We start from the raw sequence: 55,693 nt of genomic DNA, 5'->3' as shown, positions 1-55,693 counted from the left end.
AACCGTTTTGATGTCCTCATTCCGGAAGAAGCATCGGTCAGCAGCGGGTACGCTACTTTGATCAATAAATACTCCAAGCATCCGCACGCTGCCATGCTTGCTCGTGAATACATCCTCTCCGACGCAGGCCAGTCCAATTTGGCTCGTGGCTACGCTCGACCTATCCGCGCGAACGCCAAGCTCGATGAATCTGCCAAAGCGAAACTGCTCCCGGAAGATATGTACAAAAATGCCCGTCCTGTAGGTGATCTGGCTGCGTGGGAAGCGACGGCCAAAAAACTGCCGCAGCTTTGGCAAGAGCAGGTGTTGATCCATGTCCGCTAACAACAAGCTGGCCATGATTGTGCTGGACGGACTGAGATTCGACACAGCTGTCTCGCACATGGGGTATATGCATCATCTGGTCGAGTACGGCATCGCGGCCCGCTTTCAGGTACGCTCGGAATTGCCGAGTCTCTCTCGTCCTTTGTACGAAGTTCTGTTGACGGGAACTCCTGCGTGGAAAAACGGAATTTCCAGCAATCAGGCGGCGCGGCTTTCGCACCAGGAGAGCCTTTTTCACCTGACGCGAAAAAACGGGATGTCCAACGCTGCTGCCGCTTATGGCTGGGTAAGCGAGCTGTACAACAAAGCGCCGTTCAGTCCGTTTCACGACCGAATCCAGCTGAACACGGAAAGTCCGATCCAAAACGGGATGTTTTACTGGGAAGATCATTACCCGGATACACACTTGTTTGCTGACGCCAACTTTTTGCTGAATGGATACCGTCCGGATTTTCTCTACGTCCACTCCATGAATATCGATGATGACGGTCACAAGTATACGGCTGATTCTGCGCAATATCGTAACCGCGTTCTGGCGGCAGATTCCATCCTGGCAAATGTGCTTCCTGCGTGGATGGATGCGGGTTATCAAATCATCGTGACAGCCGATCACGGGATGACAGCGGATGGGAATCACGGCGGCACCTCCAGCGCTGACCGGGACGTCCCTCTGTTTGTCATCAGCAACCAAGTATCTCCCGGCATTCGCGAGGAGGTTATCCCGCAATTGCAGGTGGCTCCGCTTGCCTGCCAGTTGCTAGGCATCTCCCCTTCGGAAGCGATGCAGCCATTGACCGTATGCGGGCAGAGTAGCAAGACGTCTCCCTGAGGGGGCGTCTTTTCCTCTCAGAAAGGAGCTTTTGCGATGAAACGATTTGCCAGCATGCTTTTGGTCACGACAATTCCGTTCTTTGCGATGATCGCTCTGTTTCTGCTCGTCCCGTTGCTTTCCATGATCGAGGGGAGCTTTCAGGCCGAGGGGGGCGGCGGTTTTACGATCAGTCACTATCAGGAGATTTTTTCCAATCCATATTACTTGCAGGCTTTTGAAAACAGTGTGCTCATCTCGTTCCTGTCGTCTCTTATCGGAATCATCGCTGCTGTTTTCGCTGCCTATGCGATTACCCGTTTCCCGCAGTCTCTGCAACAGCGAGTGCTTGTCATTACCAATCTAACCTCGAACTTTGCGGGGATTCCGCTCGCTTTTGCCTTCATTGTTCTGTTGGGGAATAGTGGTCTGTTTGTATTGCTTGCGAAGCAGCTGGGGATTGATTTTGGCCAGTCCTTTACTCTGTATTCGTGGAGCGGTTTGACGCTTGTTTATGTTTATTTTCAACTGCCTTTGGCAGTGATGCTTTTGTATCCCTTGTATCACGCCATTCAGAAGCAGTGGATGGAAGCGGCCGAGCTGCTCGGGGCAAGTCCTTGGCATTTTTGGCTGCGAATCGGTTTCCCGGTACTGTTTCCGGGCATCGTCGGCACATTCAGCATTTTGTTTGCCAACGCAATGGGTGCCTATGCTTCGGCCTACGCGCTCACGGGCAGCAACTACAACCTTGTGCCGATTCGGATTGGCGCGCTTGTCTCCGGCGACATTTTTGCCAGACCGGAGCTGGGTAGCGCTCTCGCCGTACTGCTCGGCCTAACGCTTGCCGCCGCCCTGGTCGTGAACGAGTGGCTGACGCGGAAGATTCGGAGGGATTTGTCTTGAAGCGAATTGGTTTGCCATCCTTGTCGTTTGCGTTGGTCATGCTGTATTTGTTTTTGCCTGTAGCGGCTACCGTACTTTATTCGCTGGCAACCGAGTGGAACAGCACGGTTTTGCCGGAAGGGCTCACGCTAAAATGGTTCGCGGAGCTGTATGGCGATCCCCGATTTTTGCAGGCATTCGGGCGCTCTTTTGTGCTGAGCTTTTTGACGACAGTTGTTGCTGTCGTGATTATCGTCCCGGCTGTTTTCTCCATTGTCGTTTACGCTCCCCGGATGGAGAAACTGGTTCAGCTTTTTGTGATGCTGACCTACGCTGTACCTGGCGTCATTATGGCGGTCGGCTTGATTCGTACTTATTCAGGCAACGGGATTCCGATGATCGTTATTACAGCCGGGGCGTATCTGGTCGGTCTGCTTCCGTATCTTTATCAAGGAACGCGAAACAGCCTGCTTGCCCTGCACGCCCGTTCATTGATGGAGGCGGCCGAGCTGCTGGGTGCGAGTCGCTGGCAGGCGTTCGTCCGGATTATCGTGCCGAATATCATGTCCGGAATTTTCGTGTCGGCGCTCCTGTCGTTCTCCATCCTGTTCGGTGAATTTGTCCTGATCAACATTCTCGTGGGAGGAAGATACGAGACCCTGCAACTGTATTTGTACAACAAGCTATCGGCAAGCGGGCATGTCGCCAGCGCGATTACTGTCACTTATTTTGTCCTGATGGCGATCATCACCAGCCTGATTGTCAGATTTACACGCCGAAGCTTCGCACGCAAGGAGGTATCCTGATGAGCTACGTCCAAATCGAACACATGTCCAAAACTTTTCACGGCCAGCACGTGTTGAAGCACCTCGACCTTGCGATTGAAAAAGGCGAGCTGGTTACGTTGCTTGGCCCTAGCGGGTGCGGCAAAAGTACGCTGTTGCGCATCCTCAGCGGTCTGACTGCCCCTGACACGGGCAAAATTTACATTGACGGCAAAGATGTGACTGACGTGTCGCCAAAAGACAGGGAGATCGGCATGGTGTTCCAATCGTATGCGCTTTTTCCCAATCTTACGGTCAGTCAAAACATTGCCTTTGGCCTGGAAATGAACAAAGTCCCGAAAGCGGATATTCGGCTGCGTGTCCAGGAAATGATCGAGCTGGTCGGGCTTGCGGGAAAGGAGCAAAACTATCCGCGTGAACTGTCTGGCGGCCAGCAGCAGCGTGTAGCCCTCGCCCGTTCGCTGGTTACCCGGCCAAAAGTGCTTTTGCTCGATGAGCCGCTCAGTGCCCTGGATGCCCAGATTCGCAAAAACTTGCAAAAACAGCTGCGCACCATCCAACGCGAGCTGAACATGACGACTGTGCTGGTTACGCACGATCAGGAAGAGGCCATGGCTGTCAGTGACCGCATCTACATCATGAACGGCGGCCGTATCGTGCAGCACGGCAGTCCTCATGAGATTTACACCCAGCCACACTCTGAATTTGTCGCTCGCTTCATTGGAAATTACAACGTGCTGAGCGCCGAGCAGCTGAACCAAATCGCGCCTGATCTGTCCATTCGGGAGGTAGCCGGACGTTTCGCCATCCGCCCTGAGACATTTCGCGAACAGCCTGTAACTGCGGAAGACATCCGCTTGACCGGGAAGATTGCTCATGTATCCATGCTCGGCAATGTTACCCGTTACGAACTGAACATTGGCGATGTTTCTGTACTGGTGGACACGCTGCACATGTCCTTCGAGTCCGAGCAGACAGGCACAACCAAAACATTGTATTTATGTCCCAAGGATGTGATTCCGCTCTATGACACTATTGCCTGAAGAACGACAGCAAGTGATTCTGGACGAACTGAACCGACACGGTAAAATTCAGGTGATGAATCTGGCAAAAAGCCTGGCAGTAACACCAGAGACCATTCGACGCGATCTGGACCAGTTGGAACAGCAACGCATGCTAAAACGGGTGTACGGCGGAGCGATCCCTTATCATTTGCCAAAACGAGAGCCGCATTTTGAAAAGAAACAAGCGATCCAACAGGCGGCAAAAACGAAAATCGGCCAAATCGCGGCAGAGCTTTTGGCTGACGGAGACACGATCGCGCTCGATGTCGGAACGACAACACTGGAGCTGGCACGTGCCATCAAGGGCCTCAACCAACTGACGATCGTCACCAATTCGCTCCCTGCTGCCGCTTTGTTGAACGAGTTGTTGGAAGCAAATCAATTCAACGGCCAGGTGATTATGCTGGGGGGTCTGACCCATCCGGCTCAACAATCGGTTGCCGGGGCGTTTACTTGCGAGCTGCTCTCGCGCTTTCATTTTGACAAAGCTTTTATTTCCTGCGGAGGAATCACCGCTGATGGCTTCACCGACTACGACATGGAAGAAACTTTGTGTTCGACCATGATGGTACAGCGCTCGGAGCAAGTTTATGTTTTGGCAGACACATCGAAAATCGGCCAAACGCAATTTTCCCGTATATGCGGCTGGCCGGATGTCAGCGCGGTCGTTTGTGACCAGCCGATGCCGGATGAATGGCTTTCGTCAGGCATTCAAACTACCTGGATAAGCGAACATCCGCTAAGGAGAGACTTCACATGCTGATTGACTATCATCTTCATCTGGAAGAAGGGCCCTATTCACTGCGCTGGCTTGACCGCACCAATGCGGCCCTCGATCACTTTCATCCATTAACCCAACCTCGACATACCCGCGCCTGGCTGCTGGACAGCATGGCGCGATTAAATAACCGCTTGTCTCGCGGGGCATACGACCCGGCCTGGATCGATCTGTATTTGCGTGAGGCACTGAACAAAGGCTTGAAAGAAGTAGGGATTGTCGATCATTTATACCGTTTCCGCGAAGCGCGCCCTTACTTTGAACGGTACATGGAGCTGGGCGATACCGATTTGGGTCGCTTGCAGCGCACTTGGCTTGATCAGGTATGCACGGAGAGCCTCAGCGACTTTTGCGCGGCGATTGAGGCAGCAAAGCCGCATTGGTCGGCAAGCGGCGTGGAGTTGCGGCTGGGGATCGAAGCGGATTATTTTATCGGCGGGGAAAAAGAGTTGGAAAGCTTGCTGACTGGCGCTTCGTGGGATTATGTGATCGGCTCTGTCCACTTTTTGCACGGGTGGGGCTTTGATAATCCCGAGACTCGCCAGTTGTTTGAGCAGCATGACCTGAAACAGCTGTACGCGGACTTTTTCCACACGGTTGAATGTATGATCAGGAGTGAGCTGTTTGATTTTGTCGCCCATCTGGACAATTTGAAAGTGTTCTCCTATCGGCCTGTGGAAGCGGAGCTTGTGCCCCATTACAACAGGATCGCGACTGCTTTGAAAGAAACGAATACAGCGACCGAAATCAATGCGGGCTTGTATTACCGCTATCCCGTTCAGGAAATGTGCCCCAGCCCGGCTTTTCTGGACGTTCTGGTGGCGCATGACGTGCCGCTGACGCTCTCGTCCGATGCGCATTTTCCCGACGATATTGGAAAGTATGTGGCAGCGAATTTGGATACGATTCGTTCGCTGGGGGTGGCGGAGGTTGCTACTTTTTCTGGGCGTCGACGGATTATGAAGGCGATTAGGTAAGTGGCAGGTATTGCAGGCTGCAGGTGAGAGTTGCTTGTAGGAGTTGGAATGGGACAGATGGGATAGGTTGGTGTTTTGGGTTTGGGGTGGTCGCTGGTCGTATATATTGTCTGGATATGACTGGCGGCATGTTTTGATCAGGATCATTTTCGGGATGCGAAAAAACCTTGGAAAGCCAAGGTTTTTTTGCATGGAATTTGCCAAAAGATGTGTACCTGCATATAATAAGAAGGTAGGTGAGGCGTCAGAAGAAGGCTCTTTGCCGCTTTTTGAAACAGTCCATACTTGTCCCCGTAGCTCAGCAGGATAGAGCAACGGTTTCCTAAACTGTAGGTCGGAGGTTCGAATCCTCTCGGGGACGCCATTGAAGAAAAAACCTTGATATAATCAGGGCTTTTTCTTATGAAAACAAGTCTGATTTGTATCTATAAAAACCAGAAGTATACATTTATTTACAAAAGATTACACTACAGGCATTTTCAGCGAGCGAAGATGACTTTTTGATAAAATGAAGACAAGCAAATAAGAAGTAAGCCACTCGGGGCGCCGGGTGGCTTTTTTGTTTGCATACTGGTCAAAATCTTTCAATTGATCAGACAAAACATAAATCAAAGGAGAGATCGTATGCGTAACAAAGAACTGAGGAACAGAGAGTGTTCGAAAAAGATTGCCCATCGTTACATTGTTAACTTTATCGATGGAGTTAGTGAGAAAGAGCAAAACAAGATCGTAAAGCAATTTGGTGGGAGAGTGCTAAAAAAATTCCGTACTCCAGCATTTGATCGTTTCGCTGTAGTTCATATTGACGATGCGCAGGTTGAGCAACTCCTAGCTCACAAGCTTGTTGAGAGTATCGACCAAGATATCGAGGCTGGAAGTCCGTCTAGTAATGAAGTAGAAACGTGGGGACATGCAACAGCTCAACTATATAACTTTTGGAATGCGGGATACACTGGTGCAGGAGTAAAGGTGGCCATTATTGATACTGGGATGTCTCCTCACCCGGACCTGCCAACGCCTCTTAGTACTTGGAATGTAGTAACCGATTCTACTGATGTGACAGATGTTAATCCAAGTAATCATGGACACGGTACCTGCAGTGCTGGCATCATTGCAGCTCGTAGTAATGGTTCCTTTGTAAAAGGCGTTGCTTTTGACTCTAACATTCATGTGATTAACTGTTACTTTCAAAAAGCAGGGGATACTCAAAGGTCTTATACGAATATTTCCTATACAACCGACGCGCTCCAATATGCTGCAACTTTGGATGTTGATGTTGTACTTTGTAATGTACAATTGATCGCTGGAAGTGCTTCTATGCAAGCTGCATGCGATATTTTAGAGGCAAAAGGTGTTCCTATCTTAGCAGCTGCAGGTAACTTTGCAGATGCGAATGGGGATATTACCAAGGATACCGTATATTACCCTGGACATTACGAAAAGGTTGTTGCAGTTGGTGCAGTCCAAAAAAGTTCGAGTTTCCCTTATCTAAAACGAGCATCATATTCAGGTACTGGCCCTTATTTGAATATCGCAAGCTTCACTGATTTGGAGACGACTAGCAAATCTGGAGGATATAACTATTCTTATAGCGGAACATCGTGTGCGACTCCCTTTGCTACGGGCGTAATGGCGTTGCTAAAACAGGCATATCCGCACTATTCCGCGCAGCAACTGAGGGATAAATTATATGAAGGTGCCACACCTTTTGGAACAAAAAATGAGTATGGCGTTGGTCTAATTGGCCTTCCGGCATCGATTCTACCATCAAGCAACACACCGTCTTTTCCGCTTCTAGCAGCATCTACAACGGAAGATTTCTCTGACTCAAACTTTAATTTTAATCTTACAGGAGATTTTGTAATCGGGACTGATAGTGGCCGGACAGTGTTAAGAACTCCCGCATACTCGAATACAGGTACGGGTATTAGCCGGTTCACTTTTCAAGTGCCGGGAAATGCAGTAAATCCTCAAATTAGTGTGACACACAGGAGCGATTGTAGATGGACTGATATTATGCTGGTGACGGTTAATGGTATGCCTATGACTTACGCAAGCAATATTGAGTCCAACTATAAAACGGATACACTTGCCTTAAAACCAGGCGGAAAGTATCTCGTAGAACTTCGGTGGGATAAGTACGAATCCTATTCCGCTGGCTCAAACGCGGTGTTTATCGATAGCATTTCTGTTAACTTCACTACCAGTGGAAGTGGCGGAGGAACTCCAGGGGATTCTATCACCAATCCAATTGTTGTTTCTGGAACATCTGCAAACGGAACCTTGCTGGATACAAAAGATGTATATTTTAAATACATTGTACCAACTACGGGAAGCTATACTTTCACAACGTCGGCATCCTTTGATTCTTACATGCAACTGCTCGATAGCTCCCAAAACCTTTTGGCACAAGATGACGACAGCGCAGGCAATGCGCAACCGAAAATCACATACACGCTCTCTACTGGTCAAGTGGTATACTTGAAAGTCTACGGATATAACCATGGAGCCGGAAAAAATGGCCCAATTACATTAAATATTACACCCGCATCAGTAGGATCTGTCCCAGGTACGCCCAGTGTATCAGTTGGATCGCCTACTACCTCTAGTCTGACAATTAATATGTCTGCTACAGGTGCTACAAGTTTTAACGTATACCGTAGCACATCAGCGTCCGGTACGTACTCACTGATTGCATCTGGTGTAACATCCCCATACATGAATACTGGCCTCTCTTCTAATACAACGTATTACTACAAGGTTGCTGGGGTGAATAATTATGGTACGGGTGCGCAGTCAGCATATGCCTACGGGACAACAAGTAATAGTGGAGGAGGCGTAACACCAACTACCATTGTAGAGGATTTTTCTGATAGCAGCTTTGATCCGCGCCTAAACTTATCACTTAGTGGATGGGAATATGACCCTTCTGTTGGCTCAATTATGGCTATTGTTGCTGAGTCTACAGCAAGTGCAACACTAAGTGTAGATATTCCATCTGGAGCCGCTACAAGAACTTTGAAATTTGACTACAAAGGTATGATTATGGGTGGTAGCAGTGGTATAAATTATACTCAAGTTTTCGTGAATGGAGTTTTGAAACAGACACTTACTGATTCTGATGTACAATGGAGAACGCAGACAATCAATCTTGGAACTGGTTACCAGGCTATTGAAATACGTGCTTCGTCTTCTTCTTCGAATACCTGGACAGCGGTAATTGATAATATCATTGTTAGTTGGAAGTAAATAAAACATTCTGAGAGCCCAATTAAACTTGGGCTCTTTTTCTATTTATATAACAATACAGTCAGGGGTGTGAACTTGCATTGGCAATCAATTTCGATGAAATCAAAAGAGAGATGAAATAAAAAAACTTTCTAGAAATTGTTCGGCCAAGATGGGTTAAATTGCCCAGCCAACATCCAGATGCAGCATTTGATGCCGAATAAAAGACCAGGATGGCATGAAAGCAAAACAAAGAGCCTGCCGCGTTTTAAACGGAGAGGAACAGAGACCCCTTGTCTTGTAAAACCTACCGCCTAACCTGCCTTCCCCGCCCCCAAACAACCAACACAAGAAGCCCAACCGTCACCATCAAAAAAACATAAGGCACCCCCGCCTCAATCGTCCCGTCAACAACGCCCATGAAATCCATCCACTTCTCCTTGTTCAACGTACCAGTAAACATAATCAGCAAATAAAACGCCTCAAATGCCTTATTACTGCGGGTCCAGACACCCATTGCAAGAGCAAGCGAGGGAATAAACAACGCACCAATTCCCCAGGCCAACAACCCGCTCGCATCGCCTTCCACCATATATCGCACGGCAAGACCGCTGCCTGTCAAAACAGCAACGATCAACCCCGCCAGCCACGAAACAGGGATTTGCCTTTGCAGAGGGGCTGGGCTGGAAAAAATGATATCCCTCGTGTTGTAGCGTATCTCTCTAACCCCCATGTTCGACCAAAGCAACACAGGCCAAAGCCAAGCGAGGGGAGCGATGATTCCTTTTGCCAATGGAAGCGGTGCAAACAGCGTAAGAACAATGAACAAAAAGGCAATGGCATACCACCACAGCGGTTGGCCTTTGAGCATGAGCTTTAACTCTACCTTCAACATATCCCATGCATGAAACCGCATCGTTACCTTGCTTAAAGCAGCCGCACGCCGATTTGATGATTCAACCCATTTATTTTTGTCATTTTCCACATCACTGCTGACTTCCTTGCGAGAGAAAAAGCCAAGCTGCCATTTGCCCGATTTTCTTATTGGTTTATCGAAGCCACGAAATGCCACAGAAGCCAGCAGGAGCAACGGAATGGCGATGATGATCCAAAAAATCCGGCTGATAAAAATATCCCAACTCCAGTTCACGCCGCTCCAGAGGAATGTTTGTAGCGGTTCCTCTACTAAAACGACGCCGTCTGACAGAACTCCTGGCGCTTGGGGAAACAAGTGCTTATAAGATTCACTGATGCTGTCTTTAAAAATTTCTCTTCCGGTAAAGCTGCTGATAGGGAGGCCGAAAATATCAAAGGTGGGGATGCTGATCAGCACAGTAGGAGCCCAGATGCAGAAGAAAAACAAGATGTTCCCAAAGCCGGTTCGAAGCACGGGGAGTGTTTCGAAAAGTACGGCAAGTGCGGATAAAGCAAACATGCCAGGCAAAATGATAATGACCATCGGCAAAACAAACGAACCAAGGTCGATAGTCAGGACCTCCTGACGCAGCAGCTGCATGACGATGGCCATCGTAAACGTCAAAATGACAATGATCGTCAGTATCGCAAAGTTGCTTAGAAACTTGCCAGCCATATAGTCAAGCTTGCGGAGCGTTGTCGTTGAAATGATTTGGCCGACTCTAGTTTGCCGATCGCGCTCGATCGTATTTTTTATCAAAAAGAAGCCAAACATCGTCAAAAAGCTCATGACGGAAATGGAAACGGCTGCTCCGATCCAGGCAGAATTAAGGACACCGCGATATTGGTCTATTAACAACACGGCGTATGTCGCCTGACTGTTGGGAACGAACAGAAAGGCGCCGATGATGGAAAGAAACAAGGTAACCAAAAATCCATAGCCGCGGGTGCGCTCTAACAGGTCAGCTCGTGCGATATGATAAACTTTGCGAATCCTGCTCATTGCCGCACCTTCCCGTGGCTGGAAATGCAGTGCAGATAGGCGTCCTCCATACCGGGCGAAACTAACTGGGCGTCATTCGACGGCGACTCGTCCGAGACAATGCGGAGCAAAACACCGCCACCAGAGCGAACCGTACTGCTGATCATCCATTTTTTGCGCAGCTCCTGAACTTCGGACGAGCTAACGCTCCATTCCCATACCTTGCCTTGCACAGTTTCCAGCAGCTCATCCGGCGAGGAATGATGCAGGAGGTGTCCTTTTGACAAAATCGCTATGGATTCGGCAGTAGCCTCCACATCGGACACAATATGCGTGGAGAAAATGACGATGCGATCACCGGAGAGGTCCGACAACAAGTTTCTGAAACGTACCCTTTCTACGGGATCAAGCCCGACAGTCGGCTCGTCTACGATTAAAATTTTCGGATCATTGAGCAGCGCCTGAGCAATTCCGATACGCTGCCGCATTCCTCCCGAATAGCCCCCGATTGCCCGTTTGCGCACATCGTACAAGTTAACGACGTGCAGCAATTCATCAATCCTAGTCTTGGCTTCTTTCCTGTGGACCCCTTTGATCGCTGCCATGTATTCGAGAAATTCCACGGCATTGAGGTGAGGATACACGCCGAAATCTTGCGGTAAATACCCGAGATTTTCACGAATTGCATCAGGATTTTGAAAAATATCGACGCCGTTCCATAAAATCGTGCCGGTCGTTGCACTCGTAATCGTCGAGATGATGCGCATCAAAGTGGACTTCCCCGCACCGTTTTCACCAAGCAGCCCGAGCACGCCTGGTTTCAACTGCAAACTGAAATCTTTAAGTGCCCAAAAATCTTGGGAATACTGCTTGCCGACACAATTCAATTCCAGTTTCAAGCTCCGATCCCTTCTCTCTGTATACTCTCCACTCCAAAAGACATTTGATCGATAGAAAACAAAGTATTCAGGGGTGTTTTTAATGATATAGCAAAGCTGTTATGCAAGCAATTGAAAGCTGAAAGGGCGTTGCTTTTGTTTGTCATGGTAGAGGAAAACACAATTATGCAAGTTTTGTAAAAATATGTAGTATTACGTCGGAGGGGGATGGTAATATCTTCTTGTTCTAATATGAATGACAAGTTCTGGTCTGGAAAGGCAGGCATTACATGCGAAAACAGATGATAGTAATGTTGGCGGGAGCACTTGTGGGTCAATTAGTCATCGCGGACGGGTACGCGGCAGCAGGGTCGTCTTCTTCTAGCAGAGGTTCCAGCTCCTCGGGCAGCAGCAGTTCTTCTAGCAAAAGTTCCAGCTCCTCGGGCAGCAGCACCTCCAGCAAAAATTCCGGCTCTTCAAGCGTCAAATCATCGAGCAACAGCAAAAGCTCGTCCTCGAAAAGCACAAAAAGCTCAAAAAGCACCTCTAAATCGAGCAAAGTAAAATCCAAAACATCGAAGAGCGCAACTCCTTACTACGTGGATCACGACGACGATGATGATGACGACGATAATTACTACGAATACAACGCGGAGGAAGATACAGGGGAAGCAGAATGGAGCAGCGAAGAGGAGAGCGAAGCCGATGCTAATGCCGACGCCAATGCTGCTTCCGAAGAAAGCAGCTCCGCCTCCAATAGCCAACCAGCACCTCCTGAGGAAGCGGTCAGGAAGGATCTGATCCAGTTACTGCCTGCGAATGCCCCTTTTTCTATAGACCTGCAGGCAAATATTTTGGCTGACATGAAAAAGCATCAGTTGCTGCCGAACCAGATTTACCGTATCTGGATTGACGGGCAACACCGTTACTTTTTGCTGCAAAAGAACGGGAAGGTCGAAGAAGTGAGTGGAAACCAACTGCAAAAGCGCCAGCTTCCGGTATACGATTTGGCACTTTTGTCTGCGTCATTGCTCGATTATTACAGGGACATGTTCACCAGCCACAACCTCCCGACCAACCAGATTTACACAGTGGAAGAGGATGGCGGGCTAAAAGCCCATCTGTTCCTGCAATCGAACGGAGCGCTGGCATTCTTTCCTGCGTATGAAGCTGTCAAAAAGAAAGTTCCGATCGTGGAGGCGTCTTCGCTGCTCGTTTCCGATGAAATCCTTTATTCGTACATCAAGGAGATGAGGGAAAATCAATTCCCGCTCAACATGGCTTACCGCAAAAAGATCGGCTCCATCGAAAGATACATCTACCTCGACGAAAATGAAAACGCCAAGCTGATCAGCACCACAGAAGCGAAAAAGCACCAGGTGGCAGACTACGAGCAGATGCTGATTCCCCAAGCAGCTATAGAGAGCAGCAAGCTTGCCATCATGCAGTCAGGAGTCCCGGCGCAAAAAGTTTATGCCATGCAAGTGAATGGCTTGCCCAAGCTGTTTCATTATAAGGACAACCAGACGGTAGAGTTGATCACCAGAAGTAGCGCAAGCAAGTATGAAACTATACCATTCGATCAGGCCGTCCAGACGGTTCAGGAAGAAGAAGAGAAACAGCTCTTCTTTGAGAGCGTAAAAAAATGGTCGATGTTTGGTCTTTTTGTCCTTCTTCTTGCACTTATCGGGCTTGTGCTTTTCTTGAACAAAAAAGGAATCGTTGCGCGCAAGAAATAAACGCGATGAGGCAGCGCTCCCCAGTAAAAAAATGGGACTTCGTTCATCTCTATGCTGGTAACGTAACAAGCATTTACAGCGTCTTACTTTACATAGGATCATCGCGATTTCTTGGGTCGTAGCCCTCGTCGATCGAGTGATTTTTGTCCTTGTCGATGAGCAAGGTTTGTTTCTTCCTTTTTGCACGCCAGTCAATCAACACTCCAACCAGCAAGATAGCCACACAAATGATTGTGAACAGCAGCCAGAAACGCATTAGTATCACCTCAATTTTTTATGTGAAGGAATACAGGAGGAATGGCAGTTGAAACGATTTATTTATGTGGCGATTGCAGCGAGTATGTTGGTAATCGGCTGTTCGCCCGGGGCAAGCGAGCCTGTCGCATCGAAAGACACACCGTCAGCAGGGAAGCAAGAGCAACAGCCGAATCCGGCCCCTCAAGATGAAGGGACAAAAACGGAGCAGGGATCAGAAGAAGCAAAAGAAGGAAATGAAACAACAACAGATGACGCACCGAATGGCTCCAAAATCATTATCGATGGCAACTTTTTGAAGCAGCTCGCCAGTAACGAAATCAACGGTTTCGACATAGCGATCGGGATGACCAAGCAAGAGGTCATCGAGCTTTACGGGCGTGTAATCAAAGAGGATTATTACGATGGCGGACGTTATCAAGCTTTTGAAAATCTTTCCGGCGGCATTGTTTATTTTGATGGGAAAAACCGCGTCTATGCGATCGATCTGGCCGGGGAACACTTGAATCAGACTAACCTCAATGTGATTCGCCAGCAGCTGGGAACGCCCGTTGCCCAAGGACAAAGCATGGTAGACGAAAAATTTGACCTGTACTATGAAGCGGGGGAAAACTCCGTATTTATCAGTGCGAAGGACGAACACTCGCCTGTAGAGAAAATCAGGATCATCAACAAAAAAATGCTCGATGAGTCTCCACAGGATTAGGATAGCAAAAAAAAGCAAAGCCAGCAGGAAGCAGTTCTTCCGCTGGCTTTTTCATTATTCTACAGATCGTTTTCCAAACAGAATGTGATCGAGCCCAAACTTCGAGCTGCCGCTAATGCTAAGCGCAATCAAAATCGCAAAGAGAGCCAGCTCCAGCTCATAGCCAGCGCCACTTTCTCCGCCCATGAAGCCGGCCGCCAGCTTGGCTTTGGCAATGGCACCGATCATGACAACAGCCAAGGCGGCAGAGAAGATACGTGTGCCAAGTCCCGCAATCAGGGCAATCCCGCCGACGACTTCAAGGAACGCAACCAAGTAAGCGATAAAGGCAGGCAGACCGAGGCTGCCAAAGAATCCGGCGACATTGTCCAAGCCCATTTGGAACTTGGCAATCCCGTGGATAGCAAAAGTAAGACCTACCACAATTCGTAAAATCAAAGCGCTCCACTCAAAACGATTTTCCATGTATAATGACCTCCGATTTAGTTTATATCAGTAACGTAGTTACTTTTTGTTAGTAAGTATACATTAATTATTATTTATGTCAATACGATCTGGAAAATTTACAAACGTTGGAAAGTGCAGATTATTAGGTACAAAGTAATCATTCATTTTGATGGAATGCAGAAAGAGCGGTATACTGAAAGGAGAATGAGGTGATACCAATGAAACAGTCTTCCCTCTGTCCTAAGTTTGAAAAAGGGATGCAGCTGCTGGGGAAACGGTGGACAGGGCTAATCTTATACCAGCTGCTTTCTGGACCACAGCGCTTCTGTGCGTTGGAAGGGGCCTTGCCCGTAAGCGGAAGGCTACTTTCTGAACGGCTGAAGGACTTGGAGAAGGAAGGTCTTGTACATCGGCAAGTGTTTACGGACTCAGCTCCGGTGCGGGTAGAATATTCGTTGACGGAGATGGGGAAGGCTCTGGAGCCAGTGATCAAAGGGATCGAATCGTGGGCCCAGAGCTGGATCGAGCTTGATGCCGCAGATATGGCAGATCACAGCGTAGAGTAGAGCAGAATATACACAGTTGCAAAGCAAGACCTTGTCCAAGCTGTTGACGGGGTTCAGGTTGCACTTACCGAGATACATGCAAAAAACCCCTGAATCCAGGGGTTTTCTTCTTATGTGCGTCTAGTTGTCTTCTTGTGTCTCACTTTGTCTTGACTTCCACTTTATAAATTCGATGTGCCGTTTGATCTCAACAAGCTCCTCTTCCGTTAGCCCGTCAATATCCAGAAAAGGGACGGGCGTCTCCCGAACGGATGCTTGCCGCCAGAATGGCGTCGGGTTATCTGTTCTTCCATGAAGGTAATCGGTCGAGACATCAAACAGGTCAGCGACTTTGGAAATCAAGTGAAAATCTACGCCTTTCTTTTCGCCCGATTCAATTCGCGACAAAACTGTGTTATGGATGCCGAGCTTTTCAGCCAATTGAATTTGTGACCATTGCCTTTGCTCGCGCAGCCACTTTATGCGTTGACCGACTATGGACATCGTGAAACCACCTTTTTGTTTTTGGCAATTTCATTCTAACAATTTTCCATAACGGAAAAAACAATATTGCTAAAATGACAAATAATGTGTTGACTTTGCTAAAATTGAAACGATATCATGTAACTATAAATATTTGCCATTTCTGCAAAGAAGGAGGGAAGCTGGATATGGAGCGTCTGAACCTCCCCTTTATCGCAAAACGACGAAGTGAGTGTAAGCTTACGCTACAAGAAATGGCGGAATCACTTGGTTTTCGCAATGCTTCCACGTATTTGAAATACGAAAAAGGCGAATACGACTTCAAGGCGAACCATCTGCCTATTTTGGCAAAGAAACTCAAGTGTGGCTTGCACGAGTTGTTCATGATTATCTTTTTGTTGTTTTAGCAAAGATACATTAGATAAGGGGTGGGTAGATTGGAAGCGCGGGAGGCGAACAAGAGGCAGCTGGAAGTATGGAAAAAAACGCTGGAGTACGAAATAGAGATGATGGCACCTTACAGCAAGTCGGCGTGCACAGCGTTTATGGATCGGTTGGTACGATTTGAGTTGGAGCTGGAGCAACAAGCGATGTTCCCCCCAGAGAAAGTGCTCGTTAGCTCCAATGTCCCACATTATTAAAAAAGATGTGCCTCTTGTGTCGGGTTCATAAGGCAGGACTTATCAGACTTCATCATTCATACGAGGAGGCTTCATGCCCATAATAAAAAGCCCGGTACGGCAGATGCCAGCCCCGGGCCTATTTTATTGGTTCGACGTTACAGTTTCTTGATTTCGTCCTTCAACAGCTCGGACTGTGTTCCGAATACGACTTGCACGCTGCCTTGACCCAGCTTCATTACGCCTGCTGCGCCAATATCTCTCAGCCCTTTTTCATTGACGATTTTGTCGTCCTTCAGCACGAGACGCAGGCGGGTAATGCACGCGTCAACACTGATGACGTTTTCTTTTCCGCCGATCAGAGCGAGTACCCTTTGCGCCTTGTCTTGCGTCGAATTGCTGCTGGCAGTTGTAGTTTCAACGGCGTCATCGTCTTCTCGTCCCGGCGTTTTGATGTTGAACTTGACGATCAGGATGCGGAACAGGAAGTAGTAGACGACGGCGAACGCCAAGCCGATCGGGATGATCGACCAAGCATTGGTGGAAAGCGGGAAGTTCAACCCGTAGTCAATCAGACCAGCGGAGAAGCCAAATCCGTGCTTGATTCCCATTGCCGTTACGATATACCCGGAAACCCCGGTCAAAATCGCGTGAAGCACGTACAGCGCTGGAGCAGCGAACATAAATGCAAATTCAAGCGGCTCGGTAATCCCTGTCAGGAACGAAGCGAGCGCGGTACCGATGAAGACAGAAGCGATTGCTTGGCGCTTTTCCGGCTTGGCAGAATGAATGATGGCAAGCGCGGCTGCTGGCAATGCGAACATCATGATCGGGAAGAAGCCTGTCATGAACATGCCGGCAGATTTGTCTCCGGCGAAGAAGCGATGCAAGTCGCCATGTACGACTTTGCCAGTTGCATCGGTAAAATCACCGATTTGGAACCAGGCAATGGCGTTGAGTACGTGGTGCAGACCGAATGGAATAAGCAAACGGTTAAAGAAGCCGAACAGACCTGCTCCAAGAGCGCCAAGGCTTACAATCCAGTTACCCATACTGTTGAGCGCGTCCTGAATCGGCCCCCAGATGATCCCGAAAACAAGACCGATGACGACCATGCTAAGCGAAGTGACAATTGGTACAAAGCGTTTGCCGCCAAAGAATCCGAGCCATTCCGGCAGCTTGATGTTATGGTAGCGGTTGTAACAATAGGAAGCGACTCCGCCCGCCAAAATACCGCCAATGACACCCATGTTCAGCTTGACGTCGTCTGCGATGAACGGCATGGCTGCAGGGACTTTGGAAAGTACGGTGGTCAACACCATGTAGGCGATCACAGCAGCCAGGGCGGCTACGGCATCCCCAGCGAGTCCGATCGCAACACCGACAGCGAAGATCAGCGGCAAGTTGTCAAAAATCGCAGATCCGCCTGCAAACAAAAATGGCGCGATATACTGGTTCAAAAATCCACCAACCGATTCTCCGAGATGAAACTCGGTCACGTAGTTGATGGCGCCGAAGCGGAGCAAAAGCGCCGCAGCAGGCAGTGTGGCGACTGGAAGCATGAGTGCTTTCCCAATCCGTTGCAAAAAGGCGAGCATAGGAAAAACCTCCTTAGAATGAGATGTCTATCAAAAAGCTGCTCTCCGGATGAATGCAAGAGATGAGGGCACGAGAATTGGCCGGAGAGAAGCTGTTCTGATCAAGAAAATGAATTTGAAATCGCTTTCAAATAGGCAGGGACAAAACCGTTTATTCGGTTTTGTCTTGCAAAAGCGCCACAACCTCTTCCACAGTCGCAAGAGCAAGAACTTGCTCCGCCAGCTGCTGCGCTTTTTCCATACTGGTGTTGCGAATGCGCTCTTTGACCTTCGGCATAACCGAAGCGGCACCACTGAACTCGTCGAGGCCCATGCCAAGCAACAGCTCGGTAGCGAGCGGGTCGCCAGCCATCTCTCCACATAGCCCCGTCCAGATTCCTGCCCGGTGGGAAGCGGCGATGACGTTGGAGATAAGCCGCAGTACCGCAGGGTGGTAGTAGCTGTAGAGATCGGCAACGTTCGCGTTCATTCTGTCGACCGCAAGCGTGTATTGCACGAGATCGTTGGTGCCAATGCTGAAGAAATCGACTTCTTTGGCAAAAGCGTCAGCTTGCAGGCAGGCACCGGGAATTTCCATCATCATGCCGACTGAGATTTGCTCGTCAAAGGCGACGCCTTTTTCCCGCAGCTCGGCTTTTGCCTGTTCAAGCAAACGTTTGGCTTCCCGCAGTTGCCCCAGGTGGGAAATCATCGGGAACATGATCAGCAGCCGTCCAAAAGCACTGGCGCGCAATAGCGCTCGTAGTTGAACCAGAAACAGTTCCGGGCGGGCCAAGGAAATGCGCATCGCTCTGAAACCGAGAAACGGATTGTCTTCCTGGGGAAGCTCAAGCGCTGGCAAATGCTTGTCGCCGCCAACATCGAGAGTACGAATAATGACCGGCTTGTCGCCAAAGGCTACAGCAACTTGCTTGTAGGCGGCAAACTGCTCTTCCTCGTCGGGCAAAGTGCTGCGATCCATGAACAAAAACTCGGAGCGGAACAGGCCGATGCCTTCTACGCCAGATGCGGCAAGCGCGTCTGCTTCTTCGGGAACCGCCATGTTGGCCATCAAGTGAACGCGGTGTCCGTCAGTCGTTTCCGCAGGCAAATCCTTCAATGCCGCGTAGGCAGCGCGTTCAGCTGCTTCCTTGGCGGCCTTTTCCTCGTAGCGCGCCAACGTTTCCGCGTCGGGCGAAACAATCAGGTCGCCTGTGGCACCATCGAGGATCAGCAAGCTTCCGGCAGAGACTTTTTCCATCAACTGTTCTCCGGCTCCCATGACCGCCGGAATCCCCAAAGAACGAGCCAGGATAGCCGCGTGCGAGGTCGCGCCCCCTTTTACCGTGACGATGCCTCGTACAGATGCGAGCGGGAGTTGAAGCGTCTCCGAAGGGGTGACATCCCACGCCGCCAAAATAAACGGTTCCTCCGGGAAAACTGCCTCCTCGTCTGTGCCTGAGAGGTTGCGGATCAAGCGGCGGCTTACATCGCGGATATCGTCTGCCCGTTCTTTCATATAGGCGTCATCCATGCTTTCGAACAGGCCGACGAACTGGTCAGATACTTGCTGCACAGCAGCGGTGGCAGCCAACTGTTTGTTTTCGATCAGCGAGGACATTTCCCCGACAAAAGCCGGGTCTTCCAGAAAAGCCATATGCGCGGAAAGAATCGCTGCTTTTTCTGCGCCTAATTGCTCTTCTGTTTGTTCTCTCAGCTTTTCCAGCTGCTCGCGCGCTTGCTCGACGCTTCTGGCGAGCAGCTCCAGCTCTTTGCTCGTGTCTGCTGGCGCAGTTTGCGCGGGAGCGGACGGGGCAGCGTGTGACAAAATGACGACTGGGGCGATCGAGATGCCGGAAGAAACCGGGATTCCTTTTAACATGTTTGCTTCACCTTCTTTCGCTGCGAATTAGCTCTGAAAAGATTGCTCAAACAATTGCTGAATGGAAGCTGCCACCGTTTCCTCGTCAGCGCCGTCCACGGATACGAGCAGCTTGTCGCCCTGGGTTGCGCCCAAGGTCATGATCCCCAAAATGCTGCGGCCATCCACTTGTTTCTCCCCTTTGTTCAGGGTGATTTTCGATTGGGTTTGCGCCGAGCGATTGACCAAAAGAGCGGCGGGACGAGCGTGAAGCCCGCCCTCTACCGTGACTGTTACTTCAAACTGAATCATGTGTACCTCCCCCAAACAGATGCTTCTTTGTCCAATCCGGTTATTTCAGGACGACTGTCATCAGCGGCTGCTGGCCAGCTGCGACATTTCCTTGCGCCACGACGTTCTTTTCCGCAACGACATCGCCGTTGGTAATGACAATCGGGGTAACGATCGGGCATCCGGACTCTTGCAATACGGCGATATCAAATTGAATCAGCTTGTCGCCCGCTTTTACCTGGTCGCCGACAGAGACGAAGGGGGTAAAGCCTTTGCCCTGCAATTTCACGGTATCGATCCCGATATGCATAAGCAGCTCCAGACCGCTGTCGGTCGACAAGCCAATCGCATGATGGGTAGGGAAGAGATGGGTGACTTTTGCGTCAACCGGAGCGTACAAGACGCCCTCAGTAGGCAAAATCGCTGCGCCATCGCCTACGACTCTCCCGGCAAATACGGGATCGGGTACTTCCGACAAAGGGACAACACTTCCGGTCAAAGGAGCCAGAAAGGTGATTTCTTGTTGTTGTTTTTTACGGGAAAACAGATTGCGTAGCATAAGTTCCTCCTTTTGCGTCTGAACGAAAATAGGCATGAGACGGTCTGAGCATACGACGACATACTTACTATGTCCGTATGATCTCACCGCTCATGCCTAGTCGAGCTAGTAACACGCAGGATTATCATCGATTTTGAGTTGTTGATTCAAGGCTGTTGCTGCAACAACCGATAAACATGCAAGGCCATGTAGCCGACTTCGTCTTCCGGGACTATGACTTCCAGCCGGTTCGAGATATAGGCAGCCAACTCGGACGCCAGTTCGTATGCTTCCGGAATCGTGGTTTGGACCCGGTCCAGCAAGGGGTTGTGAATGGTCTTTTGCTGGCGAATGCGCTCTACAGCAAAACGCAGATGAGTAATGAGACGGACGTAATCGACCGTGCTTCGCTCGATGGTTCTGTCTGTCCGCTGCTCGATCATGCTGACCAGTTCGCTGATCACATTCGTGAACTGAACGGCCTTTTTCACTGGCAGGTAGCTGATCGCCGAATGAATGTGCAAGGCGAGAAAACCGATTTCGCTATCTGGAATATCCAGGTCGAATGCCTTCTTGATCATGTCCGCAGCCCGTTTTGCCAGCGTGTACTCTTTGGTGTAGAGCGTCTGGATTTCAAACAGGAACGGGTTCACGATCTCCATGCCATTCCGCAGGCGGTAAATGGCGAACTGGATGTGGTCGGGCAGGGCGACGTGGACGTGTTCGTTAAGTTGCGGGGTAATTTCACTGGCGATAAGCGCGATAATCTCTTCGGCTATTCCTACCACGGCAGGATCGACCTGACTGAGTATCGTTTGGTACTGTTTCTGATGGTTTTCATTTTCCAGCCTGAAGCGCTTCTCCACACGCGGGTCATGGGCGGGGATGGTGTTCCCAGGCTTTGCGCCAAATCCGATTCCTTTTCCGAACAGCACAATTTCCAGCTTGGTGCCGGGTTCTTCCACAAGTACGACATTATGGTTCAACACACGCGTAATCGCATATGTTTTTTCCTGTTCACGGGACAAGCCATTCCACCACCTTTAAACAAAAAAGAGCCGAAAAAACCTTTTTAACAATTAAAAAGATCTTCTCGGCTCATGCCTGCATTACCAGTAACACGCCTTGTGAAAACGCTTCAATTAATGCTTATAATAGCTCAGCTTCACAAGCGTTGTCAATCACCCTGTTTGCATCGGAAAGTTATGGTTGAGTATAGAAGAGAGTATATGTATTTTCGCTGATTCTGGCAGCAGGATTTCCCCCTGCTTGTCCAGAAGTACGTGAACCGCCTATGGAAAAGAACTCAAACAAAGCGGGCGGATGCGTCAGAAGCAGTCCGCCTGCACGCTTTGTTCAAGGAAGAATCAAGATCTTCACTACTTGGTAAACTTGTCGGCAATCGTGGAAGCACAGAAAGAATTTGGCTTGATTTCCGCCCGGAAGTGATTGGTTTCAGCCAAACTCAGCAACGCCTGGATAAACTTGCGGGTAGGCCCGTTGGCACCGATGTCAAAGTGCAGACGTATCGGAGTATCGAGTTGATGATCGCGCAAATATTGGCGGACTTCAGTTGCCAAGCCTACCGCGTACATGGCTTCCTGGAAAATGCGCTGCTGCAAGGATGAATAACGGCGTTCCTGAAACTTGTGATAAAAGAAGGTCCCACCGTGTCCGGGTCGAATAACCGTGATGACCAGGGCGAAAAAGGTTCCGCGACTTTTCAGCTGGGAATCGGCACCCACAATAATCTCGAATGGACCTGCCATCGACGAGATGGTTTGTTCAATGTGGGAAAATACGTCTTCTTTTGCCAGCTGTCCTCTCGTCGGACTGTGAAAACGATCAAACAACGTGCTTGCAGAGGTTAAGCCCACTCGCATCCCTCCAGATAGAGGCTATCTGTGAATTACAAACATCTTCCGTACATCATTAATGTATGTAATCTGGCAGAGAGTATGTGAACAGGTATGGACAAAAACTTCGCGAATCAACATTTTGATCGGCACGCGTCTGTTTTTATGCGGCGAATGTCCGGTGAATGGAATCGCGCTTGTGGCGCCTTGCCTGCGAGCAAGCTGAGAATTGACCGGGAAAAAGAAAGCGGCTATTATGTGTGGCTGCAATCGGAAAACATCTATAAAGGAGTTTTTACAATCGTGATGGAATCAGGTAAACACGAAGAATATATGAGAGCGGCGATGGAAGAAGCACAAAAAGCAGCGGCGATCGGAGAAGTGCCAATCGGGGCAGTCATCGTCCGCAACGGGGAAATCGTCGGCCGCGGCTACAATTTGCGGGAAACGCAAAAAGACCCGACTTTGCACGCGGAAATGATCGCGATCCGCGAGGCGAGCGAGCGACTGGGCGGCTGGCGGCTGATCGGCTGCACACTGTACGTCACGCTGGAGCCTTGCCCCATGTGTGCGGGTGCCATCGTGCAGAGCCGCATCGAGCAGGTCGTGTACGGCGCAGGCGATCCCAAGGCAGGATGTGCCGGGACATTGATGAACTTGCTTGCTGAGCCGCGCTTCAATCATCAGGTTCCGGTGGTGGAAGGAGTCCTGGCAGACGAGTGCGCCCAGATGCTCAAAGATTTTTTCCGCGGCTTGCGCAAAAAAAGACAGTCAGATCAAAAGTGATCCAACTGTCTTTCGGGCATCGCCCGGTACTGTTTCTTACGTAACATGCCGGGCAGACGTATTATTTGTTTACATTTTGCAGCAGGTTCAGTTCTTCTTCGGTCAGCTCGCGGTATTCGCCGGGAGCGAGTGCCGGGTCGAGATGGAGCGGGCCCATGCGAATGCGTTGCAGATAGGCGACATGCAGACCGAAGGCGGCAAACATCCGTTTGACCTGATGAAATTTTCCTTCCATAATGGTGACGCGAATCTCGGAGACTTCCCCGGACGAGAGAATTTCCAGCTTGGCAGGCAAGGTAGTGAAATCCTCCAGCTCAACGCCTTTGGCAAATTCCCGGACGTGTTGCTCGGTAACGATGCCATCAATGCGGGCAAAATACTCCTTGTCCACTTTTTTCTTCGGGGAGAGCAGGCTGTGGGAGAGCTGTCCGTCATTGGTCAAAAGCAAAAGGCCCTCTGTGTCGATGTCCAGTCTGCCTACCGGGTGAACCTTGACCGCCCACTCGTAGGGAAGCAGGTCGACTACAGTTTGATGCACGTTATCTTCAGTAGCGGAAACTACCCCAGGGGGTTTGTTCAGCAGGACGTACACCCAGCGCTTGAAATTGATCGGCTCTCCGTCCACAGTAATTTCCTGTTCTTCGGCTACGACGTGCATGCCAGGATCGGTTGCGACTACGCCGTCCACAACAACCAGCCCTTGCTTCACCAGCGCTTTCACTTCCTTGCGCGTGCCAAACGCCATATTCGCCAGCACCTTGTCCAAACGTTCTCGTTTCATGTATGTTCCTCACTTTTCCTCTGGTCAAAAAAACCTGACTCGTGTTGTTAATAGTTTGGCCTAATGCGGCGAGCAAATCAAGGGGAAGCGTACAAGTTGAGTCTTGCACTTTTCGCGCGGATTTGCTATAGTTAATAATGTTTCTGACAAACCATTCATGGAGAGATACCCAAGTGGTCATAAGGGGACGCACTCGAAATGCGTTAGGCGTCGTGAGGCGTGCGTGGGTTCGAATCCCACTCTCTCCGCTTACAAGTGGCTCAACGGATAATTCCGTTGGGTCATTTTTTGTTGTCAAAAAAGGCAGTGGAGAACAGGGATAATTGCGCAAAGCCTTGACTATATTGAGAAAAGAAGGTTGCAGTTGTGTTGCAGTTTTTCTTGTAGTTTACTTGCAGTTTGATTAGAATAGGGGGTGAGTGAGGTGACGTATATGGCTATAAGTGAAGCAGAAAGAAAAACATTTGAACGTGTTATTGCAGAGGTAGGCAGCGATCCGGAAAAAGCTGAAGCTACTCTCAAAGTGCTGTTTAATGTCATAAAAAAAACGACACCAATATCGGTTGAGCTCCAGAGCGAGGTAAAGAAAATTCTCGACCAATATCCGAATCAGACAATTCATGCTGAAATACAAAAAGATTTGCAAAAGCTTGGGGCAATATTGATGCATGTTGCTCAAGAAGAAGAATTTGGGAGAACGTATTCAACAGGCCAGTTGGCGAAAATTTTCGGAGTCAGCATTACGACAATAAATAACTGGATTTACGCAGGGCGTTTTATCGGCGTAGAACGCTCTCAGAGAAACAAGCAAGCTCGCATATCTGAAAACACATTGTGGGTCTCACCTTCAGAAGAAAGAATACCTGTACGGGAATTTGCAGAGATTTATGAGCAAAAAGAACAAATAGAAAAGACGTTGACATCCATCCAAGATGGAAATTTGCATCGCATCCGTTTTATCGTAGAGACGATAGATTTTTATGAAAAACGTTACGGAAAGCCGTATCACGAAGTAGTTGTCGAAAAAGGAAATCCAGATGATTCCGAGGATTGGATTTGGGCGAGGGAAGGGAAAGAATGGAAGTCTCTGCTTAAAGAGATTGGGGATTTATGATCGGCAACCCTGCTACAAATTTGGAGGTGCTAAAAAAGACTTTCGGTCATGCGATACAATTCATACGGAATACCGACAGTACAGGCATGCCAAGTTCGATATACGCCCAACGAGCAACCATTGTCTTCTCTGACAGCTCCAAATTATATGTAACGGAAAAGCTGAATAAACAACAGTGCATCGAAGAATATTGGTACGATTGGATTGCCGCGGACGATAAAACAGTATTGGGTAAGTATCATGGCGAGCCACACGAAGATGAGTCGTATCAGACAGCAACGGAACCGTATCATGTCCACCCGCCAGAGTATGCCAAATTGACCAATCAAACACGTTTCCCCAATTATTATTACAACGATTTGTTCTCCATCGTTGAGGGAATTTTTTTATTTTATTTATTGCCCAATCGATCTCAAATCTAATGCTTTTTAAAGGACAGAAAGACAGTGAGTTCAACACTGTCTTTTTTGCATCATCATCTCCTGCAAAAATAAGGCCCGCACCATTCCTTTTCATGAGTCCTCACATACGTCCACGTAAACTGCTTGTCGACGACATACACATCGCACTCCTCTGCCAAATCCTCTACAGATAGCTGCGACGGGCTTTCCATGATCCACACCTTGTTGGAAAGCTGATAGAACACATAACAAGACTCGCCGGACACCTGGCGAAAAGCTTGATCCGCTTCTTCCCGCTGAAGACAGTCCCGCATCCGATAGCTGAACAAGTGCCACAGATAGCCTTGGAAGCCGCCACGACGGTTCAGGTTAATCCTTTGCTTTTCTTCCTCAGACAAATGCGAGGCAAACTGATTCTCCCATTCTTTGCGCAAATAAGGCCCCCATATTTCCAATTCCGTTGCTTTTAGCTTCTTTTCCTTAATGCAGTCCGTCAGTTTCATCGTGTGCCTCCGTGGAAGTAACTTAAACATTTTTGCCGCTCTAAAAAGGGGACGACTAGACCACCTGCTTTGTCACACAAAGAGATTCACGTATAGCCAGCCGATATCCGCCGCATGCCAACCGCCAAACAACCTGGAAAGCAAAGCATCGACGAAGAAGAAGAAGTTCAATTTCCTGTTGACAAAGAGAAGCTCGCTACATACTATAATACCTATAGGGGTATACGTATAAAACAAAACACCGACCATCCCATTGCAATACATCGCAAATCTTTAGGAGGGAACACAACATGTCTGCGACACAACCGAGCTTTTCCGTTGATAAAATGTTGGACTGCAAAGGCTTGGCTTGCCCGATGCCTGTCGTTCGCACCAAAAAGGCGATGGAGCAACTCGCTCCCGGCCAGGTTCTGGAGGTGCAAGCGACTGACAAAGGCTCGCTGGCTGACATGAAAGGCTGGGCAAACAGCACAGGGCATCAGTATTTGGGCACCGTTCAGGAGGGAGAAGTCTTGAAGCATTTCCTTAGAAAAGCAAGCCAGCAGGAGACGAAGGCCGAGACGAAATATCCGCATACGATCACGAACGAAGAACTTCAAGCGAAGCTACAATCCGGCGAGCCGTTTACGCTTATCGATGTGCGGGAGCCTGCCGAATATGCCTTCGAGCGTATTTCTGTGGCCAAATCGATACCTATGGGGGTATTGGAGCAGCGATTGGCTGAGTTGCCGACCGATCGGGACATTTTTGTCATCTGCCGTTCCGGCAATCGCAGCGATCTCGCTTGCCGGCTGCTTGCCGACAAAGGCTTTTCACGAGTAAAAAACGTCGTGCCGGGTATGGCCCGCTGGGTTGGCCCGGTAGAAAAACAGTGAGGAGGAGATAAGCAATGAGCAACCAACAAGGAAAGGCACAAAAAATGTCGGCGCATGATTTGACTGAATTGCTGTTTGCCCAGGAGGAGCTGTTTATTCTTGATGTGCGCAACCAGGAGGATTACCAAGACTGGCGCATCGAAGGCCATCGGGTAGACTCCATCAATGTGCCGTACTTCGAGCTGATCGATGGAGTCGAGGCTGTCGTCGGGAAGCTTCCTGCCAGCCAAAAAATACTGGTCGTTTGCGCCAAGGAAGGCTCCTCGATTTTTGTAGCGGAGCAACTGGCGGATGCCGGACTTCATGACGTGTACTACCTCGAAGGCGGGATGAAGCAGTGGAGCGAGCATCTCGCGCCTGTCAAAGTGGGGGATTTGCGCGACGGCGGGGAAATTTATCAATTCGTCCGGATAGGCAAAGGCTGCTTGTCCTACATGATCGTCTCCGGTCAGGAAGCAGCTGTCGTTGACTCGGTGCGCATGACAGACGTGTACGAAGCTTTTGCCAAAGAGCATGGCTTGTCCATCAAACATACGATCGACACCCATTTGCATGCCGACCATATTTCCGGTGGCAGAAAGCTCGCCGAAAGCACAGGAGCTACTTACTGGCTGCCGGAAAAGGACGCGGAAGAAGTCGTTTTTGCCTACGAAAAGCTGGAGGAAGGAAAAAGCATTCAAGTCGGCAGCACGAGCATCTCCATTTTGCCGATCTATTCCCCGGGACATACGATTGGGAGTACGTCGTTGATTGTAGATGACACCTACTTTTTGACAGGCGACATTTTGTTTGTGGCATCGATCGGGCGGCCGGATTTGGCTGGCAAAGCGCAAGATTGGGTGGGAGACCTGCGTGACACCCTGTATAATCGTTATCAGGAGCTGTCAAAAGATCTCCTGGTACTGCCCGCGCATTTTGGCAGCTATGTGGAGCTGGGAACAAACGGCGTTGTCTCAGCACGTTTGGGCGATCTGTACCGCAACAATCCGGGGTTGAACATCGCCGATGAAGGCGACTTCAGACGCACGGTTACCGAGGAGCTGCCGCCGCAGCCAAACGCCTATCAGGAAATTCGTCAAGTAAACATGGGCAGATTGAAGCCTGATGAAGAAGAACAGCGCGAGATGGAAACGGGACCGAACCGTTGCGCGGTTCACGATAAATAAAATCAACAAGGGGGAAAACGACATGGCAGATGTTGTTGTGGATACAAAAGGTCTTGCTTGCCCGATGCCGATTGTCAAAGCGAAGAAAGCGCTGGATACGTTGCAGCCAGGACAGACCATGGAAGTGCTCTCTACCGATAAAGGGTCGCTCCATGATTTTACGGCATGGGTGAAGCAGTCGAAAAACGAACTGGTGTCTCATGAGTTGGAGAACGGCGTATACAAGTTCCTGGTGAAAAAGCTGTAAGAAAAAGACTAAGCGGGCACGATGCAGAAGTGTTCGCTTAGTCCTTATTTTCATATACAATGCGAACGCCGAGGTCGGGGTAGGTTTCTTCGCGAAAATGGCCGTTCGGGCAAATCTTTTCACAAAGCAAGTGGCTTCGCACAGAACGCAGAGGTTCTTTGCAGACAGGGCAGCGATGTTGAAAAATGGCTTTTAAATAACGAACCATTTAAATCACCTTAATCATAGTTATTTACTTGGTTTTTATTGTACCTGAAAAATGCGCATTTGAAAAGTGGCTACGGCATTCTTGTGCGATTTGGGCGGAGAATGCGGGGAGGGCATATGGACGTCTTGCTGTATTTACTCATGATTTCTCTAGGATTTGTCGGTTCCTTTTTCTCCGGGATGCTGGGGATTGGCGGAGCGATTATCAATTATCCATTGCTGCTGTTTGTTCCGGCAGGCCTTGGATTGGCTCATTTCTCCGCTCAGGAGGTGTCGTCGATCTCGATGTTCCAGGTCTTTTTTGCTTCGCTGTCAGGGGTAATCGCTTTTCGCAAGCGAAATGGCAAAGGGTCGCCCCTGGTGCATAAAGGACTGGTCAGAGATATGGGAATCGGCATCCTGGCAGGAAGTTTGTTGGGTGGCCTGGCTTCCAAATACATGTCTGGTGACAGCATCAACCTCGTTTACGGTATATTGGCTGTCGTAGCGGTCATTTTGATGCTGAAGAAAAACAAAGGGACTCAGGAGCAGGCAGCAGAGATCGTCTACAATCGGTTCGTCGCCATCCCGATCGCTTTTGTGGTAGGTGTTGTCTCCGGAATTGTCGGAGCGGGGGGTGCCTTCATCCTGATCCCGATCATGCTGACGATCCTCAAGATTCCTACGCGCGTCACGATTGCCTCGTCACTCGCTATCGTATTCATTTCCGCCATCGGTGGTGTCGCAGGCAAATTGTACGCGGGACATATTCCGCTGGTTCCGGTCCTGTTTACGGTCATTGGCAGTGTCCTGGGTGCGCCTTTGGGCAGTGTGGTCAGCGCCAAGATCGATGTCAAATATTTGCGGTACGGTCTGATTGTGCTGATCTGCGCTACGGCGATCAAAGTGTGGAGCGATATTTTGTAAGTGAGAAAAGAAGCATGGAGAGTCGAGAGCGGCTTCTTTTCGCTCATTTTTATACCTATAGGAGTAACAGTATTTAACGGGAGGGCTTAACGATGGAAAACCAGAAAGAGAAAACGACGATTGTTCTTTTCAGCGGCGATTTGGATAAAGCGATCGCGGCTTTTATCATAGCGAACGGGGCTGCTGCCTACGATCACGACGTCACGATCTTTTTTACCTTTTGGGGCTTGAACACGATGCGCAAGGACGAGATCGTCAAAGTCAAAAAAGGCTGGCTGGAGAAAATGTTTGGCTGGATGATGCCGAGAGGGGCGCAGAAGCTGGGGTTGTCCAAAATGAATATGCTGGGGATGGGCCCGGAAATGATCAAGCATGTCATGAAAAAGCACAATGCCCTGACGCTGCCCCAACTGATCGAGCTGGCGCAGGAGCAAGGAGTCAAGCTGGTTGCCTGCACGATGACGATGGATTTGCTGGGCTTGCAGCAGGAAGAATTGCTGGACGGAATGGAGTACGCGGGCGTGGCAGCCTACTTGGGCGATGCGACACAGGCGAAGGTGAACCTCTTTATTTAAGAGGTGAAAAGCAGACAGGCTTGCTTGACAAAGCCTGTCTTTTGCATAATATACCTGTATACGTATCCGCGATCCTAAAAACGGGAGGACTTCACATGGATTACAACTACGGTGACGATATTAAAAGACGTTTGCGAAAAATTGAAGGACAAATCCGTGGCGTGTTGAGAATGATGGACGAGCAAAAAAGCTGCAAAGAAGTAGTCGCCCAGCTATCTGCTGTCCGCAACGCGTCTGACAAGGCAATCGCGCAGATCGTAGCGGAGAATTTGCAGCGCTGTCTGTTGGAGGAGCAGGCACTCGGAGGCGACACAAGCAAGATGGTAAAAGAAGCGGTAGAGCTGTTGGTGAAAAGTCGCTAATTCACTAGGAAGGATGTTCAAATGGACTTCACGACGATTTTGCTTATTATTGTGTATGCATTGACAACTTGGTATTTGATTTCCCGCTTCATGCCTGTAAAAGGGCTGGAAAACCTGCGAGCCGAGCAATTCAAGGAGCGGGTGAATCAAAAAAGCAGGGTGATGCTGATTGACGTGCGCGAGCCACACGAGTTCAAGAAGGGTCATATTCCTACAGCCGTCAACATCCCTCTGTCCCAGTTGAACAGCCGGGTGAAGGAAGTTTCCCCGAAAAACGATATTTTGTTGTACTGCCGCAGCGGGATGCGCAGCAAGCAAGCGGCGAAAATCCTGAAAAAACACGGCTTTACGCAAATGGCGCACCTTCAGGGTGGACTGGTCACCTGGCAAGGACCGACCAAACAAAAGTAACGAAAAAGGAAACGAGCATCTGCGAGAGCGGGTGCTTTTTCATTTGCACAAAAAATACATGCTTGACAGATGACTTGGTTGTAACTAAAATGATTACAACAAGACGAGCAAGCCCAGGCCATTATTTTTTTGCAACCGATGTAACTTGTTTAGTTACAACTAAAGTGGCGGCCTATCATTCATAACCCGAGTTTTGGTGACTCAATCTAAATACATGGAGGGAATAGAACAATGAAAATCGCAATCGTAGGCGCAAGCGGCAAAGCAGGAAAATGGATCATGAAGGAAGCGTTGGATCGCGGCCATCAGGTGACAGCGGTTGTTCGTGACGCATCCAAAATCGACGAACCGAAAGCAGCTGTTCTGGAAAAAGACGTGTTCGCTCTGACAGCAGCCGATTTGAAAGACTTTGATGCAGTAGTCAATGCATTTGGCGCTCCTGCCGGAAAAGAACACCTGCACGTCGAGGCTGGCAACGTATTGATCGAAGCGATGAAGGGAGCACCTTCGACTCGTCTGCTTGTGGTAGGGGGAGCAGGGAGCTTGTTCGTAGACGAAGCGAAGACGACTCGTGTCATGGAAACTCCTGATTTTCCGGGAATCTACCTGGCAACAGCGCAAAACCAGGGAGAAAACTTGCGCATTTTGCAAGAAACGACGGGGATTCAATGGACCTTTATCAGTCCATCCGCTTTCTTTGATCCAGAAGGAGCCAGAACAGGCACTTATCAGCTTGGCAAAGATCATTTGCTCGTCAATGCAAGCGGACAAAGCTATGTCAGCTACGCGGACTACGCCATTGCCGTTCTTGATGAAATCGAAAATCCGCAACACCTCAACCAACGATTCACCGTTGGGTCCAACTAACAAAATAGAGTCAGGCATGCAGAAAAGACCAGCCATCCCGGATCGGGCGCGCTGGTCTTTTTTTGTGTGCGAAACGGCTGTCTCGCTGTCCTTATCTGACAATAGAGCCGATAATTGGGTAATGGAACGGTCGTCCTTGCAAGGAGTAGATGATCCCTTTGATCGGGTAGTAAAGCGCCATCAGGCCAAATACGATCAGGAACGGGATTCCGATCAGCACGAAAACGAAAAACCAGGAGATGCTGATGAGAATACTCATAAACAGATGGAACAGCAAGGCTTGGAGAGCCATATTTTTCGCCTCACGATCTTGCATCAGCAGCCAGACTACGATTGGCACTAAAAACGGTGCGAAGAATGCACTGGCGTGGGTAATTGCTTTTACACCTCTATAATCCATAGAATAGTCCTCCTCGTCGTGTATGACGAATGATGTTGTTGAAGCTATTGTAACGCACAAGCAGAGCTGTTCGTAACCATCAAAAGCGTGATCTCTTGCTCCGACTATAGACGGAGGTGTTTTGATTTCCAATCGTTTACTGTTATAGTATTAAGAAAATCTTTCGTTTTTGGAAAGATAATTCTAAATGTTTTTTGGATATGATGAATGATAAGCATACAACGAAGGGAGCGTTTGAAACATGATGATCGATTGTCATCATCCGGTTAGCATCAAGGATCGGTTGATGTTCTTCTACAACTTTTTACAGTCACCTGGGCAAGTAGGCAGCATCACACCTAGCTCCCGAGCGTTGGCAAAGCAAATGATGAATCCGATTGATTGGAGTCAGGCCAATACGATTGTGGAGCTGGGCGCGGGCACAGGTATTTTTACGACCTGGATTGAGCAGATGAAGCGACCGGAGGCCACACTGGTTTCCTTTGAAAAAGAGAGCAAGATGCGCCAAAGGCTGGAGACGCTTTTCCCTAACGCCCTTTTCCATGAGGATGCCGTCGATTTGACGCGTGTACTCGCCGATGCCGGCTTGGGCAAAGCGGACTGTATCGTGTCGGGGTTGCCTTTTGCCAACTTCCCGCAGGAGCTGCGCGATCAAATCATGGCAGAGGTTTACGCTGCGCTGAAGCCGGGCGGGGTATTTGTCGCCTTTCAATACTCTCTCCAAATGAAGAAGCAGCTGTCCACCGTCTTTGAAAACGTGACAGTAAAGCTGGTGCCTCTCAACCTTCCGCCGGCATTTGTGTATGTATGCCGCAAAGAGCGCGGGTAGCCTGCCCGTATAGGAGGATAACGTGATGATCGTGGATATGCTGACTGAATCAGTTGGTCAGTTTGGGTATTTTGCTCTTTTTTTCATGCTCTGGCTAGGAATTGTCGGTATGCCGATTCCTGACGAAGTGATTGTCCTGTCTGCGGGAGTATTGACCTCGCTCGGGATTTTGCATGTTTTTCCGGCTTTTGTCGCGACTTATCTGGGGGTTGTTTCCGGGCTGTCGCTAGGATATGTGCTGGGGAGATGGCTCGGTGCTCCGGCATTGAACTGGATTGGCAAGAAAAAAGGAATGAACAAGTACGTGGACCGGGCGCAGGCGCTGCTCGACCGTTATGGCAGCTACGCCTTGTGCATCAGCTACTTTTTGCCGGTCGTCCGACATGTGGTTCCGTATTTGGTCGGCATTGGCAAGATGACGTTTCGCCGCTACGCGCTGTTTTCCTACACGACCGGGCTTGTCTGGACACTGGTTCTGTTTTTTGCCGGGAATTTGATGGGCAACAATGTGGAGAATCTCAATGCATTTGTCGGGATGTTCAACCAGACGATGGTCGTCACCGCAGTGGGACTGGTCATACTGGCTGCCATCAGCTATTACGGGTATACGCTTTGGAAAAGGCAAAAGAGCGAGGCTTCAAGCGCGCGCTCGCTGACGGTCGAACGCGAAGGGAACGAATGAGAAAACCCATCCACTTGCAGAAAAAGGCTGCAAAGGATGGGTTTTTTGGCATGCTTAGCTGAGCGAAGACTTCAGGCGCTTGTGACGTTGGCGCAACCATTCCGGGAGGATCATGCCCAGCAGGATGACGACCACACCTGTCACTTGCAGCGCCGACACGGTTTCACCGAGAATGATGAACGACGAGAATACAGCCATCGGCAACTCGGCAGCTCCCAAAATCGCGGCCATTCCCGGCCCTGTATGCGGAACGCCGAAGTTGAAGAAAACAGTCGGAATGAAGATCCCGAAGAAAGCGAGCAGGAAGACGTAAGGGAACAATCCGTCCAAGAGTGCGCCGTTCCAGAGGAACACGGGCGTGTAAACCAGTCCAGCCAGCAAAAAGGAGCCGGTAGACATGCTCGCGCTGCGCACCCAAGGATTGAGGCCGATCGCCGCCTTGCCGCTAAACAGCAAAAACATGGTGTAAGAGACGGCAGACAGCAGGCCAAGCACGACACCCGCGATATGAAACTGGGCGATTCCGTCTGTTTCAAAAATTCCGCCGGCAAGCAATGTGCCGAACAGGAGCAGCACGAGCGAGAGCAGCGTAGGTTTGTCGGGCATCTGTTTCGTCATGATCGCCTCGGCCAAGACCCCCATCCAGGTGAACTGGAACAACAAGACGATGGCGATGGACGCCGGAATGAACCGGAGGGCATTGTAGTACAAAATCCCCGTCGAACCGATAGCCAGACCGACGCTGACTAAAAGCAGCAGTTGTTTTTTCCCCGGTTTTGTCCGCAAGAAAAAGAGAGCAGGTATCCAGGTGAGCACAAGCCCGAAGAACATTTGTCCGCCGATGACCTCTGCTGGCGAGTACCCCTGCCCGTAGGCAAGCTTGACAATCGTCGACAAAATCCCGTAGCTGCACGCTCCTAAAAATACGAGAAGGATATATTTCATTCATGTATCTCCTTACATATAAGTAAATGACCCTTAGCTAGGATAATATGTGCAGGACGACTTTGTCCATTTGTCCAGTGTAAAGAAAAGCGGCAAAAACCCCAAAATAAGGTTTACCATTGGTCCTAGCGCGGTAATAGGGAAAAGGACACGAAATAAGCATACCCAACAGCAGAAGGTATAGCTTTGACGAGCGCGATCAACCAGAGGAAAAGGGGGGAGGCTTGTGTTGTTGAAGTTGAAAGACCGATTGTTTGCGACCTTTTTATTGCTGAGTCTGTTCCCCATCCTGCTCATCTGCTTCCTGTTTTATCAGGAGGCGCAAAAGGCCGTTCTAGAGCAGTATGAGACGAGCATTGGGGGGCATCTTGATTCCGTTGACAGGCGGCTGAATACTTTGTTTCAAACGATCCAACACGATACGAATCAGTTGGCAAACGACCCGGTCTTGCGAATGACAATGCCCAAGTCTCTGGAGAATCGGTTGGACCCTCTCGCCAAAAGCGAGTGGACAGCTCATCAAAGCAAGATACGCGATGCTTTTGATCATTTTACTTACTTCCGCGACCTGATCGGCAACGTTCATTTTTTGCGCGATGATTCGCAAGTGATATCGTTGCGGAAAGAAGCAGGTTGGGACGAAAAGGAACGGCCGATATCGCTGCAAAAAGAGCCGTGGGGAAAAGGCGAGGGCCAAATCTGGCTGCTTAACCGTTCCGATGAAAAAGGCAATCCGAAAGCGTTATATTTTTCGCAGCGAGTTGAGGATGAAACCAAGCAATCGTCAGGACTTTTGCTGGTGGAGCTAAAGCTGGACGCACTGGCTAACTGGTTGAACAAAAGCTCGCTCCCCAAGTACAACAATCTGATGGTGGTCATGCCTTCCGGAAAAATCCTGATTCACCCGGATGCGGATCGGATCGGGATGAACGTATCCGCTACTCCTGACCAGGAGATTCTGAACAAGCACTTACTCGGTTTCGAGGAGGAAACGGTGTTTGCCGCCACAATCAACAGCGAGAGTGTCTATGCGTACCATCAGACTTCTGCGGCGAGCGGGATCACCTATCTGGAATGGTTGCCGGGCCAGGATATCGCCAATCGGCTGGACCGGATGAAGTTTATTTTATGGTGCACGATTTGTCTCGTCGTCATCTTCTCCGGCTATGTGGCTCACCGCATTTCCCGGTGGATTGCCAAGCCGATCTACACGTTGGTTGATGCCACTGACGCTTTGGTAAAAGGGGATTTTTCCATACGCGTACCGATTGAGGGCATGCAGGAAATCACGTTCCTGGAGAAAAAGTTCAACATGATGGCAGAACAAATGCAGTCTTTGATCGAAAGGGAGCGGGAATATTCCCAAAAGGGACTGGATCAGATTGTGCGCAGCTTTTATTTGGCGGTCGAAATGAAGGACCCGTACACAGCCGGCCACACGGAGCGAGTGACCCATTACGCCCTAATCATGTATGATCACATGACGGAAAAAGAACAACTGGAATTTACCCGTGATGACCTGCGCTATGCGGGCCTGATGCACGACATTGGCAAAGTGGCGATTCCTGATCATGTGTTGCTGAAAAATGGAAAGCTGACTTTCGACGAATACGAGTTTATGAAAAGGCACCCTTCGATCGGGGCAGACATCGTGGAGCAGATTGAAAGTCTGTCCCATGTCAGTCCGGGCGTACGGCATCATCATGAGCGGTGGGACGGGAAGGGCTATCCGCACCAGCTCCAGGGTGAAGAGATCCCGTTGATCGGACGGATACTGGCCGTTGCAGATACGTTTGATGCCATGACCTCTACGCGCTCTTACCGAAATGCCATGTCTGGCAAAGAGGCGTACGAGGAAATCATACGCTGCAAAGGTACGCAGTTTGACCCGGCAATCGTTGCTATTTTTCAAGAAGCGTATTTGAGTGGAGCGATTCAAGTGACACAATCAAAGGACAGTTGTGTCATTCTTGTCAAAGAAAAGACAGCTACCAGTATTGGATAGGTTTGCAGCTTGCTATCAGCCATTATCTTTGGTATTCTTATCGTACCGTGCTAGACGGGGAGGTTGCGGTGCCCTGTAACCTGCAATCCGCAATAGCAGGGTTGAATTCCTATCCTAGGTTTTCTTATGTGAGGCTGCCTTATGGCGGCGGTGTTGAGGAGCGGGTCCTGTGCAACGCGAACCCATGAACCTGGTCAGGTCCGGAAGGAAGCAGCCATAAGTGGATCATCGCGTGTGCCGCAGGGTAGCCTGCTCTGAGCTGCTACCATAAGTAACGCTTGGATGAGAATTATCGAAGATAGGTGCACGGTATCTATTTGAACGATCAATAGCATGTTTCCTTCGGGAAGCATGCTATTTTTAGTTTGTCCGCGATTTCTAATTTGCCGATCGATATATTTTTTGTTGTAATTTGACGATAACTAGCGAAACATTTCTCTGCTCATAAGTGCCTAAAAGGGCAGGTTTTGAGCACTTTTTCACGAAGTTTCATAATAGTTGAGAAATGCCATGGGTTTCTTTGCTCATGAAGTACGTCATAGGCCAGGAGGGACAAGCTGTGAGTGCACCTTTTTCGTTACATCTCGTTGGCTCGTCCGGACGATTGCAGCGGTTCATGCATCAACTGCCTACTGCCGTTTTATTGGTGAATCAATCGGGTAGTATCGTGGAAGTAAACGAACAACTGCTTCGTGTAACCGGATATTCACGCGATCAACTGATCAAGCAACCCATCTCCACTATTCTCCCTTATCAAGGCTCGATGGAACAACTGTACGAAGAGCTTTTGCAAAGAGAAGAAGAGTCGGGAGCAAATGTCGAAGTAGAGTGGCGTGATCAACAGGGGAAAAGCAGGAAGACGCCTGTGATGATACTGGTACAGCAAGCAGAGAATCCCTTGTATTTGGTTCATTTTTACCAATTGGCTAAAGAAACCGACCAGGTCTTGTCTCAGCGCCTTTTGACCAAGCTGACCTACGATACCAGTTTGGGTCTGTTTATTCTGGATGAACATTCGCGCATTATCGAGGCCAGCCAGACTGCCTGCAAGCTTTTGGGAATGGAGCGGCTCAATGTCATCAACAAACACGTCGATCACGTATTCAGCGGGATTCCCGAGCCGCATCGGCTGATCAAAAAAGAGCTGTTGGAAGGCGTGAAGCTGCAAAATGTCGCGACTTCCTGGACGAATGACAATCAGCGCTTCGAGTTGATCGTCGATGCCAATACGCTGCAGGACGAGTCGGGAAAAACAGTCGGCGCGTTCATTTTGTTCAAGGATATTACCAATCTGCGCTCGTTTGAGCAAAAAATCGAACGGAATGAGCGATTGGCGATGATCGGTCAAATTGCGGCGGGCACTGCTCACGAAATCCGCAATCCGTTGACCTCGATCAAAGGATTTTTGCAGATGTTCCTCAAATCATTCACCGACAGCGGGATGGATCGGGAAAAGACGTATACCGAAATCATGCTGACGGAAATCAATCGTATCAATTCCTTGGTCAGCGAGTTTTTGCTCCTGAGCAAGCCGCGCGATATACAGTACGCGATGGTTGACCTCAATACGGTTTTTGAAGAAATCATGCCAATCGTGGAGTCACAGGCGATTTTGTACGGGATTGACGTACGCTTCCCTTCGCGCGGAAAGCTGCCGATGGTTGTGGGCGATACGGAGTTGCTCAAGCAAGTGTTTATCAACATTTGCAAAAATGGCATTGAGGCGATGGGAGAGCAGGGAACGCTGCAAATTTCCCATCATCTTGACCAGGATGGAGACAAGATGAGCATCGATATCCACGACACAGGCCCCGGTGTTCCACTCTACATCATCGACAAAATTTTCGATCCGTTTTTTACGACGAAGGAAGAAGGGACAGGGCTTGGCTTGTCCGTCTGTCAAAAGATCATTCACGACATCGGCGGTCAAATTCGCGTATCGTCGAAAGGGTACGGAACGACCTTTCATATCATGCTGCCGTACCTGTAGCTGTCCCGGTTTGGATGAAGCGTCCCGCGCACTTGTGAACGGGGCGTTTTCTTTGTACGAACGGTGTCAATCGTGTATAATGAATAGGATATGGAAGAGGACTGTGCAGATGGGGAGTGTCACACGAACATGGCTTATACCGCGCTATACCGCGTATACCGGCCGCAGACGTTTCAGGATGTAGTCGGACAAGAACATGTGACGATAACCTTGCGTAATGCGTTACGCGAAAATAGGCTTTCTCATGCTTATTTGTTCAACGGTCCCCGAGGTACGGGAAAGACAAGTGCAGCCAAGATTATGGCCAAGGCAGTGAACTGCGAGCAGCCAATCGACGGCGAACCATGCAATCAATGCGATACATGCAAAGCGATATCCAATGGTTCTGTAACTGATGTACTGGAGATCGACGCCGCTTCCAACCGCGGGGTTGAGGAAATCCGGGACATTCGAGATAAGGTGAAGTTTGCTCCGAGCGATGTCAGGTACAAGGTGTACATCATTGACGAGGTGCATATGCTGACGACAGAGGCATTCAATGCCCTGTTGAAAACGCTTGAGGAGCCGCCTTCCCACGTCATCTTTATTTTGGCGACGACAGAGCCGCACAAGCTGCCCGCGACGATTATATCGCGTTGCCAACGCTTCGATTTTCACCGGATTCCGTTAAAAGTGATGGTCGATCTGCTTCAGCGGATTTGCCAGTCGCAGGGAGTCCAGGTCGAGGAGCAGGCGCTTCAACTGGTTGCCAAAATGGCGGAGGGCGGGGCGCGCGATGCGCTGAGCTTGCTGGATCAGGCAATCAGCTACAGCAAGGATGAGGTTCGTGCCAGCGATATTATGCAGATCACGGGTACGGTCGCCCAATCGTATTTTTCCGTCCTGGCAAGACATATCGCCGAAAACGATGTGGCACAAGTGATGGAGCAATTTGATCGGGTAATGGTTCAGGGAAAAGACCCTGAGCAGTTCCTGCACGATTTTCTCTACTACTACCGCGACATGCTGCTGTTGAAGACAGCCCCTCAACTGGAGGAGATCGTGGAACGCACCATGATTGACGACCAGTTCCAGGAGGTCGCCAAGCTTTACTCCTTGCCGGCTTTGTATGCCGCGATCGAGACGTGCAACCAGTCGCTTTCCCAGTTGAAATGGTCGACGTATGCGAGAGTGCTGGTGGAGCTGACACTGGTGAAAATGTGCCAGTCAAGCGCTGCAAGCTCTCCAAACACCCAGACTACAGCAGGCGGTGGTGGAGCAGCGGCAGCAAGCAGTGAGGAATGGACAGCTATGGCTGCCCGTCTGAACGCTCTGGAGGAGAGGCTGAGCCAGGTACTGCAAGGGCAAATCAGTCTGCCAGGCCAGCAAAAGACCGAAGAGCCGCGCAAAAGCGAGCCAAGGCGCGTGGTTGCGGCAGCCGCAGGCGGTGGTTCACGGACGTCGATGAATCGCGTCAGGGAAGTAGCCAAGGCGCTTGATGAAAACTTGACCAGACAGGTTCGGGGACAGTGGAGCCAGATTTTAAATGAATTGAAAAAGGTCAAAATACAGTATCAGGCGTGGCTGGTGAACGGTCAGCCTGTAGCCGCCGGAAACGATGCTGTTATCGTCACTTTTACAAGCGCCATCCATTGTGATAAAACGATGGAGCCGGAGTTGAAAGGTGTAGTGGAGCGGGTCATGTCTACTGTGCTGGGAAGACCTTTGCAACTGTTGTCTGTCATGGAAGAAGAGTGGCAAAGCGTCGATCAGCAGACCGCACAAAAGGACGATCCGGGCGGGGAGCAGGAAGACCCGTTTCTGGCAGAGGCGATCAAGCTTGTAGGTGAAGGACTTATAGAAGTAAAAGACTAGCAGTCAAAACCAAAACAGGGAGGACACCTCAATGAAAAACATGCAGCAAATGCAACAAATGATGAAGCAAGTGAAGAAAATGCAGGAAGAAATGCAAAAAACGCAAGAAGCTTTGAAAGATAGAATCGTGGAAGGCTCTGCTGGCGGCGGCGCGGTTGTCGTCAAAGCTGACGGACACAAGCAAGTACGAGACATCGTAATCAAGCCAGAAGTGGTTGATCCGGAAGACGTGGAAATGCTGCAAGACCTGGTGCTGACAGCGGTAAACGACGCGCTGCGCAAGGCAGACGAAATGATGGGCAAAGAAATGGGCAAATTCACCGGAGGCATGAACATCCCGGGCCTGTTCTAAAATCGGGCAGGAAAAGAGGAATTACGCGATGTTCTATCCAGAACCGGTTTCCAAGCTGATCGAAGGTTTTATGAAACTGCCCGGCATTGGTCCGAAGACCGCTGGGCGGCTTGCCTTTTTTGTACTGAACATGAAAGAGGACGACGTGCTTGATCTGGCAAAAGCGTTGGTCAACGCAAAGCGCCAGCTTCATTACTGCTCCGTCTGCAACAATATTACCGACCTTGATCCGTGCCATATTTGCCGGGACAAGCGTCGGGATGGCTCGATCATTTGCGTGGTTCAAGAACCGCGCGATGTCGTCGCGATGGAAAAGACGAAAGAGTTCGAAGGCTACTATCACGTGTTGCACGGTGCTATCTCGCCAATGGACGGGATCGGGCCGGAAGATATCCGCATTCCTGACCTGCTCAAGCGCCTTGGCGATGAACAGGTGAAGGAAGTCATCCTGGCGACCAACCCGAACATCGAAGGGGAAGCGACCGCCATGTACATATCTCGTTTGATCAAACCGTTTGGCATTCGCGTGACGCGCATTGCTCACGGCTTGCCAGTGGGCGGAGATTTGGAGTATGCGGACGAAGTGACCTTGAGCAAAGCGTTGGAAGGCAGACGCGATCTATAGAGCGAAAAAGAAGACGGGGGAAATGCCTGTCTTTTTTTTCGTTTAAGAGACAAGAGGGGGAGCAAGGATGCCCGTCATTCGCATGGAGTTTACGATTCAGGCACCGCAACAGATTTGTTTTGATGCGGCGAGAAGCATTGATTTACATATGGAGTCCACCGCGCGTACACGCGAAAAGGCGATTGGCGGAGTGACCAGCGGTTTGATCAAGCTGGGAGAGTCGGTTACATGGGAAGCCGTTCATTTTGGCATCAAGCAAAATTTGACCGCCAAGATTACCGAGATGGAAGAACCGCGCTATTTTGTCGATGAGATGGTGCAGGGCGCGTTTAAACGTTTCCGACATACGCATGAGTTTGTCGTGCTCGGGGAACATTCGACAAAAATGCTGGACATTTTCGACTATTCTTCTCCTTTTGGCATCGTGGGAAAGGTGTTTGACTGGTTGGTACTGGAAGCGTACATGACTCGCTTTTTGCGGACACGAAATGAATACATCAAAGAGGTTGCCGAGGCGAAGGCGCAGGAGTTGCAGCACATCGCAAAGAAATCGCAGGAGTGACGGACTTTTTTTCGTGGACGAGACATAGAGTGAAGTAGGAGTGTGAGGAAATGCTGACAGGACCAGGACTGTCGCTTGCGAGTTGGGCTGGGCGACAAAAGTCCACTCCGTGGGCGATCATGCTATTCATCGGGTATTGGCTGATGTTTGCGGCCGAGTTTTCCATGATTCGGTTTCATCTCGGGGAGGACGGAAAGTGGGTTGCTTCTACTACAGATGTGCCCGAGGCGTGGATGGGATTGGTCGTCTTCGCAGTGGCAGCGCTTAGCCTCGTCGGAGCGATCGGTTATATGTACAGTCTCACCCGCGAGAGCAAGCAGACTTTGTGGTTATGGGGAAATCACGAGCTGACAGGCAATGATGTGGTGCACATCGTGGCGTGGATGCACGTATTCCAAACCATTGTGCTGGTTGTGTACGGGCTGGTGCTGGAGGACACGCTGTTTGCGGTAGGGACGGTTGCAGGCACGCTGGAATCGGCTGTCTTTCAATTGTTTCTGCTGATCCTGATCCCGCTCTGGTTTCGCGGCAGGCTAGGGGAAATCGGGGTACGTCGTCCTGTCCGGATCAAGCAGATGCTCGTCTTGCTGCTGTTGCTCTTTTTATTGATTGCACTGCTTTTGGACGTGGTGGTGACCAATCCGATAGCCGATTGGTTTGGGCTTTCCTTGTCATCGGAGCGAGAGCAGCAAATCGAAAAAGAGATTGTGACGGCAAAAGATACGGATATGCTCGCGGCGGTGGCATCGCTTGTGGTCATTGGGATCATGGTTCCGATTGCGGAGGAGATTCTGTTTCGGGGCGTGATTCAGACTTATCTGGTTCGGCGCATAGGTGCCGTGGCCGGGATTATTCTCAGCAGTCTCTGGTTCGCCCTTTTGCATATTGATGTGGCATTGTTTGCGCCTCTGTTCGTCATCGGATTGGGTCTGGGGTTTGTGCGACACCGTTACCAATCCATCTGGGGAGCGGTTGTGCTGCATGCGGTCAATAACATGATGGGGGTTTTGTACTACTTTAACTGAGGAGGATTTGCAGGTGAGCAGGTGGGGAAAAAAAGAACGGGTTGTCATCGACTGGGATGCCGAGAGTCTGGATGTAGCGGTAAATCAGGTTCGTGAGGATTGGCAGCACGCCCGCCATCTTGTCGAAATCAGCGAGCCGGATGGCGGTCTGGAGGATGTCATCTATTATCTGCACGTTACCGAAAAGCGGTACATGTACTTGCTGGCGCAGGCAAAACGAGAGCGCCATCGCAAGCACGCGTAGGAGGGGGCGTTCATGGCTACGGGATGGATCATTGCGCTGATTATTGTCGGGATTTTGCTTTTGACAGCGGCAAGCAAGTCAGTGGCTACTCCCATCAGGTGGATTGGTTTTGGCGTCATGCAAGTCGTCATTGGTGCCATTCTTTTGTTTTTTACCAATCTGGTTGGCGAGCTGGCCAGTTTCCATATTCCGATCAACCCGGTCACAGCTTTGGTCGCCGGATTTCTCCGCCTGCCAGGACTCGCTGCGCTGATTGTCATCAAGCTATGGATCATGTGAACGGATTGATCAACCGTCTGTCTTCAAAAAGGCAACTCCGCGATTCTCGTATTTAACCCGGCTCCAGCCAGGCTGACGCAACGAGGCGATCAAGGCGATCAGGCGCGGCAGTGATACGACGGCCACGCCGCCGAGCAACGTAAGTCCATAGCCCGCCGACAGCCAGACGAATGCTCCCGCAGCCAGGAGTGCGGTGCCGACCAATACGGTACTTTCGCTGGCTCGATAAACAGATAACGGAACGGGAAGCACGTAGCCAGCCCCCCACCATGGTGAGACGAGCATGTCAGCGGTTGTCTGAGGTTTTTGCGAGCGCAGCTGGGCGTAGAGCCGAAAAATGATCAAATGGCAGATCGGTATGACAGGCAGGATCGCCAATGTGACGACAAGCGAGGCCACAGGTACTTGCAACAGCATGGAGCTGCCGATCAGGGACAGGCCAATCAGCAAAAGCTGAAGCAAATAGCCGATAAGTCCCCAGCGAAATCGGTAAAGCAGCTTGTAGCTGTAGATCGTATGTTGGGCTTGTCCCTTCATAGAAGTCACATCCTTCGCAGTTCTTTGTCTATTATCGCACAGTCTCCAAGCGGGAGAAAGTTGCACCTTATGCAAAAAAGCCGTTGGTCCGCGCCAAGACTGACGGCTTTTTCGCATGTCCGGCTGGCGGCGATTGTTGCGAAAATGTGATGGACTTGCGGTTTATGGGCAACGATAAAAAGGAACGAAATGGAATCGGCATAAGACTTTTGCCCAAGAAAGCGGGGGAGGAGATGTGCGAGAGCAGCGAATGACGTTATGGGCCGCGTCCGAACAAATCGTGCGCAGCTTGGGCGGTTCTCTGCGCGAATGCGGGATCGATTTGGCATCTGAGCAAACAGGACTTCCGCCAGAAGGCGTCGACGGATTTCTTGTAACCGGGCATGACGATTACAACAAGCTGCGGGCAGCGGATAGAACAAGCATGCGTCAGCAAAACGATGCGGACCTGTTGGTGATATACGGGGATGAGGCGCCATATGCCTGGGCGGATGAGTTGGCGTTGTCGAGCGAGGCTGGTGATGATGCGAGGAAATGGGAAGTAATCCGCTTGGCATTGTGGTCGGGCAACGAGCGCGCTTTGATCGGGGGAAATCCGTCCGGCAAGTATATGCGCCTGGTTTGCCGACTGCTTGCCGAATACGGCAAAGTGTCCATGATTTGCGGCCGCCGGGAAGTAGATGAAGCGATTCGTCAGCTGCCGCGTTATTTGGCGTGGAAAGAACGCTTTTATTGGGAGCTGGGCGAGTGGTGCGATACCCGGCAAGTCTCGCTCAGGCAAGTGTCGCGAGCTTTAGGTTTGGATACGCGGATCGGGCAGGGCTGGCTTTTTGCGGAGCGTCGGGATCACTCGCATGTTTGCAAATGGCTTGAGCGGGAATGCCAGCTCGTTCTGGAAAAGGCGAAGATCAGGCGAGTAGCACTGATCGGTTCAAACGCTTTGTGGGACAAGATGCCCCAAGGCTGGCTGGCGAAAATGGACGTAGCTGTCTACACCGGAGCGGACGGGCAATATCCGAACGAGGTACACCCCGACTGGCTGCACGGCGATTCGTGGAACGCCGTATTGCAGGATGCCGATTTGCTGGTGATCGGAGACAGGCTCGGTATTGTGGACGAGCTTTCCCTGCAAGAAGTGGCGAAGGTGATGCGCCAGTCGTTGGTCGTGGACGCGGCATCCTGTTTTCCAACCCAGGAAGCCCAGCTTTTTTTCAAAGGTTACCGAGCTATCGGCGAAAAGACGAACGTTTGGGAATGATGCGGATTATAATGGGGTATAATGGTTGGTAGATTGAGGAAAAGGGCAGGCGTTTGCACTATGGAAAAAGTTGCTCAGCGATGTATCGTCTGTGAACAGGAGCAGAACGACGGGATCGCCATTTGTGAGCAGTTTATTTGTCAAAAATGCGAACAGGAAATGGTAAATACCGACGTCCAGGACGAAAAGTATCCGTTCTTTATCCACCAGATGAGACGAATTTGGCTGCGAAAAGATGCGTGACGGAAAAAGGCATCGGCATCCCCGGTGTCTTTTTTCATTTGCCAAAAAGCTTGGCGAATTTCCGTTTTCCTCATGTCAAATCATGCTAAAATAATGGGTAATATTCATGACAAAGGACGTGAGTCGCGCGTGCTTATGAGAGATGCTGAATTTCGGGAGCGACAAAAGCGTGCGCCCCTGTATGAACAGCTGGAACGGCACGCCAAGCATCGCCCGCATCCGTTTCATGTGCCTGGGCACAAAATGGGCCACAGCTTTGACAGCCACGCCAAACATCGTTTTCAATCCGTATTGGAGCTTGATTTGACTGAAATTAGCGGGACCGATGATTTGCACCAGCCTCAAGGCGTGATTGCGGAAGCACAGTCTTTGGCTGCGGAAGCTTTCGGTGCGGAAGAGTCGAAGTTTTTGATTGGCGGCAGCACAGTCGGGAATCTTGCCCTGATCATGACGGTATGCCGACCGGGTGACAAAATTCTCGTGCAGCGAAATTGCCATAAATCGGTTTATCACGGGATCATCATGGCCAGAGCGGAGCCGATTTTTCTGGTGCCTGCCGTGGATTTGGCAACAGGTGTTGCCGCCGGGGTCAGGCGCGAGGATGTCGAGCGTGCCCTGCAGACACATCCGGATGCCAAGGCAGTCTTTTTGACGAATCCCACCTATTACGGCATGGGCATCGACTTGGCGAAAATGGCGGCTACGGTGCATCGGCACGACATTCCGCTTTTGATTGACGAGGCGCATGGTGCCCACTTTGGCTTTCATCCGGCTTTTCCTCGCTCGGCGATGCAGTCGGGTGCGGACGCTGCCGTACAATCCACACATAAAATGGCTTCGGCCATGACGATGTCCTCCATGCTGCATCTGCAAGGCGGGCGAATAGACAGGGAACGATTGTATCGGCATCTAGCCATGCTCCAGTCGTCCAGCCCTTCGTACATACTGATGGCTTCGCTCGATCTGGCCCGGCGTCACCTGGCGCTTGAAGCTTGTGAAGAATGGGAGCGACTGCTGCCGCTACTGGACAAGCTCCGGGAGAGAACAGGCAAGCTGGAATGGCTGGAATGGCCGCAGCTTTCTGCGAACTGCGTATATGCGACGTTTGATCCTTTGAAGCTGTTTTTGCACTTGCGCACGGGACAGACGAGCGGATTTGCGTTGCAGGAATTAATGGAAAGACATGGAATCTTTCCAGAGTTGGCTGATGATTCTCACGTACTGCTGGCAGCATCGGCAGGAACGACTCATAAAGACTTGGAAGCCTTGGCCCGGTTGCTGGAATCGCTCTCGCCCCAGGTCGAAGCGGAAGCGGAGCGGATTCTTTTGCACGGCGTTGTCTCCTCGCACTATTTGCGCAAGCAGGCTGTGCCGATGCACGAAGCGGTTGACCGCCCGCGGGAGACGATTCCGCTCGAACAGGCAACGGGACGAATCGTGGCCGAGATGGTCATTCCTTATCCTCCAGGTATTCCGGTACTCGTTCCGGGTGAGCGAATGGATGAGGAAGGATTGGAAATGCTCGCCGAGTTGCGGCGGGGGCGCACTAGCTTTCACGGGGTGCAGGACGATCGTTTGCATACCATCCAGGTGTTGCGTTAGTTACAGATAGGAAGCAAGTGGCCTGCTACAACAGGTGCGGAAGGAGCATGCAAGTGACAACAGGAACAAAAGGCCGTTTTATTACTGTCGAAGGTGGCGAAGGGGCGGGCAAATCGACTGTCATCGCCAAGCTGTACGAGGAATTGCAGGCACGTGGCGTGGACGTGCTGTTGACGCGCGAGCCGGGCGGTATCGATATTGCCGAGAAAATCCGCGAGATCATCCTGAATCCGGCGCATACGCAAATGGACGAGAGAACGGAAGCATTGCTGTACGCCGCAGCGAGACGCCAGCATTTGGCTGAAAAAGTGTTGCCTGCCTTGCAAGCCGGCAAGCTCGTACTTTGCGATCGCTTTATCGACAGCAGTCTTGCTTATCAAGGCCATGCAAGAGGGCTTGGCATAGAGGCAGTCTATGAGATCAACCGCTTCGCCGTCGGTGACTGCATGCCGGAACTGACGCTGTTTTTCGATATACGTCCCGAGGTTGGACTGGCGAGAATCAACAAGGCGCGCGGCAGAGAAGTCAATCGGCTCGATCTGGAAGGGATCCGCTTCCACCAGCTGGTAAGAGAAGGGTATCAGCTTGTCATGGAAAAAGACCCCGATCGCTTCGTCGTTATTGATGCCGAGCAGCCGATGGAGCAGGTGTACGAATCGGCATTGCGCGTATTGCTGGACAGATTGTAAGGTTCGCAGTACCGCATGTACAGGTACATACTGTATAATATGTTTAGGCGAAATAGCGTACCAAGCCTACATGATTTTCATACAATAAAGCACGTGCGGGATAATTCTTGCGGAAAGGGTGATAGCCGATGAAAATGGTAGTTGCGGTCGTCCAGGACAAAGATAGTGGTCGTCTGTCTCAACAACTGGTAAAGAAAGGGTTTCGCGCGACGAAGCTCGCCAGTACCGGCAGTTTTTTGCGAGCTGGCAACACAACGTTTTTGATCGGTACGTCTGACGAAAGCGTGCCGGAAGTAATCGACATCATTGCACACAACTGCAAATCCCGCAAGCAAATGGTCACTCCTGTTTCCCCTCTCAGCAATGCAGTGGATTCGTTCATGCCTTACCCGCTGGAAGTACAGGTAGGCGGAGCCGCCGTGTTTGTACTGGATGTAGGAGAGTTCCACTCTTTTTGACATATGATGCGCAAAAGTGAAGAGCATCCTCATTCTCATCTGCAGGTTAGTTCATGCTCTCTTTTTTCGCCGCTTTCGTTTATACTTGATGTAACGGGGGGTTTATCCCCTACTGATCGGGCCTGTGGGGTGGCGAGATGAAAATCGGCGATGGGCTTAGACCTAAGCTGGACATGATAAAAACGGCAGATTCACGTAGAAATCCTCAGCTCGAAAAGCTGAATTTTGGCACGATGGTGCAAGGAGAAGACGAGCGCATGTCCCAGGAGCTGATCAATCGGCTGCTCGGCGACATCGACAGGATGGGGCAAGTTCTTGCCAGATCGCGCTCTGTTCGCGATTTTTATGCATATAAAAACCTCGTCAAGCAATTCATGGAGGAAGCCGTCAAATACGGGGTTGCCCTGGATGACAGACGAGGAATCAATCGGCGAGGCCGCAGCAGGCTGTACAAAATCGTCAAGCAGGTCGATGAGGAGCTTTTGCGTCTGACAGATGAGCTTTTGAGCGACCAGGCGCCGACGATTGATTTGTTGGCCCGGATTGGCGAAATCCGCGGCATGCTGATCAACTTGTATTTTTAGTGGGTGTGAAACCATTATGACATGGACCCGTTTTTCCCAGCAGCCGAGAGCTTCCGAGCTGCTGTATCATAGCCTGCTCAACAACAGATTGGCACACGCCTATTTATTGGCTGGTCCCAAAGGAGCGGGTAAAAAGCAGATGGCCCTGCATCTGGCGAAGTCCCTTTTTTGTCCGGAAAGGGAAGCGGACGCCTGCGGGGCCTGTCTTACATGCAGGCGGATTGAAGGGGGAAACCACCCCGACGTCCTGTTTATTACACCTGATGGAGCTTCTATTAAAATCGACCAGATTCGCGCGCTGCAAAAAGAAATGGCCATGCGCGCGGTAGAGTCCAAGCACAAGGTGTACATCATCGAACACGTCGACAAAATGACGACGCAAGCTTCCAACAGCCTGCTGAAGTTTTTGGAGGAACCGCCCGCTGGTGTACTGGCCTTGCTTCTGACGGAACATAGCCACTCGATCCTCCCGACGATTTTATCCCGGTGCCAAATCGTGCAATTCTCTCCACTTTCTGCCGAAGCCATTGCGGCACAGCTGCGGTCAGACGGCATTTCTGCCGGGATGGCGCAGATTGCCTCCCACATTACGACAAATGTGGAAGAGGCCAAGGCACTCAGCCAATCAGAATCGTTTGCACAGCTAAGAAATCTAGTGATACAATTGAGCCATGAGTGCAAACAGCGTAATTCGTCTGCGCTCTTCACCATCCATGATATGTTGCAAAAGAGCGACAAAATCAAAGAGGAACTACCCCTCTTTTTAGATTTGCTCATCCTTTGGCTGCGCGATATCCTGTATGTGCAAGTAGGCAGGCATGCCCATCTCATTAACAGCGACCAACAGGATGTGCTGCAAGGACAAGCACTGGTATGGACAAAAGCTGAGCTCTTGCACGGGATAGATTTGGTCATGGATACGAAAAATCGGATAGAGCGAAACGCCAACGCACAGTTGGCTCTTGAGCGGTTGGTTCTTCAATTCCAGGAGGGATAACCCTTGTATGAGGTTGTTGGGGTCCGTTTTAAAAAAGCGGGCAAAATATATTACTTCGACCCTGACCGACTGCCGATAGAGAAAGATTGCACTGTAATCGTCGAAACGGCGAGAGGGGTCGAATATGGCAAGGTCGTCATCGGCAAAAAGGAAGTCGCTGAGTCCGATGTGGTGCTGCCGTTGAAAAAGGTCATTCGCATGGCTGACGATAAAGACGCTAAGCAGGTTGATGAAAACAAGCAAGCTGCGAAAAACGCCTTTTCCGTGTGCCAGACGAAGATCAAGGAGCACAAGCTCGATATGAAGCTGGTCGATGTGGAATACACATTTGACCGCAACAAGATCATTTTTTATTTTACCGCTGACGGCAGGGTTGATTTCCGCGAGCTGGTAAAAGACCTCGCTTCCGTGTTTCGCACCCGCATTGAACTGCGTCAGATTGGCGTGCGCGACGAAGCAAAAATGCTTGGCGGCATTGGTCCCTGTGGCAGGCTGCTGTGCTGTTCGACATTCCTCGGCGATTTCGAGCCAGTTTCGATCAAAATGGCCAAGGATCAAAACCTTTCGTTGAATCCAGCAAAAATCTCCGGTCTGTGCGGCCGTTTGATGTGCTGTTTAAAATACGAGAATGACAACTACGAAAGCACGCGTGATGAAATGCCGGATGTCGGCAAGGTGGTCACTACCCCGATGGGAAATGGACGAGTCGTTTCTGTTAACGTACTGGATCAGTCCGTTCAGGTGGAGCTTTCGATCGACAAACGCATCACGGAATTTGGATTGGATGAGATTGCGATAGGGCTCCCCACCTATGAATAAAGTGTGGGGGTAGGGGAGAGGTGAGCTAGTGGACAAACGGGAAATCTTCGTCAAGATGGCGAGCATTGAAGAACGAATTGGGGACCTGTACAAAGAGATCGGTGAGTTGAAAGACGTCATCGTTGTTTTGATGGAGGAAAATGCCCAATTACTCGTTGAAAACCAGCATCTTCGCAACCGACTGGACAAGAAAAAGACTGGCTCCCAGGCAAAACAAAAAGGAACAAGCATTGTTGCCAAGGAGAAAGCCAAAAAGGCCGTGGTCGGGGAAGGGTATGACAACCTTGCTCGTCTGTATGCGGAAGGGTTTCATATCTGCAATGTGCATTTCGGCAGTTTGCGTAAAGAAGGGGATTGCCTGTTCTGTCTCTCGTTTTTGAGCGGCGGCCCTCAAAAATAAAGGTGACGAGCGATCACCGTATGGAGAAAGCGACCTGTGCCACGTGTCAGGTCGCTTTTTCCAAGACAAGGACAAAAAGGAGTAGGAAATAAAGGATGGAACCTGTCACCAACGTGCCGCTCTACGATGCGGAGCGCATTGACGATTTATTGACACACGAAATGAAAATCATCCAGAGCCACGAGGTGTTCTGTTTTTCCATGGATGCTGTGCTGCTTGCGCGGTTTGCATCGGTGCCAAAGCGCGGCAGGGTGCTTGATATGTGTACGGGCAACGGGGCGATTCCGTTGATCATGACGACAAGGACGCCGGAAGCTCATTTTGATGGAATCGAAATTCAGCCGCGCTTGTACGACATGGCGAGTCGAAACGTACAGTTGAACGGGCTTACAGAACGGATCGAGATGCACCATGGAGACGTCAAAGAGGCTGTTGCCCATTACGGTCACGGCAAATTCGATCTGATTACGTGCAATCCGCCATATATGCCTGCGACGAGTGGCGAGAAAAACACCAGCGAGCACTTTGCGATCGCCCGTCATGAAATTTTGCTCTCGCTGGAAGATGTCATCCGGGTCGGCAGCCAGCTGTTGAAAAACGGCGGCAAGCTCGCACTCGTCCATCGGTCGACGCGACTGATTGATATCATTTCCTTGATGCGTCAATACGGAATCGAGCCGAAGCGGATGCGCCTGGTTTATCCGCGCAGGGATGCGGAGCCGAATATGGTACTAATCGAAGGAATGCGGGGCGGAAAGCCGGAGCTGAGGATTCAACCGCCATTGATTGTCTATGAGAATGGTGAGGAATACTGTGAGGAACTTCAGGAAATTTATTTTGGCAGAAGAGATTCCCTCGCATAAGAGCCACTTTGTCTACATGCTTTCCTGCGCAGACGGTTCCTTGTATACCGGCTATACGACGGAGCTGCTGCGCCGACTGGCGAAGCACCAGGAGGGAAAAGGCGCGAAGTATACCAGAGGACGCGGGCCGTTGGCGCTTGTCTTTTGGGAAGAGGGGCCTGACCGTTCATGGGGCTTGAAGCGGGAGGAAGCGATCAAACGGCTGAATCGCAAGCAAAAAGAAGACTTGATTGGAGGGACGCCGCAATGAATATACAGCGCAGCTTTGCGCAGGAGGAAACAGGTGTCCTGTATTTGGTGGCTACGCCAATTGGCAACCTCGATGACATCACGGTCCGGTGCTTGGAAACACTGCGCGCGGTCGATGTGATTGCCTGTGAAGATACGCGGCAAACAAGGAAGCTGCTGAACCATTTTCAGATCGAGAAGCGCACAGTGAGCTATCACGAGCATAATAAGGAAGCAAGCGGTCAAGGGCTGTTGCAATGGTTGGCAGAAGGAAAGCGAATTGCCTTGGTGAGCGACGCCGGACTGCCGGCTATCTCCGATCCGGGGGCAGAGCTTGTGCGCGATGCAGTCGCCGCCGGGTATCCTGTCGTTCCGGTGCCAGGTGCCAATGCCGCACTGACAGCTTTGATTGCTTCGGGACTGCCTACAGACCGTTTTGTTTTTTGCGGATTCATCGGGCGGGAAAACAAGGAGCGGCGCGAGGAGCTGGAACGGCTCAAGCGTTATCCGGAGACGTTGATTTTTTACGAAGCTCCGCATCGGATTGCAAAGACGATTGCCGCGATGCAGGAAGCGTGGGGCAACCGCCGGGCTGTTTTGGCTCGGGAGCTGACCAAGCGCTACGAAGAGTTTGTTCGCGGCACTTTTGACGAACTGCTGGAATGGCTGGACAGCGGGGAAGTGCGCGGGGAATTTTGCGTCATTGTCGAAGGCTACACAGGCGCTGTCGAAACAGAGGAAGCTGTTGACTGGTGGCAGCAAATGAGCGTCGTTGGGCATGTCGACCATTACTGTGAGCAGGGTCTGAGCAAAAAAGAAGCCATCAAGCAGGCGGCTGATGACCGCGGCTTGCCCAAACGGGACGTTTACAACGAGTACCATCGCGATCAGGAAGCGGAATAAGGAGCTGGCCTTAGCAGGTCGGCTTTTTTCTTTTGCTCAGAAAACACAAATAGCCTTCGCATAGCTTGTCCCTGTGCGAAGGCTATTTGTATGTAAATCGGTTTTTTATCAAAAATTAGCGTTTTACAACTGGCATCTCAGTCAGGCAATCTTGGCAAACGATTTTACCTTTAAAATGAGATACTTTATCAGCGTTTCCACAGAAGATGCAAGCAGGCTCGTATTTTTTCAGGATGATGCGCTCACCATCTACGTAAATTTCCAAAGCGTCTTTTTCGGCAATGCCGAGTGTGCGGCGCAATTCGATTGGAATAACGACACGACCCAATTCATCTACTTTACGAACAATCCCCGTTGATTTCATCATTGTAAATTCTCCTCCTAAAAATTCATATGTCGATGCTATTGTTAAACGCTCATCATTAATCGTCAATATTCGACATTTTCTGTTGGGATTATCATACCAGCGATTCCCAAAGGTGTCAACATGATTTTGACAAATCTTTGAAAACCAAAGTGTTTTTTGAAAATAAGAAAGTTGATATATCAGCGTTTTGTAGGAAACTGGAAAGTGTATGGAAATTTTTATGGATAAAATTTACTGGGATTAATGCATGTCGAAACAGTCACTTTATGTCGAATGAAACCGCGCCTATTCGACAAAAAAGCCTACTTCTCTCTGCTTTCCCTTTTCCTTACATTTGAAAATAATTCGGGAAAGATGGTGCTGGCTGGATGTTTACAAAACAGGTCGGTCGTGTACAATAGAGGATAAATGAGGGAATGCACAGCAAAAGCAAACGACCATGATGGGAAGAGTAAGCCGATCCTCCTTATTCCAGAGAGCCGGGGCAGCTGAAAACCGGTATAAGCGAGCAAGCCGAACATGGACCCAGAGTCTTGCAGATGAACAGCCGCGACCAAACCGTCGTGCCCAGTAGTCTGTGACGTTGACCCGCGTTAAGGGTAGAGTCTGTTTTGGACTCACCAAGTCCGTTTTCCGCGAGGGAGACGGAGCATTTGGGTGGTACCGCGAGTTAGAGCTCGCCCCAATTTTTTGGGGTGGGCTTTTCTATTTTTCTACATGTTATTAGGAGGGGCTAGGTTGCATGAAACCAACATACTACATCACCACACCGATTTATTATCCAAGCAATAAGCTGCACATCGGAAATGCCTACACGACAATTGCTTGCGATGCACTGGCGCGCTACAAACGTTTGCGCGGCTACGACGTCTACTACCTAACAGGTACGGACGAGCACGGTCAAAAGCTACAGGAGCGCGCGGCCGAAGATGGCAAGCAGCCATTGGAATTTATCGATCCTGTCGTAGACTGGATTCGCGACCTGTGGCAGAAGCTCGACATCTCGTACGATGATTTCATCCGTACGACACAGCCGCGCCACAAAGAAGTCGTGCAAAAAGTGTTCCAGCGTCTGCTTGACCAAGGCGATATTTACCTCGGCGAGTACGAAGGCTACTATTGCGTACCAGACGAGGCGTTCTGGACAGAAACCCAATGTAAAACCGACAAGGGTTACATTTGTCCGGATTGCGGCCGCGAAGTGAAGAAGGTCAAGGAGAAAAACTACTTCTTCCGCATGTCGAAGTATCAGGACAGACTGCTCGCGCACATTGAAGCGAACCCTGACTTCATTCAACCGGAGAGTCGCCGCAACGAGATGATCAACAACTTCCTGAAGCCTGGACTCCAGGACTTGTCCGTATCCCGCAGCACATTTGACTGGGGAATTAAAGTGCCGAGCGATCCTGAACATGTGATTTACGTCTGGATTGACGCGTTGACCAACTACATTTCTGCTCTTGGCTACTTGTCTGACGACGACAGCAAATATCGCCGTTTCTGGCCTGCCAACGTCCATATGGTCGGAAAAGACATTTTGCGCTTCCATACGATCTACTGGCCGATTTTGCTGATGGCGCTCGATGTTCCGCTGCCGAAACAAATTTTCGGTCATGGCTGGCTGTTGATGCCGGATGGAAAAATGTCCAAGTCGAAAGGAAATGTTATCGATCCCAAGCTGCTGATTGACCGTTACGGCTCCGATGGCGTTCGCTACTTCCTGTTGCGTGAAATCAACTTCGGGCAGGACGGCATTTTCACACCGGAATCGTTCGTACAGCGCCTGAACTACGATCTGGCAAACGATATCGGCAACTTGCTCAGCCGCACCGCTACCATGATCGAGAAATACTTCGAAGGCGTAGTTCCAGCTCCGCAAGATGCTGGCGAACCGGATGACAGCCTGATCAGCCTCGCGATGAAAACGAAGGCGCTGGTCGAGGAGCATATGGAAGAAATGCGTTTCTCCAATGCGCTTGCCCACATCTGGGAACTGGTGGGCCGCACGAACAAATACATCGACGAAACCATGCCGTGGAACCTGGCAAAATCGGAAGAAACCAAAGGACGTCTGGCGACAGTCATGTACAACCTCGCGGAAAGCATTCGCATCAGTTCCGTGCTGATTCAACCGTTCATGACCAAGGCGCCTGCGAAAATTTGGGACCAACTCGGCATTTTGGGCAACGAACAGGCGACAAGCTGGGAATCGG

At 50.2% G+C, this 55,693-nt stretch carries 65 protein-coding genes, 2 tRNA genes and 1 other RNA gene (2 of these 68 only partly in view); 50 read left to right on the top strand and 18 right to left on the bottom strand.

Annotation, left to right across the window (positions count from 1 at the left end; all coding sequences use genetic code 11):
- From M2298_RS25285 to M2298_RS25245, 9 genes are all read left to right on the top strand, one after another.
- A protein-coding gene (locus tag M2298_RS25285; RefSeq protein ID WP_173598246.1) for an ABC transporter substrate-binding protein crosses the window boundary here: on the top strand, positions 1-324 show its 3' end. The gene continues 774 nt to the left of window position 1, outside the view; only the last 324 of its 1,098 coding nucleotides appear in the window; its start codon lies off the left edge, out of view; it ends in the stop codon at positions 322-324.
- Positions 314-1,153 carry an alkaline phosphatase family protein gene (locus M2298_RS25280; RefSeq protein ID WP_173598247.1) on the top strand — a complete coding sequence of 280 codons (840 nt, stop codon included), beginning with the start codon at positions 314-316 and terminating at the stop codon, positions 1,151-1,153. The genes M2298_RS25285 and M2298_RS25280 overlap by 11 nt, the downstream gene beginning before the upstream one ends.
- A gap of 36 nt (positions 1,154-1,189) precedes the next feature.
- Positions 1,190-2,035, top strand: coding sequence for an ABC transporter permease (locus tag M2298_RS25275; RefSeq protein WP_173598248.1), 846 nt, complete (start codon positions 1,190-1,192; stop codon positions 2,033-2,035).
- Positions 2,032-2,820: an ABC transporter permease gene (locus M2298_RS25270; RefSeq protein ID WP_063230261.1), complete on the top strand. Its 789-nt coding sequence runs from the start codon at positions 2,032-2,034 to the stop codon at positions 2,818-2,820. Before M2298_RS25275 ends, M2298_RS25270 begins: the two co-directional genes overlap by 4 nt.
- A complete protein-coding gene (locus tag M2298_RS25265; RefSeq protein WP_274874646.1) occupies positions 2,820-3,842 on the top strand; it encodes an ABC transporter ATP-binding protein in 1,023 nt (340 codons plus the stop codon). Before M2298_RS25270 ends, M2298_RS25265 begins: the two co-directional genes overlap by 1 nt.
- The gene (locus tag M2298_RS25260; protein ID WP_122966075.1) at positions 3,826-4,626 is read left to right on the top strand and encodes a DeoR/GlpR family DNA-binding transcription regulator; all 801 of its coding nucleotides are present in this window, start codon (positions 3,826-3,828) and stop codon (positions 4,624-4,626) included. Before M2298_RS25265 ends, M2298_RS25260 begins: the two co-directional genes overlap by 17 nt.
- A complete protein-coding gene (locus M2298_RS25255) occupies positions 4,620-5,618 on the top strand; it encodes a histidinol phosphate phosphatase domain-containing protein (protein ID WP_122966074.1) in 999 nt (332 codons plus the stop codon). The genes M2298_RS25260 and M2298_RS25255 overlap by 7 nt, the downstream gene beginning before the upstream one ends.
- Before the next feature lie 287 nt (positions 5,619-5,905).
- Positions 5,906-5,982, top strand: a tRNA-Arg gene (locus tag M2298_RS25250).
- Between the two features lie 260 nt (positions 5,983-6,242).
- Positions 6,243-8,867, top strand: a complete 2,625-nt coding sequence (locus M2298_RS25245) for a S8 family serine peptidase (protein ID WP_173599955.1) — start codon at positions 6,243-6,245, stop codon at positions 8,865-8,867.
- 286 nt (positions 8,868-9,153) lie between these two features.
- Here the strand turns inward: M2298_RS25245 and M2298_RS25240 are convergent, their stop codons facing one another.
- The 3 genes from M2298_RS25240 to M2298_RS25230 all read right to left on the bottom strand — a co-directional run bounded on the left by M2298_RS25240 (position 9,154) and on the right by M2298_RS25230 (position 12,180).
- On the bottom strand, positions 9,154-10,764 hold the full coding sequence (locus tag M2298_RS25240; RefSeq protein WP_173597995.1) for an ABC transporter permease: 1,611 nt from the start codon (positions 10,762-10,764) through the stop codon (positions 9,154-9,156).
- Positions 10,761-11,642, bottom strand: a complete 882-nt coding sequence (locus M2298_RS25235; protein ID WP_173597996.1) for an ABC transporter ATP-binding protein — start codon at positions 11,640-11,642, stop codon at positions 10,761-10,763. Before M2298_RS25235 ends, M2298_RS25240 begins: the two co-directional genes overlap by 4 nt.
- Before the next feature lie 313 nt (positions 11,643-11,955).
- A complete protein-coding gene (locus tag M2298_RS25230) occupies positions 11,956-12,180 on the bottom strand; it encodes a hypothetical protein (protein ID WP_274874649.1) in 225 nt (74 codons plus the stop codon).
- Positions 12,181-12,220: 40 nt separating this feature from the next.
- Between M2298_RS25230 and M2298_RS25225 the strand changes: the two genes are divergently transcribed.
- Positions 12,221-13,360 carry a hypothetical protein gene (locus M2298_RS25225; RefSeq protein ID WP_280649221.1) on the top strand — a complete coding sequence of 380 codons (1,140 nt, stop codon included), beginning with the start codon at positions 12,221-12,223 and terminating at the stop codon, positions 13,358-13,360.
- Between the two features lie 88 nt (positions 13,361-13,448).
- Here the strand turns inward: M2298_RS25225 and M2298_RS25220 are convergent, their stop codons facing one another.
- Positions 13,449-13,616, bottom strand: coding sequence for a hypothetical protein (locus tag M2298_RS25220; RefSeq protein WP_167470366.1), 168 nt, complete (start codon positions 13,614-13,616; stop codon positions 13,449-13,451).
- Between the two features lie 48 nt (positions 13,617-13,664).
- Between M2298_RS25220 and M2298_RS25215 the strand changes: the two genes are divergently transcribed.
- Positions 13,665-14,321, top strand: coding sequence for a hypothetical protein (locus tag M2298_RS25215; RefSeq protein ID WP_233454141.1), 657 nt, complete (start codon positions 13,665-13,667; stop codon positions 14,319-14,321).
- 54 nt (positions 14,322-14,375) lie between these two features.
- Here M2298_RS25215 and M2298_RS25210 read toward each other — a convergent pair whose 3' ends face one another.
- Positions 14,376-14,786 (bottom strand): DoxX family protein, encoded by a 411-nt coding sequence (locus M2298_RS25210; RefSeq protein WP_122966069.1) that lies wholly within the window; start codon positions 14,784-14,786, stop codon positions 14,376-14,378.
- A gap of 200 nt (positions 14,787-14,986) precedes the next feature.
- Here M2298_RS25210 and M2298_RS25205 point away from each other — a divergent pair, with 200 nt between their 5' ends.
- Positions 14,987-15,334, top strand: coding sequence for a winged helix-turn-helix transcriptional regulator (locus tag M2298_RS25205; RefSeq protein WP_122966068.1), 348 nt, complete (start codon positions 14,987-14,989; stop codon positions 15,332-15,334).
- 120 nt (positions 15,335-15,454) lie between these two features.
- Here the strand turns inward: M2298_RS25205 and M2298_RS25200 are convergent, their stop codons facing one another.
- Positions 15,455-15,817 carry a helix-turn-helix domain-containing protein gene (locus M2298_RS25200; RefSeq protein WP_122966067.1) on the bottom strand — a complete coding sequence of 121 codons (363 nt, stop codon included), beginning with the start codon at positions 15,815-15,817 and terminating at the stop codon, positions 15,455-15,457.
- Between the two features lie 167 nt (positions 15,818-15,984).
- Here M2298_RS25200 and M2298_RS25195 point away from each other — a divergent pair, with 167 nt between their 5' ends.
- Complete coding sequence (locus tag M2298_RS25195) at positions 15,985-16,203, top strand: helix-turn-helix domain-containing protein (RefSeq protein WP_122966066.1); 219 nt, start codon at positions 15,985-15,987, stop codon at positions 16,201-16,203.
- Between the two features lie 371 nt (positions 16,204-16,574).
- Here the strand turns inward: M2298_RS25195 and nagE are convergent, their stop codons facing one another.
- The 6 genes from nagE to M2298_RS25165 all read right to left on the bottom strand — a co-directional run bounded on the left by nagE (position 16,575) and on the right by M2298_RS25165 (position 22,566).
- Complete coding sequence (nagE, locus tag M2298_RS25190; RefSeq protein WP_173598000.1) at positions 16,575-18,014, bottom strand: N-acetylglucosamine-specific PTS transporter subunit IIBC; 1,440 nt, start codon at positions 18,012-18,014, stop codon at positions 16,575-16,577.
- A 151-nt stretch (positions 18,015-18,165) separates the two neighbouring features.
- The gene (gene ptsP / locus M2298_RS25185; RefSeq protein WP_280649220.1) at positions 18,166-19,875 is read right to left on the bottom strand and encodes a phosphoenolpyruvate--protein phosphotransferase; all 1,710 of its coding nucleotides are present in this window, start codon (positions 19,873-19,875) and stop codon (positions 18,166-18,168) included.
- Between the two features lie 27 nt (positions 19,876-19,902).
- Complete coding sequence (locus M2298_RS25180) at positions 19,903-20,166, bottom strand: HPr family phosphocarrier protein (protein ID WP_063230279.1); 264 nt, start codon at positions 20,164-20,166, stop codon at positions 19,903-19,905.
- Positions 20,167-20,206: 40 nt separating this feature from the next.
- Positions 20,207-20,704, bottom strand: a complete 498-nt coding sequence (locus M2298_RS25175; RefSeq protein WP_242773344.1) for a PTS sugar transporter subunit IIA — start codon at positions 20,702-20,704, stop codon at positions 20,207-20,209.
- A gap of 146 nt (positions 20,705-20,850) precedes the next feature.
- Positions 20,851-21,711 carry a glucose PTS transporter transcription antiterminator GlcT gene (gene glcT / locus M2298_RS25170; protein WP_122966062.1) on the bottom strand — a complete coding sequence of 287 codons (861 nt, stop codon included), beginning with the start codon at positions 21,709-21,711 and terminating at the stop codon, positions 20,851-20,853.
- A gap of 351 nt (positions 21,712-22,062) precedes the next feature.
- Positions 22,063-22,566, bottom strand: coding sequence for a ribonuclease H-like YkuK family protein (locus tag M2298_RS25165; RefSeq protein WP_217365347.1), 504 nt, complete (start codon positions 22,564-22,566; stop codon positions 22,063-22,065).
- A 279-nt stretch (positions 22,567-22,845) separates the two neighbouring features.
- Here M2298_RS25165 and tadA point away from each other — a divergent pair, with 279 nt between their 5' ends.
- Positions 22,846-23,325, top strand: coding sequence for a tRNA adenosine(34) deaminase TadA (tadA, locus tag M2298_RS25160; RefSeq protein ID WP_217023333.1), 480 nt, complete (start codon positions 22,846-22,848; stop codon positions 23,323-23,325).
- Between the two features lie 61 nt (positions 23,326-23,386).
- On the opposite strand, the gene M2298_RS25155 is transcribed toward tadA, so the two are convergent.
- Positions 23,387-24,106, bottom strand: coding sequence for a pseudouridine synthase (locus M2298_RS25155; RefSeq protein WP_122966061.1), 720 nt, complete (start codon positions 24,104-24,106; stop codon positions 23,387-23,389).
- A gap of 159 nt (positions 24,107-24,265) precedes the next feature.
- Here M2298_RS25155 and M2298_RS25150 point away from each other — a divergent pair.
- From M2298_RS25150 to M2298_RS25140, 3 genes are all read left to right on the top strand, one after another.
- Positions 24,266-24,354 (top strand) — tRNA-Ser (locus M2298_RS25150).
- Between the two features lie 176 nt (positions 24,355-24,530).
- Complete coding sequence (locus M2298_RS25145) at positions 24,531-25,220, top strand: MerR family transcriptional regulator (RefSeq protein ID WP_173599948.1); 690 nt, start codon at positions 24,531-24,533, stop codon at positions 25,218-25,220.
- A complete protein-coding gene (locus M2298_RS25140) occupies positions 25,217-25,642 on the top strand; it encodes a toxin-antitoxin system TumE family protein (protein WP_173597994.1) in 426 nt (141 codons plus the stop codon). Before M2298_RS25145 ends, M2298_RS25140 begins: the two co-directional genes overlap by 4 nt.
- A 53-nt stretch (positions 25,643-25,695) precedes the next feature.
- On the opposite strand, the gene M2298_RS25135 is transcribed toward M2298_RS25140, so the two are convergent.
- The gene (locus M2298_RS25135; RefSeq protein ID WP_280649219.1) at positions 25,696-26,124 is read right to left on the bottom strand and encodes a DUF4275 family protein; all 429 of its coding nucleotides are present in this window, start codon (positions 26,122-26,124) and stop codon (positions 25,696-25,698) included.
- A 290-nt stretch (positions 26,125-26,414) separates the two neighbouring features.
- Here M2298_RS25135 and M2298_RS25130 point away from each other — a divergent pair, with 290 nt between their 5' ends.
- From M2298_RS25130 to M2298_RS25095, 8 genes are all read left to right on the top strand, one after another.
- Positions 26,415-26,999: a sulfurtransferase TusA family protein gene (locus M2298_RS25130; protein WP_173598005.1), complete on the top strand. Its 585-nt coding sequence runs from the start codon at positions 26,415-26,417 to the stop codon at positions 26,997-26,999.
- 14 nt (positions 27,000-27,013) lie between these two features.
- Positions 27,014-28,165 (top strand): MBL fold metallo-hydrolase, encoded by a 1,152-nt coding sequence (locus M2298_RS25125; RefSeq protein ID WP_242773335.1) that lies wholly within the window; start codon positions 27,014-27,016, stop codon positions 28,163-28,165.
- A 22-nt stretch (positions 28,166-28,187) separates the two neighbouring features.
- Entirely contained in the window at positions 28,188-28,412 is a 225-nt protein-coding gene (locus M2298_RS25120; RefSeq protein WP_122966055.1) for a sulfurtransferase TusA family protein, read from the top strand.
- Positions 28,413-28,736: 324 nt separating this feature from the next.
- Entirely contained in the window at positions 28,737-29,525 is a 789-nt protein-coding gene (locus M2298_RS25115; protein WP_122966054.1) for a sulfite exporter TauE/SafE family protein, read from the top strand.
- Positions 29,526-29,617: 92 nt separating this feature from the next.
- Entirely contained in the window at positions 29,618-30,100 is a 483-nt protein-coding gene (locus M2298_RS25110; protein ID WP_122966053.1) for a DsrE/DsrF/DrsH-like family protein, read from the top strand.
- Positions 30,101-30,195: 95 nt separating this feature from the next.
- A complete protein-coding gene (locus tag M2298_RS25105; protein ID WP_063230289.1) occupies positions 30,196-30,462 on the top strand; it encodes a metal-sensitive transcriptional regulator in 267 nt (88 codons plus the stop codon).
- Between the two features lie 21 nt (positions 30,463-30,483).
- A complete protein-coding gene (locus M2298_RS25100; RefSeq protein WP_063230290.1) occupies positions 30,484-30,873 on the top strand; it encodes a rhodanese-like domain-containing protein in 390 nt (129 codons plus the stop codon).
- A 231-nt stretch (positions 30,874-31,104) separates the two neighbouring features.
- On the top strand, positions 31,105-31,740 hold the full coding sequence (locus M2298_RS25095) for an NAD(P)-dependent oxidoreductase (protein WP_122966052.1): 636 nt from the start codon (positions 31,105-31,107) through the stop codon (positions 31,738-31,740).
- 91 nt (positions 31,741-31,831) lie between these two features.
- Here M2298_RS25095 and M2298_RS25090 read toward each other — a convergent pair whose 3' ends face one another.
- The gene (locus M2298_RS25090) at positions 31,832-32,140 is read right to left on the bottom strand and encodes a DUF4870 domain-containing protein (protein WP_122966051.1); all 309 of its coding nucleotides are present in this window, start codon (positions 32,138-32,140) and stop codon (positions 31,832-31,834) included.
- A gap of 241 nt (positions 32,141-32,381) precedes the next feature.
- Between M2298_RS25090 and M2298_RS25085 the strand changes: the two genes are divergently transcribed.
- Both M2298_RS25085 and M2298_RS25080 read left to right on the top strand, forming a co-directional pair.
- Entirely contained in the window at positions 32,382-32,969 is a 588-nt protein-coding gene (locus M2298_RS25085) for a class I SAM-dependent methyltransferase (RefSeq protein ID WP_122966050.1), read from the top strand.
- Between the two features lie 25 nt (positions 32,970-32,994).
- Positions 32,995-33,651 carry a DedA family protein gene (locus M2298_RS25080; protein ID WP_122966049.1) on the top strand — a complete coding sequence of 219 codons (657 nt, stop codon included), beginning with the start codon at positions 32,995-32,997 and terminating at the stop codon, positions 33,649-33,651.
- 54 nt (positions 33,652-33,705) lie between these two features.
- Here M2298_RS25080 and M2298_RS25075 read toward each other — a convergent pair whose 3' ends face one another.
- Positions 33,706-34,596 carry an EamA family transporter gene (locus M2298_RS25075; RefSeq protein ID WP_280649218.1) on the bottom strand — a complete coding sequence of 297 codons (891 nt, stop codon included), beginning with the start codon at positions 34,594-34,596 and terminating at the stop codon, positions 33,706-33,708.
- A 226-nt stretch (positions 34,597-34,822) separates the two neighbouring features.
- Between M2298_RS25075 and M2298_RS25070 the strand changes: the two genes are divergently transcribed.
- The 10 genes from M2298_RS25070 (at position 34,823) to M2298_RS25025 (ending at position 43,532) form a co-directional block, all read left to right on the top strand.
- Positions 34,823-36,601 carry an HD domain-containing phosphohydrolase gene (locus M2298_RS25070; RefSeq protein ID WP_173599722.1) on the top strand — a complete coding sequence of 593 codons (1,779 nt, stop codon included), beginning with the start codon at positions 34,823-34,825 and terminating at the stop codon, positions 36,599-36,601.
- Between the two features lie 45 nt (positions 36,602-36,646).
- An RNA gene (gene ffs, locus M2298_RS25065) (signal recognition particle sRNA large type) lies at positions 36,647-36,911 on the top strand.
- 249 nt (positions 36,912-37,160) lie between these two features.
- Entirely contained in the window at positions 37,161-38,591 is a 1,431-nt protein-coding gene (locus M2298_RS25060; RefSeq protein WP_122966046.1) for a PAS domain-containing sensor histidine kinase, read from the top strand.
- A gap of 129 nt (positions 38,592-38,720) precedes the next feature.
- Positions 38,721-40,445 carry a DNA polymerase III subunit gamma/tau gene (gene dnaX, locus M2298_RS25055; protein ID WP_122966045.1) on the top strand — a complete coding sequence of 575 codons (1,725 nt, stop codon included), beginning with the start codon at positions 38,721-38,723 and terminating at the stop codon, positions 40,443-40,445.
- Positions 40,446-40,485: 40 nt separating this feature from the next.
- Entirely contained in the window at positions 40,486-40,797 is a 312-nt protein-coding gene (locus M2298_RS25050) for a YbaB/EbfC family nucleoid-associated protein (protein ID WP_063230366.1), read from the top strand.
- Positions 40,798-40,825: 28 nt separating this feature from the next.
- Entirely contained in the window at positions 40,826-41,422 is a 597-nt protein-coding gene (recR, locus tag M2298_RS25045; RefSeq protein ID WP_005830525.1) for a recombination mediator RecR, read from the top strand.
- Positions 41,423-41,489: 67 nt separating this feature from the next.
- On the top strand, positions 41,490-41,984 hold the full coding sequence (locus M2298_RS25040) for an SRPBCC family protein (protein ID WP_173598007.1): 495 nt from the start codon (positions 41,490-41,492) through the stop codon (positions 41,982-41,984).
- Positions 41,985-42,034: 50 nt separating this feature from the next.
- Positions 42,035-43,009, top strand: coding sequence for a CPBP family intramembrane glutamic endopeptidase (locus M2298_RS25035; protein ID WP_122966043.1), 975 nt, complete (start codon positions 42,035-42,037; stop codon positions 43,007-43,009).
- Positions 43,010-43,022: 13 nt separating this feature from the next.
- Complete coding sequence (locus M2298_RS25030; protein ID WP_280649217.1) at positions 43,023-43,253, top strand: DUF2508 family protein; 231 nt, start codon at positions 43,023-43,025, stop codon at positions 43,251-43,253.
- A 12-nt stretch (positions 43,254-43,265) separates the two neighbouring features.
- Positions 43,266-43,532 carry a pro-sigmaK processing inhibitor BofA family protein gene (locus M2298_RS25025; protein WP_063230302.1) on the top strand — a complete coding sequence of 89 codons (267 nt, stop codon included), beginning with the start codon at positions 43,266-43,268 and terminating at the stop codon, positions 43,530-43,532.
- A gap of 9 nt (positions 43,533-43,541) precedes the next feature.
- Here M2298_RS25025 and M2298_RS25020 read toward each other — a convergent pair whose 3' ends face one another.
- Complete coding sequence (locus tag M2298_RS25020) at positions 43,542-44,069, bottom strand: hypothetical protein (protein ID WP_122966042.1); 528 nt, start codon at positions 44,067-44,069, stop codon at positions 43,542-43,544.
- A gap of 235 nt (positions 44,070-44,304) precedes the next feature.
- Between M2298_RS25020 and M2298_RS25015 the strand changes: the two genes are divergently transcribed.
- From M2298_RS25015 to rsmI, 12 genes are all read left to right on the top strand, one after another.
- A complete protein-coding gene (locus M2298_RS25015; RefSeq protein WP_233454142.1) occupies positions 44,305-45,327 on the top strand; it encodes a hypothetical protein in 1,023 nt (340 codons plus the stop codon).
- Between the two features lie 60 nt (positions 45,328-45,387).
- Positions 45,388-45,570 (top strand): sigma factor G inhibitor Gin, encoded by a 183-nt coding sequence (locus M2298_RS25010; RefSeq protein WP_005830511.1) that lies wholly within the window; start codon positions 45,388-45,390, stop codon positions 45,568-45,570.
- Positions 45,571-45,699: 129 nt separating this feature from the next.
- Complete coding sequence (locus tag M2298_RS25005; protein ID WP_280649216.1) at positions 45,700-47,172, top strand: aminotransferase class I/II-fold pyridoxal phosphate-dependent enzyme; 1,473 nt, start codon at positions 45,700-45,702, stop codon at positions 47,170-47,172.
- A 47-nt stretch (positions 47,173-47,219) separates the two neighbouring features.
- A complete protein-coding gene (gene tmk / locus M2298_RS25000) occupies positions 47,220-47,861 on the top strand; it encodes a dTMP kinase (RefSeq protein ID WP_122966039.1) in 642 nt (213 codons plus the stop codon).
- 128 nt (positions 47,862-47,989) lie between these two features.
- Positions 47,990-48,319 carry a cyclic-di-AMP receptor gene (locus M2298_RS24995; RefSeq protein ID WP_007719896.1) on the top strand — a complete coding sequence of 110 codons (330 nt, stop codon included), beginning with the start codon at positions 47,990-47,992 and terminating at the stop codon, positions 48,317-48,319.
- A 137-nt stretch (positions 48,320-48,456) separates the two neighbouring features.
- Positions 48,457-48,903 (top strand): YaaR family protein, encoded by a 447-nt coding sequence (locus M2298_RS24990; protein WP_122966038.1) that lies wholly within the window; start codon positions 48,457-48,459, stop codon positions 48,901-48,903.
- 16 nt (positions 48,904-48,919) lie between these two features.
- Entirely contained in the window at positions 48,920-49,900 is a 981-nt protein-coding gene (gene holB, locus M2298_RS24985; RefSeq protein WP_063230308.1) for a DNA polymerase III subunit delta', read from the top strand.
- A gap of 3 nt (positions 49,901-49,903) precedes the next feature.
- Entirely contained in the window at positions 49,904-50,719 is an 816-nt protein-coding gene (locus M2298_RS24980) for a PSP1 domain-containing protein (protein WP_063230309.1), read from the top strand.
- Between the two features lie 28 nt (positions 50,720-50,747).
- Entirely contained in the window at positions 50,748-51,119 is a 372-nt protein-coding gene (gene yabA, locus M2298_RS24975) for a DNA replication initiation control protein YabA (protein ID WP_122966037.1), read from the top strand.
- 95 nt (positions 51,120-51,214) lie between these two features.
- Positions 51,215-51,982 carry a tRNA1(Val) (adenine(37)-N6)-methyltransferase gene (locus M2298_RS24970; RefSeq protein WP_122966036.1) on the top strand — a complete coding sequence of 256 codons (768 nt, stop codon included), beginning with the start codon at positions 51,215-51,217 and terminating at the stop codon, positions 51,980-51,982.
- Positions 51,957-52,232 carry a GIY-YIG nuclease family protein gene (locus M2298_RS24965; protein ID WP_233454143.1) on the top strand — a complete coding sequence of 92 codons (276 nt, stop codon included), beginning with the start codon at positions 51,957-51,959 and terminating at the stop codon, positions 52,230-52,232. Before M2298_RS24970 ends, M2298_RS24965 begins: the two co-directional genes overlap by 26 nt.
- Complete coding sequence (rsmI, locus tag M2298_RS24960) at positions 52,229-53,113, top strand: 16S rRNA (cytidine(1402)-2'-O)-methyltransferase (RefSeq protein ID WP_280649215.1); 885 nt, start codon at positions 52,229-52,231, stop codon at positions 53,111-53,113. Before M2298_RS24965 ends, rsmI begins: the two co-directional genes overlap by 4 nt.
- Before the next feature lie 115 nt (positions 53,114-53,228).
- Here the strand turns inward: rsmI and M2298_RS24955 are convergent, their stop codons facing one another.
- Positions 53,229-53,480 carry an AbrB/MazE/SpoVT family DNA-binding domain-containing protein gene (locus tag M2298_RS24955; protein ID WP_007776347.1) on the bottom strand — a complete coding sequence of 84 codons (252 nt, stop codon included), beginning with the start codon at positions 53,478-53,480 and terminating at the stop codon, positions 53,229-53,231.
- Positions 53,481-54,222: 742 nt separating this feature from the next.
- Between M2298_RS24955 and metG the strand changes: the two genes are divergently transcribed.
- On the top strand, positions 54,223-55,693 hold the 5' portion of the coding sequence (gene metG, locus M2298_RS24950; protein ID WP_122966033.1) for a methionine--tRNA ligase. Its footprint extends 554 nt past the window's final position; 1,471 of the gene's 2,025 nt are visible here — the first part of the coding sequence; it begins with the start codon at positions 54,223-54,225; its stop codon lies beyond the right edge, outside the window.

Source organism: Brevibacillus sp. 1238 (assembly GCF_029892995.1).
GTDB lineage: Bacteria > Bacillota > Bacilli > Brevibacillales > Brevibacillaceae > Brevibacillus > Brevibacillus parabrevis.
Note: the sequence above shows the minus strand (reverse complement) of the source record. Positions and strands in the feature narration are given on the sequence as shown.

Coding starts and splice junctions, on each gene's coding strand:
- M2298_RS25280 (WP_173598247.1), top strand. CDS start 314: ATGTCCGCTAACAACAAGCTGGCCATGATTGTGCTGGACGGACTGAGA.
- M2298_RS25275 (WP_173598248.1), top strand. CDS start 1,190: ATGAAACGATTTGCCAGCATGCTTTTGGTCACGACAATTCCGTTCTTT.
- M2298_RS25265 (WP_274874646.1), top strand. CDS start 2,820: ATGAGCTACGTCCAAATCGAACACATGTCCAAAACTTTTCACGGCCAG.
- M2298_RS25260 (WP_122966075.1), top strand. CDS start 3,826: ATGACACTATTGCCTGAAGAACGACAGCAAGTGATTCTGGACGAACTG.
- M2298_RS25255 (WP_122966074.1), top strand. CDS start 4,620: ATGCTGATTGACTATCATCTTCATCTGGAAGAAGGGCCCTATTCACTG.
- M2298_RS25245 (WP_173599955.1), top strand. CDS start 6,243: ATGCGTAACAAAGAACTGAGGAACAGAGAGTGTTCGAAAAAGATTGCC.
- M2298_RS25240 (WP_173597995.1), bottom strand. CDS start 10,764: ATGAGCAGGATTCGCAAAGTTTATCATATCGCACGAGCTGACCTGTTA.
- M2298_RS25220 (WP_167470366.1), bottom strand. CDS start 13,616: ATGCGTTTCTGGCTGCTGTTCACAATCATTTGTGTGGCTATCTTGCTG.
- M2298_RS25210 (WP_122966069.1), bottom strand. CDS start 14,786: ATGGAAAATCGTTTTGAGTGGAGCGCTTTGATTTTACGAATTGTGGTA.
- M2298_RS25205 (WP_122966068.1), top strand. CDS start 14,987: ATGAAACAGTCTTCCCTCTGTCCTAAGTTTGAAAAAGGGATGCAGCTG.
- M2298_RS25200 (WP_122966067.1), bottom strand. CDS start 15,817: ATGTCCATAGTCGGTCAACGCATAAAGTGGCTGCGCGAGCAAAGGCAA.
- M2298_RS25195 (WP_122966066.1), top strand. CDS start 15,985: ATGGAGCGTCTGAACCTCCCCTTTATCGCAAAACGACGAAGTGAGTGT.
- nagE (WP_173598000.1), bottom strand. CDS start 18,014: ATGCTCGCCTTTTTGCAACGGATTGGGAAAGCACTCATGCTTCCAGTC.
- ptsP (WP_280649220.1), bottom strand. CDS start 19,875: ATGTTAAAAGGAATCCCGGTTTCTTCCGGCATCTCGATCGCCCCAGTC.
- M2298_RS25180 (WP_063230279.1), bottom strand. CDS start 20,166: ATGATTCAGTTTGAAGTAACAGTCACGGTAGAGGGCGGGCTTCACGCT.
- M2298_RS25175 (WP_242773344.1), bottom strand. CDS start 20,704: ATGCTACGCAATCTGTTTTCCCGTAAAAAACAACAACAAGAAATCACC.
- M2298_RS25165 (WP_217365347.1), bottom strand. CDS start 22,566: ATGCGAGTGGGCTTAACCTCTGCAAGCACGTTGTTTGATCGTTTTCAC.
- tadA (WP_217023333.1), top strand. CDS start 22,846: ATGGAATCAGGTAAACACGAAGAATATATGAGAGCGGCGATGGAAGAA.
- M2298_RS25155 (WP_122966061.1), bottom strand. CDS start 24,106: ATGAAACGAGAACGTTTGGACAAGGTGCTGGCGAATATGGCGTTTGGC.
- M2298_RS25140 (WP_173597994.1), top strand. CDS start 25,217: ATGATCGGCAACCCTGCTACAAATTTGGAGGTGCTAAAAAAGACTTTC.
- M2298_RS25135 (WP_280649219.1), bottom strand. CDS start 26,124: ATGAAACTGACGGACTGCATTAAGGAAAAGAAGCTAAAAGCAACGGAA.
- M2298_RS25130 (WP_173598005.1), top strand. CDS start 26,415: ATGTCTGCGACACAACCGAGCTTTTCCGTTGATAAAATGTTGGACTGC.
- M2298_RS25125 (WP_242773335.1), top strand. CDS start 27,014: ATGAGCAACCAACAAGGAAAGGCACAAAAAATGTCGGCGCATGATTTG.
- M2298_RS25120 (WP_122966055.1), top strand. CDS start 28,188: ATGGCAGATGTTGTTGTGGATACAAAAGGTCTTGCTTGCCCGATGCCG.
- M2298_RS25115 (WP_122966054.1), top strand. CDS start 28,737: ATGGACGTCTTGCTGTATTTACTCATGATTTCTCTAGGATTTGTCGGT.
- M2298_RS25110 (WP_122966053.1), top strand. CDS start 29,618: ATGGAAAACCAGAAAGAGAAAACGACGATTGTTCTTTTCAGCGGCGAT.
- M2298_RS25105 (WP_063230289.1), top strand. CDS start 30,196: ATGGATTACAACTACGGTGACGATATTAAAAGACGTTTGCGAAAAATT.
- M2298_RS25100 (WP_063230290.1), top strand. CDS start 30,484: ATGGACTTCACGACGATTTTGCTTATTATTGTGTATGCATTGACAACT.
- M2298_RS25095 (WP_122966052.1), top strand. CDS start 31,105: ATGAAAATCGCAATCGTAGGCGCAAGCGGCAAAGCAGGAAAATGGATC.
- M2298_RS25090 (WP_122966051.1), bottom strand. CDS start 32,140: ATGGATTATAGAGGTGTAAAAGCAATTACCCACGCCAGTGCATTCTTC.
- M2298_RS25085 (WP_122966050.1), top strand. CDS start 32,382: ATGATGATCGATTGTCATCATCCGGTTAGCATCAAGGATCGGTTGATG.
- M2298_RS25080 (WP_122966049.1), top strand. CDS start 32,995: ATGATCGTGGATATGCTGACTGAATCAGTTGGTCAGTTTGGGTATTTT.
- M2298_RS25075 (WP_280649218.1), bottom strand. CDS start 34,596: ATGAAATATATCCTTCTCGTATTTTTAGGAGCGTGCAGCTACGGGATT.
- dnaX (WP_122966045.1), top strand. CDS start 38,721: ATGGCTTATACCGCGCTATACCGCGTATACCGGCCGCAGACGTTTCAG.
- M2298_RS25050 (WP_063230366.1), top strand. CDS start 40,486: ATGCAGCAAATGCAACAAATGATGAAGCAAGTGAAGAAAATGCAGGAA.
- recR (WP_005830525.1), top strand. CDS start 40,826: ATGTTCTATCCAGAACCGGTTTCCAAGCTGATCGAAGGTTTTATGAAA.
- M2298_RS25040 (WP_173598007.1), top strand. CDS start 41,490: ATGCCCGTCATTCGCATGGAGTTTACGATTCAGGCACCGCAACAGATT.
- M2298_RS25035 (WP_122966043.1), top strand. CDS start 42,035: ATGCTGACAGGACCAGGACTGTCGCTTGCGAGTTGGGCTGGGCGACAA.
- M2298_RS25025 (WP_063230302.1), top strand. CDS start 43,266: ATGGCTACGGGATGGATCATTGCGCTGATTATTGTCGGGATTTTGCTT.
- M2298_RS25020 (WP_122966042.1), bottom strand. CDS start 44,069: ATGAAGGGACAAGCCCAACATACGATCTACAGCTACAAGCTGCTTTAC.
- M2298_RS25010 (WP_005830511.1), top strand. CDS start 45,388: ATGGAAAAAGTTGCTCAGCGATGTATCGTCTGTGAACAGGAGCAGAAC.
- tmk (WP_122966039.1), top strand. CDS start 47,220: ATGCAAGTGACAACAGGAACAAAAGGCCGTTTTATTACTGTCGAAGGT.
- M2298_RS24995 (WP_007719896.1), top strand. CDS start 47,990: ATGAAAATGGTAGTTGCGGTCGTCCAGGACAAAGATAGTGGTCGTCTG.
- M2298_RS24990 (WP_122966038.1), top strand. CDS start 48,457: ATGAAAATCGGCGATGGGCTTAGACCTAAGCTGGACATGATAAAAACG.
- holB (WP_063230308.1), top strand. CDS start 48,920: ATGACATGGACCCGTTTTTCCCAGCAGCCGAGAGCTTCCGAGCTGCTG.
- M2298_RS24970 (WP_122966036.1), top strand. CDS start 51,215: ATGGAACCTGTCACCAACGTGCCGCTCTACGATGCGGAGCGCATTGAC.
- rsmI (WP_280649215.1), top strand. CDS start 52,229: ATGAATATACAGCGCAGCTTTGCGCAGGAGGAAACAGGTGTCCTGTAT.
- M2298_RS24955 (WP_007776347.1), bottom strand. CDS start 53,480: ATGATGAAATCAACGGGGATTGTTCGTAAAGTAGATGAATTGGGTCGT.